The 57,671-nt window shown below is 61.0% G+C and carries 51 protein-coding genes and 2 pseudogenes (1 of these 53 running past the window's edge); 16 read left to right on the top strand and 37 right to left on the bottom strand.

Annotation, left to right across the window (positions count from 1 at the left end; all coding sequences use genetic code 11):
• Positions 1-53 carry the final stretch of a class I SAM-dependent DNA methyltransferase gene (locus tag AC1AUD_RS06640; RefSeq protein WP_476573288.1) on the top strand. 658 nt of this gene lie to the left of the window's left edge, so the window shows 53 of its 711 coding nt (coding positions 659-711); its start codon lies beyond the left edge, outside the window; the stop codon is at positions 51-53.
• 194 nt (positions 54-247) lie between these two features.
• Here the strand turns inward: AC1AUD_RS06640 and tig are convergent, their stop codons facing one another.
• The 7 genes from tig to AC1AUD_RS06605 all read right to left on the bottom strand — a co-directional run bounded on the left by tig (position 248) and on the right by AC1AUD_RS06605 (position 9,314).
• Positions 248-1,624 (bottom strand): trigger factor, encoded by a 1,377-nt coding sequence (gene tig, locus AC1AUD_RS06635; RefSeq protein ID WP_476573286.1) that lies wholly within the window; start codon positions 1,622-1,624, stop codon positions 248-250.
• 54 nt (positions 1,625-1,678) lie between these two features.
• Positions 1,679-2,992 (bottom strand): HRDC domain-containing protein, encoded by a 1,314-nt coding sequence (locus tag AC1AUD_RS06630; RefSeq protein ID WP_476573285.1) that lies wholly within the window; start codon positions 2,990-2,992, stop codon positions 1,679-1,681.
• Positions 2,985-3,641: a DUF3000 family protein gene (locus AC1AUD_RS06625; protein WP_476573284.1), complete on the bottom strand. Its 657-nt coding sequence runs from the start codon at positions 3,639-3,641 to the stop codon at positions 2,985-2,987. Before AC1AUD_RS06625 ends, AC1AUD_RS06630 begins: the two co-directional genes overlap by 8 nt.
• A 124-nt stretch (positions 3,642-3,765) precedes the next feature.
• A complete protein-coding gene (pflA, locus tag AC1AUD_RS06620; protein ID WP_476573283.1) occupies positions 3,766-4,644 on the bottom strand; it encodes a pyruvate formate-lyase-activating protein in 879 nt (292 codons plus the stop codon).
• A 106-nt stretch (positions 4,645-4,750) separates the two neighbouring features.
• Entirely contained in the window at positions 4,751-7,126 is a 2,376-nt protein-coding gene (locus AC1AUD_RS06615) for a formate acetyltransferase (RefSeq protein ID WP_476573281.1), read from the bottom strand.
• A 268-nt stretch (positions 7,127-7,394) separates the two neighbouring features.
• On the bottom strand, positions 7,395-7,595 hold the full coding sequence (locus tag AC1AUD_RS06610; RefSeq protein ID WP_476573279.1) for a hypothetical protein: 201 nt from the start codon (positions 7,593-7,595) through the stop codon (positions 7,395-7,397).
• A 21-nt stretch (positions 7,596-7,616) separates the two neighbouring features.
• On the bottom strand, positions 7,617-9,314 hold the full coding sequence (locus tag AC1AUD_RS06605) for an NAD+ synthase (RefSeq protein ID WP_476573277.1): 1,698 nt from the start codon (positions 9,312-9,314) through the stop codon (positions 7,617-7,619).
• A 33-nt stretch (positions 9,315-9,347) separates the two neighbouring features.
• On the opposite strand from AC1AUD_RS06605, the gene AC1AUD_RS06600 reads away from it, so the two are divergent.
• Together AC1AUD_RS06600 and AC1AUD_RS06595 are read left to right on the top strand one after the other, a co-directional pair.
• Positions 9,348-10,145 carry a Cof-type HAD-IIB family hydrolase gene (locus tag AC1AUD_RS06600; protein ID WP_476573275.1) on the top strand — a complete coding sequence of 266 codons (798 nt, stop codon included), beginning with the start codon at positions 9,348-9,350 and terminating at the stop codon, positions 10,143-10,145.
• A gap of 85 nt (positions 10,146-10,230) precedes the next feature.
• A complete protein-coding gene (locus AC1AUD_RS06595; protein ID WP_476573273.1) occupies positions 10,231-10,797 on the top strand; it encodes a hypothetical protein in 567 nt (188 codons plus the stop codon).
• A gap of 115 nt (positions 10,798-10,912) precedes the next feature.
• Here AC1AUD_RS06595 and AC1AUD_RS06590 read toward each other — a convergent pair whose 3' ends face one another.
• From AC1AUD_RS06590 to AC1AUD_RS06560, 7 genes are all read right to left on the bottom strand, one after another.
• A complete protein-coding gene (locus AC1AUD_RS06590; protein ID WP_476573271.1) occupies positions 10,913-11,719 on the bottom strand; it encodes an ABC transporter ATP-binding protein in 807 nt (268 codons plus the stop codon).
• Entirely contained in the window at positions 11,716-12,564 is an 849-nt protein-coding gene (locus AC1AUD_RS06585; protein WP_476573269.1) for an ABC transporter ATP-binding protein, read from the bottom strand. The genes AC1AUD_RS06590 and AC1AUD_RS06585 overlap by 4 nt, the downstream gene beginning before the upstream one ends.
• Positions 12,561-13,433: an ABC transporter permease gene (locus AC1AUD_RS06580; protein ID WP_476573267.1), complete on the bottom strand. Its 873-nt coding sequence runs from the start codon at positions 13,431-13,433 to the stop codon at positions 12,561-12,563. Before AC1AUD_RS06580 ends, AC1AUD_RS06585 begins: the two co-directional genes overlap by 4 nt.
• Positions 13,430-14,488 carry an ABC transporter permease gene (locus AC1AUD_RS06575; protein ID WP_476573265.1) on the bottom strand — a complete coding sequence of 353 codons (1,059 nt, stop codon included), beginning with the start codon at positions 14,486-14,488 and terminating at the stop codon, positions 13,430-13,432. Before AC1AUD_RS06575 ends, AC1AUD_RS06580 begins: the two co-directional genes overlap by 4 nt.
• A 64-nt stretch (positions 14,489-14,552) precedes the next feature.
• Positions 14,553-16,169: an ABC transporter substrate-binding protein gene (locus AC1AUD_RS06570; RefSeq protein WP_476573263.1), complete on the bottom strand. Its 1,617-nt coding sequence runs from the start codon at positions 16,167-16,169 to the stop codon at positions 14,553-14,555.
• Between the two features lie 326 nt (positions 16,170-16,495).
• Positions 16,496-19,210 (bottom strand): InlB B-repeat-containing protein, encoded by a 2,715-nt coding sequence (locus AC1AUD_RS06565; protein ID WP_476573261.1) that lies wholly within the window; start codon positions 19,208-19,210, stop codon positions 16,496-16,498.
• 529 nt (positions 19,211-19,739) lie between these two features.
• Complete coding sequence (locus AC1AUD_RS06560) at positions 19,740-22,091, bottom strand: S-layer homology domain-containing protein (protein WP_476573259.1); 2,352 nt, start codon at positions 22,089-22,091, stop codon at positions 19,740-19,742.
• A gap of 420 nt (positions 22,092-22,511) precedes the next feature.
• Between AC1AUD_RS06560 and AC1AUD_RS06555 the strand changes: the two genes are divergently transcribed.
• From AC1AUD_RS06555 to AC1AUD_RS06545, 3 genes are all read left to right on the top strand, one after another.
• Positions 22,512-22,874, top strand: a complete 363-nt coding sequence (locus AC1AUD_RS06555) for a hypothetical protein (RefSeq protein WP_476573258.1) — start codon at positions 22,512-22,514, stop codon at positions 22,872-22,874.
• Positions 22,867-23,586, top strand: coding sequence for an Abi family protein (locus tag AC1AUD_RS06550; protein ID WP_476573257.1), 720 nt, complete (start codon positions 22,867-22,869; stop codon positions 23,584-23,586). Before AC1AUD_RS06555 ends, AC1AUD_RS06550 begins: the two co-directional genes overlap by 8 nt.
• Before the next feature lie 112 nt (positions 23,587-23,698).
• Positions 23,699-24,238 carry a peptidylprolyl isomerase gene (locus tag AC1AUD_RS06545; RefSeq protein WP_476573255.1) on the top strand — a complete coding sequence of 180 codons (540 nt, stop codon included), beginning with the start codon at positions 23,699-23,701 and terminating at the stop codon, positions 24,236-24,238.
• A 325-nt stretch (positions 24,239-24,563) separates the two neighbouring features.
• Here the strand turns inward: AC1AUD_RS06545 and AC1AUD_RS06540 are convergent, their stop codons facing one another.
• The 3 genes from AC1AUD_RS06540 to AC1AUD_RS06530 are packed head-to-tail and all read right to left on the bottom strand — an operon-like array spanning position 24,564 to position 27,739.
• Positions 24,564-26,897, bottom strand: coding sequence for a RelA/SpoT family protein (locus tag AC1AUD_RS06540; protein ID WP_476573253.1), 2,334 nt, complete (start codon positions 26,895-26,897; stop codon positions 24,564-24,566).
• A gap of 57 nt (positions 26,898-26,954) precedes the next feature.
• Positions 26,955-27,446 carry a dUTP diphosphatase gene (gene dut / locus AC1AUD_RS06535; RefSeq protein ID WP_476573251.1) on the bottom strand — a complete coding sequence of 164 codons (492 nt, stop codon included), beginning with the start codon at positions 27,444-27,446 and terminating at the stop codon, positions 26,955-26,957.
• Positions 27,446-27,739, bottom strand: a complete 294-nt coding sequence (locus tag AC1AUD_RS06530) for a DUF4193 domain-containing protein (protein WP_476573249.1) — start codon at positions 27,737-27,739, stop codon at positions 27,446-27,448. Before AC1AUD_RS06530 ends, dut begins: the two co-directional genes overlap by 1 nt.
• 185 nt (positions 27,740-27,924) lie before the next feature.
• On the opposite strand from AC1AUD_RS06530, the gene sepH reads away from it, so the two are divergent.
• On the top strand, positions 27,925-29,031 hold the full coding sequence (gene sepH, locus AC1AUD_RS06525) for a septation protein SepH (RefSeq protein ID WP_476573247.1): 1,107 nt from the start codon (positions 27,925-27,927) through the stop codon (positions 29,029-29,031).
• A gap of 60 nt (positions 29,032-29,091) precedes the next feature.
• Here the strand turns inward: sepH and AC1AUD_RS06520 are convergent, their stop codons facing one another.
• Complete coding sequence (locus tag AC1AUD_RS06520; protein ID WP_476573245.1) at positions 29,092-30,414, bottom strand: alkaline phosphatase family protein; 1,323 nt, start codon at positions 30,412-30,414, stop codon at positions 29,092-29,094.
• A gap of 147 nt (positions 30,415-30,561) precedes the next feature.
• Here AC1AUD_RS06520 and AC1AUD_RS06515 point away from each other — a divergent pair, with 147 nt between their 5' ends.
• Positions 30,562-30,927, top strand: a complete 366-nt coding sequence (locus AC1AUD_RS06515; RefSeq protein ID WP_476573243.1) for a YccF domain-containing protein — start codon at positions 30,562-30,564, stop codon at positions 30,925-30,927.
• 122 nt (positions 30,928-31,049) lie between these two features.
• Here AC1AUD_RS06515 and AC1AUD_RS06510 read toward each other — a convergent pair whose 3' ends face one another.
• The 5 genes from AC1AUD_RS06510 to AC1AUD_RS06490 form a co-directional block, all read right to left on the bottom strand.
• Positions 31,050-32,039: a D-2-hydroxyacid dehydrogenase gene (locus AC1AUD_RS06510; RefSeq protein ID WP_476573241.1), complete on the bottom strand. Its 990-nt coding sequence runs from the start codon at positions 32,037-32,039 to the stop codon at positions 31,050-31,052.
• Between the two features lie 103 nt (positions 32,040-32,142).
• Entirely contained in the window at positions 32,143-33,762 is a 1,620-nt protein-coding gene (locus tag AC1AUD_RS06505; RefSeq protein ID WP_476573239.1) for a xylulokinase, read from the bottom strand.
• A gap of 103 nt (positions 33,763-33,865) precedes the next feature.
• Entirely contained in the window at positions 33,866-34,414 is a 549-nt protein-coding gene (locus tag AC1AUD_RS06500; protein WP_476573237.1) for a hypothetical protein, read from the bottom strand.
• Positions 34,415-34,597: 183 nt separating this feature from the next.
• On the bottom strand, positions 34,598-35,239 hold the full coding sequence (locus AC1AUD_RS06495; protein ID WP_476573235.1) for an HAD family hydrolase: 642 nt from the start codon (positions 35,237-35,239) through the stop codon (positions 34,598-34,600).
• Between the two features lie 61 nt (positions 35,240-35,300).
• Complete coding sequence (locus AC1AUD_RS06490) at positions 35,301-36,257, bottom strand: aldo/keto reductase (protein WP_476573233.1); 957 nt, start codon at positions 36,255-36,257, stop codon at positions 35,301-35,303.
• Positions 36,258-36,263: 6 nt separating this feature from the next.
• Here AC1AUD_RS06490 and AC1AUD_RS06485 point away from each other — a divergent pair, with 6 nt between their 5' ends.
• The 3 genes from AC1AUD_RS06485 (at position 36,264) to AC1AUD_RS06475 (ending at position 37,397) form a co-directional block, all read left to right on the top strand.
• Complete coding sequence (locus tag AC1AUD_RS06485; RefSeq protein ID WP_476573231.1) at positions 36,264-36,812, top strand: macro domain-containing protein; 549 nt, start codon at positions 36,264-36,266, stop codon at positions 36,810-36,812.
• 70 nt (positions 36,813-36,882) lie between these two features.
• On the top strand, positions 36,883-37,140 hold the full coding sequence (locus tag AC1AUD_RS06480) for a DUF4160 domain-containing protein (protein WP_476573229.1): 258 nt from the start codon (positions 36,883-36,885) through the stop codon (positions 37,138-37,140).
• 8 nt (positions 37,141-37,148) lie between these two features.
• Entirely contained in the window at positions 37,149-37,397 is a 249-nt protein-coding gene (locus AC1AUD_RS06475; RefSeq protein WP_476573227.1) for a DUF2442 domain-containing protein, read from the top strand.
• A gap of 104 nt (positions 37,398-37,501) precedes the next feature.
• Here AC1AUD_RS06475 and AC1AUD_RS06470 read toward each other — a convergent pair whose 3' ends face one another.
• The 4 genes from AC1AUD_RS06470 to AC1AUD_RS06455 form a co-directional block, all read right to left on the bottom strand.
• Positions 37,502-37,807 carry a DUF2316 family protein gene (locus AC1AUD_RS06470; protein WP_476573225.1) on the bottom strand — a complete coding sequence of 102 codons (306 nt, stop codon included), beginning with the start codon at positions 37,805-37,807 and terminating at the stop codon, positions 37,502-37,504.
• A 98-nt stretch (positions 37,808-37,905) separates the two neighbouring features.
• The gene (locus AC1AUD_RS06465; protein ID WP_476573223.1) at positions 37,906-38,196 is read right to left on the bottom strand and encodes an acylphosphatase; all 291 of its coding nucleotides are present in this window, start codon (positions 38,194-38,196) and stop codon (positions 37,906-37,908) included.
• A 280-nt stretch (positions 38,197-38,476) separates the two neighbouring features.
• Complete coding sequence (locus tag AC1AUD_RS06460; RefSeq protein WP_476573584.1) at positions 38,477-38,848, bottom strand: type II toxin-antitoxin system PemK/MazF family toxin; 372 nt, start codon at positions 38,846-38,848, stop codon at positions 38,477-38,479.
• Positions 38,841-39,116 carry a hypothetical protein gene (locus AC1AUD_RS06455; protein WP_476573221.1) on the bottom strand — a complete coding sequence of 92 codons (276 nt, stop codon included), beginning with the start codon at positions 39,114-39,116 and terminating at the stop codon, positions 38,841-38,843. The genes AC1AUD_RS06460 and AC1AUD_RS06455 overlap by 8 nt, the downstream gene beginning before the upstream one ends.
• Before the next feature lie 156 nt (positions 39,117-39,272).
• On the opposite strand from AC1AUD_RS06455, the gene AC1AUD_RS06450 reads away from it, so the two are divergent.
• From AC1AUD_RS06450 to AC1AUD_RS06440, 3 genes are all read left to right on the top strand, one after another.
• The gene (locus AC1AUD_RS06450; RefSeq protein ID WP_476573219.1) at positions 39,273-39,947 is read left to right on the top strand and encodes an SOS response-associated peptidase; all 675 of its coding nucleotides are present in this window, start codon (positions 39,273-39,275) and stop codon (positions 39,945-39,947) included.
• Between the two features lie 218 nt (positions 39,948-40,165).
• Entirely contained in the window at positions 40,166-40,525 is a 360-nt protein-coding gene (locus tag AC1AUD_RS06445; protein WP_476573217.1) for a hypothetical protein, read from the top strand.
• Positions 40,522-40,728: a MarR family transcriptional regulator gene (locus tag AC1AUD_RS06440; RefSeq protein WP_476573215.1), complete on the top strand. Its 207-nt coding sequence runs from the start codon at positions 40,522-40,524 to the stop codon at positions 40,726-40,728. Before AC1AUD_RS06445 ends, AC1AUD_RS06440 begins: the two co-directional genes overlap by 4 nt.
• A 107-nt stretch (positions 40,729-40,835) precedes the next feature.
• Here the strand turns inward: AC1AUD_RS06440 and AC1AUD_RS06435 are convergent, their stop codons facing one another.
• The 3 genes from AC1AUD_RS06435 to AC1AUD_RS06425 form a co-directional block, all read right to left on the bottom strand.
• On the bottom strand, positions 40,836-41,123 hold the full coding sequence (locus AC1AUD_RS06435; RefSeq protein ID WP_476573213.1) for a type II toxin-antitoxin system RelE/ParE family toxin: 288 nt from the start codon (positions 41,121-41,123) through the stop codon (positions 40,836-40,838).
• A 9-nt stretch (positions 41,124-41,132) separates the two neighbouring features.
• Positions 41,133-41,402, bottom strand: a complete 270-nt coding sequence (locus AC1AUD_RS06430; RefSeq protein ID WP_476573211.1) for a type II toxin-antitoxin system RelB/DinJ family antitoxin — start codon at positions 41,400-41,402, stop codon at positions 41,133-41,135.
• Between the two features lie 165 nt (positions 41,403-41,567).
• A complete protein-coding gene (locus AC1AUD_RS06425; protein ID WP_476573209.1) occupies positions 41,568-43,376 on the bottom strand; it encodes a hypothetical protein in 1,809 nt (602 codons plus the stop codon).
• On the opposite strand from AC1AUD_RS06425, the pseudogene AC1AUD_RS06420 reads away from it, so the two are divergent.
• A pseudogene (locus AC1AUD_RS06420) lies at positions 43,376-43,909 on the top strand (SOS response-associated peptidase). The gene AC1AUD_RS06425 and the pseudogene AC1AUD_RS06420 overlap by 1 nt on opposite strands.
• Before the next feature lie 117 nt (positions 43,910-44,026).
• Here AC1AUD_RS06420 and AC1AUD_RS06415 read toward each other — a convergent pair.
• Genes AC1AUD_RS06415 through AC1AUD_RS06390 form a run of 6 tightly spaced genes read right to left on the bottom strand, consistent with a single transcriptional unit; the run spans position 44,027 to position 56,964 of the window.
• Entirely contained in the window at positions 44,027-45,514 is a 1,488-nt protein-coding gene (locus AC1AUD_RS06415; RefSeq protein ID WP_476573207.1) for an ATP-binding protein, read from the bottom strand.
• Positions 45,507-47,873: a KAP family P-loop NTPase fold protein gene (locus tag AC1AUD_RS06410; RefSeq protein ID WP_476573205.1), complete on the bottom strand. Its 2,367-nt coding sequence runs from the start codon at positions 47,871-47,873 to the stop codon at positions 45,507-45,509. The genes AC1AUD_RS06415 and AC1AUD_RS06410 overlap by 8 nt, the downstream gene beginning before the upstream one ends.
• Positions 47,870-50,914 carry a restriction endonuclease gene (locus AC1AUD_RS06405; protein WP_476573203.1) on the bottom strand — a complete coding sequence of 1,015 codons (3,045 nt, stop codon included), beginning with the start codon at positions 50,912-50,914 and terminating at the stop codon, positions 47,870-47,872. Before AC1AUD_RS06405 ends, AC1AUD_RS06410 begins: the two co-directional genes overlap by 4 nt.
• Position 50,915: 1 nt before the next feature.
• A complete protein-coding gene (locus tag AC1AUD_RS06400) occupies positions 50,916-52,931 on the bottom strand; it encodes a site-specific DNA-methyltransferase (RefSeq protein WP_476573201.1) in 2,016 nt (671 codons plus the stop codon).
• Positions 52,924-53,700, bottom strand: a complete 777-nt coding sequence (locus AC1AUD_RS06395) for a DUF4391 domain-containing protein (protein ID WP_476573199.1) — start codon at positions 53,698-53,700, stop codon at positions 52,924-52,926. Before AC1AUD_RS06395 ends, AC1AUD_RS06400 begins: the two co-directional genes overlap by 8 nt.
• A 3-nt stretch (positions 53,701-53,703) precedes the next feature.
• Positions 53,704-56,964, bottom strand: coding sequence for a helicase-related protein (locus AC1AUD_RS06390; protein WP_476573198.1), 3,261 nt, complete (start codon positions 56,962-56,964; stop codon positions 53,704-53,706).
• A gap of 88 nt (positions 56,965-57,052) precedes the next feature.
• On the opposite strand from AC1AUD_RS06390, the pseudogene AC1AUD_RS06385 reads away from it, so the two are divergent.
• Positions 57,053-57,163: pseudogene (locus tag AC1AUD_RS06385) on the top strand (MerR family transcriptional regulator); the annotation flags it as partial.
• A gap of 339 nt (positions 57,164-57,502) precedes the next feature.
• Here the strand turns inward: AC1AUD_RS06385 and AC1AUD_RS06380 are convergent.
• Positions 57,503-57,671: IS3 family transposase (locus tag AC1AUD_RS06380; protein WP_476573582.1), on the bottom strand; the 169-nt coding region annotated here is incomplete at its 5' end.

The following is a 57,671-nucleotide window of genomic DNA, read 5'->3' as shown; positions in this document are numbered from 1 at the left end:
CGATCGACGGATATTACGCCGGCGGCTACGTCGCCATCGTCGCGCGCAAGTGACCCATCATTTGCAGAGGGTCTTGCCGGTGACGGCCGGGCTTGCGAATGCCGGGGTTGTTCCCCGGCATTTTCGCCACACAATTCTCAGCCCAAGTGCACAATTCTTGAATCGGCGGCCATAAACACGACAGGGGTGAGATTCGAACGAATCTCACCCCTGTCAAGAGAACTAGAGACTTAGCGTCTCGCTAGGCTCACTTGGCGTCCTTGGCGGACAGCTCGTCGGCGACGGCGGCAGCGGCGGAGGCGGCCTCGACGGACTCGTTGGCGGCGGCCTCGGCGTCCTCCTCGTCGGAACCGAGGAATTCGCTCAGGTCGACGGCCTCGCCATCGGCGGTGAACTTGACGGCGCGCATGCCGGAGAGCAGACCCTTGGAACGGGCCACTTCCTGCACGGCGGAGCCGAGCTGGCCGTTGCGCACGATCGCGTTGATGAAGGCGTTCGGATCCATGCCGTACTGCTGGGCGATGGAGGCCAGGAAGTTGAACACGTCGGCCTGGGACACCTGCACGTCGAGCTGCTCGGCGAGCGTGTCGAGCACGATCTGGTCGGTGAGCTCCTTGACGACGGTCTCCTCGGCCTCGGCCTTCTGCTCCTTGGTGGCCTTCTCCGGATCGGCGGTCATGTTCTTGAGCTGCTGCTCGACCATGTCCTTCTTGACGCCCTTGGGCAGCGGCACCTCGAGGCCTTCCTCGAGATGGGCGATGAAGGCGTCGCGGGCCTCGGTGGCCTGGCGGCCCTTGGCGGCGTCGGCGGCGTTCTTGCGGATGTCTTCCTTGAGCTCGTCGAGGGTGTCGAACTCGGAGGCCTCCTGGGCGAAGTCGTCATCCAGCTCGGGCAGTTCCTCGGCCTTGACGGAGTTGACCTTGACCTTGATCTGGGCCTTCTCGCCCTCGTGCTCGCCACCGGCCAGCTCGGACTCGAAGGTGGTCTCCTCGCCGGCGGACAGGCCTTCGAGGGCCTCGTCCATGCCGTCCAGCATGGTGCCGGAGCCGAGCTCGTAGCTCACGCCCTCCTGGGAGTCGACGGTCTCGCCGTCGATCGTGGCGTTGAGGTCGATGTTGGCGAAGTCGCCCTTCGCGGCCGGGCGGTCGACGCCCACGAGGGTGCCGAAGCGCTGGCGCAGGGACTCCAGACGGGTGTTGACGTCCTCGTCGGTGACCTCGGGCTTCTTGATCGCGATCTCGACGCCGTCGAACTTGGGCAGCTCGATCTCGGGGCGGCGCTCGACGGTGGCGACGAACTTGAGCTTGGTCTCGTCCTTGGCGTTCTCCGGCACTTCCTGCACGTCCAGCTCGGGCTGGGCCATCGGGCGGACCTTCTTCTCCTCGAGCGCCTTGGAGTAGAGCTCCGGCACGGCGCTGTTCACAGCCTCGCCAGCGACGGCCGCGAAGCCGATGCGCTGGTCGATGATCTTGCCGGGGACATGGCCCTTGCGGAAGCCGGGGATGTTGACCTGCTTGGCGATCTCCTTGCGGGCGGCCTCCAGATACGGGTCGAACTCCTCCGGGTCGACGGTGACGGTGAGCTTCACCTTGGTGGGTTCGAGGTTACGAACGCTGATCTTCACGCTAAACGCTCCTGAAATACTGTATTTCCTGTATGGTCTGCCCGTGGGCAACCCTCACATGATAGCGCGGGTCACGGACGCTGCGATCAGGCGCACCTGCCAGTCGCGGGCGCCTTGGGCGGCGAGGAATTCCGCCACATCCACGCCGCTGACGTCCTCCAGCCAGCAGAGGTTGCGGATGATCTGGGGCCTGATGACGATCTCGGCCGGGGTGCGGGTGTCGTCGGCGATCTGGTTGATCGCCTTGCGGGCGCGTTCGAGCCGCGCGAGGCGGTCCGGATGACGGTCCGCCCATATGCGCATGGCCTTGGGGGCGTTGGCTTCGTTCTCGCCGCGGGGGGCGGAGCTGGCAGGCGGCGTGGGCAGTTCGCCGGCCGGCAGGGCCAGCGCCGATTGGATGGCTTCCTTCCATACGACGGGCTTGACGGTGCGCTGGATCGGGGCGTACCGCTCGAACATCTTGTCCTGTTCTCCGCCGGTATGCATGCGCACACGCTCGTTGAGGGAGCGTATCGCCCGGAACTCGCGCGCGTTGCGGGGCTTCCTGGTCGCGGCCTCGATGATCGCCGCGTCGGAGAGAAGCAGGGTCGGGGCGATGTCGTGGGCGCGGGCCAGTTCGTCGCGTTTGGTCCACAGCGCCTTGGCGATGGCGAGCGCACGCCGGTCGCGACCCAGCTTGGTGATGCGCGAGATGCGCATCCAGGGCACCGGGTGGCGGTCGGGCCTGGGGCCGGTGCCGGCGGCCAGCGCATGGGCGAATTCCTCCTCGGCCCATCCGTCCTTGCCGTGGTCCCTCAGGTCGCGTCGCATCAGCGCCTCGAGCTCGATGAGCAGCTCCACGTCGAGGGCGGCGTAATTGCGCCAGTCGCGCGGCAGCGGCCGGTAGGACCAGTCGGCGGCGGAATGCTCCTTGGCGAGCGTCACGCCAAGGTAATGCTCGATGACGGCCGCCAGGCCGAACCGATGCAGGCCGAGCAGCCTCGCGGCGATCTCGGTGTCGAACAGGGCGCGCGGCCTCATCCCAAGGTCGGCGAAGCCGGGCAGGTCCATCAGCGAGTCATGGATGATCCATGTCGCATCGCCGACGGCGCGGTTGAAGTCGTTCCAGTCGGCGCCGGCCGTCCCCAGCGCGATGGGGTCGAAAAGGAATATGCCCGCGCCCTCACGCTTGAACTGGACCAGCCAGTCCTCGTGTCCGTAGCGGTAGCCGGAGGCGCGCTCGGCGTCGGCGGCCAGGGAGCCGGAGGCGGCGGCCAGCGCATCGCAGGCATAGCGGAATCCGGCCAGGGTGTCGGTGACGCCGGGCACTCCCCCGCGCGGCTCGTCCTGCAGCCGCGGCTCGGGGCGTCTGTCGGAGAATTCAGGCAATGGCTGTTTCCTCCCCGAATCGCACGGTGGACTTCACGAAGGCGGCCCATGCGGCGACCAAGCCGCCGGCATCGGGCACGCCCGGCATGGCGGGATCGTCGAGCGGCGTGAAGGAGACGCGCATCTCGCAGCCGGCGTTCGTGCCGCCGGGCAGCGCGCCGAAGGCGGTGTTCTGGGTGACGGTGACGGTGCCGCCGAGCGAATCGGGTTCCACATCGACCAGATGGCCGCACAGATCCTCCCAATACATTCCCGGTGTCAGACCGTCGTTTTCACATGCCTGCAACGGCATGCGGGCGAAGGCGACGCAGCGCCAACGTCCGCCCCAATCATCGCGCGTTGCGTTCGAATGCAGGATCATGATCCAACCGGTCGCCACGCATGGCGCTTCGGACAAATCGGCGGAAAAGTCGTTGTCCCCGCCTCGCGGGCCGCATTCGAGCTCGATGCCGATGCCGTGATCGGCCAGCGTGGAGGGAACGGGGATCTCGCGGTACCGCACCTCGGCGACGTGCTCCATCGCACGCACCGATTCGACCGCAGCCCACACCTCATCGGGCACTCCGGCGGGGCGGGACGGCAGGTCTTCCGCCTGCGTCGGGCGCCCGCGGCGGGGAGCTCCCGCGGGGAATGCATAGATATCGGCCATATTCCAAGACTAAAGCCGGGACAACGGTTTGCGTGGTATCAACACAGCACGTCCCCGGCGGGTTTTCCGCCGCCACGGGGGGACAAAGCTGGTAGCGACGCGCGGCCGACGGGAATCCCGCGGATCAGTAGACGGTGAATCCGTGGGATTCGAACTGCCCCGCGACGCGCTCCCTGAGCTTGGCGGAGGGACCTTTGCAATCCTCGAGCGGATACGGGATGCGCAGCTCGTGCCACTTGGGGCGGCCGAGCTGGTGGAAGCCAAGCACGTCGATATGGTCGATCGCGTCCTTGAAGGTGTCGCAGATCCTCGCGACGTTCTCGACGTTCTCCTCGGAATCGGTCAGCCCCGGCACGAGCACGAAGCGCACCCAGATGCGCTTGCCGGCCTTGGCGAGGCGCTGGCCGAAGTCGATGGTCGGCTGCAGCGTGCCGCCGGTGACCTTGCGATAGGTCTCCTCATCTCCGGATTTGACATCGAGCAGGCATAGGTCGATGTCCTCGAGCATCTCGTCGGTGTAGCTCTTGTTGAGGAAGCCGGAGGTGTCGAGGCAGGTGTGCACGCCCATCTCCTTGGCCGCGTGGAACACACGGGAGACGAAGGCCGGCTGCATCATCGACTCGCCGCCGGAGAAGGTGATGCCGCCGCCGGTGGTCTTGAACAGGTCGGCGTATCGGTCGACCTTCTTGATCATCGCCTCGAGGGTGACGGGCTTGCCGTCGCGCATCTTCCAGGTGTCGGGGTTCTGGCAGTACTGGCAGCGCAGCGGGCATCCGGACATGAACACGGTCATGCGGGTGCCCGGGCCATCGACCGAGGTGTTGATGTCCCAGGAGTGAACGAAACCGATGTCGCCGGTTTTAAGCGCTTCGAGACGGTCCCGGCGATCGAGGCCGATCGGGGATTCGAAGCCGGAGAGGCCTCCCATCAGCGTCTGCTTGGCATATTCCTTGGATTGACGGAGCATATGCCGCGTCGTCGTGCGGAATTGGGTGTCGGACATCGTTGTCTCCTTGTGTCTGGCGTAGAAAGATATCGAAAGGGGTGGAGCCGCAGCCCCACCCCTTCTTGAGATTGTCACCGCGTCACGCGGGTATCATCGGACCGAATCAGTCGGTGACGGCGCCCGAGTGGAAGGTGCGGCTGATCACGTCGAGCTGCTGCTCCTTGGTGAGCTTGACGAAGTTCACCGCGTAGCCGGAGACGCGCACGGTCAGGTGCGGGTACTTCTCCGGGTGCTCGACGGCGTCCTCCATGGTCTCCTTGCGAAGCACGTTGATGTTCGCGTGGTAGAGGCCGTGGCCGTTGCCGGCGTCGAGGATGCCCACGAGGTTCTCGATGCGGCTCTGCTCGTCGCGGCCCAGGCCATCGGGGGTGATGGTGTTGGTCAGCGAGATGCCGTCGAGGGCGTCGTTGTAGTCGATCTTGCCGACCGAGAACATCGACGGGAGCATGCCGTGGGAGTCCATGCCGTTCTCCGGGTTGGCGCCCGGAGCATACGGGGTGCCCTTCTTGTGGCCCGACGGGAAGGAACCGGTGTTCTTGCCGTACTCCACGTTGGAGGTGATCGTCAGGATGGACTGGGTCGGGACGGCGCCGCGGTAGACCGGCAGACGCTTGACCTGGCCCATGACCGTGGAGACGACCCACTTGGCGATGTCGTCGGCGCGATCGTCGTCGTTGCCGTAGAGCGGGAACTCGCCCTCGGTGCGGTAGCCGACCACCAGATCGTCATCGGCGCCCTCGACGTACTCGGCCTCGTGGCCCGGCATGTCCTTGGCGTCCTTGTTGTAGATCGGGTAGACCTTGGCGTACTTGCAGGCGGACAGCGAGTCGGCGGCGATGGACAGACCGGACATGCCGCAACCGAGGGTGCGGTACACCTCCTTGTCGTGCAGGGCCATCTCGATGGACTCGTAGGCATACTTATCGTGCATGTAGTGGATGATGTTCAGCGCCTGCACGTAGGTCTCGGACAGCCATTCGAGAGCCTTCTCGTAGTTGGCCTTGACCTTCTCGTAGTCCAGGGTGCCGTCGGCCTCGGGGGTGATCGGATCGATCACGCCCTTGTCGATGACCTGCATGCCGGTCATCTCGTCGCGGCCGCCGTTGATGGCGTACAGGAACGCCTTGGCGGAGTTCACGCGGGCGGCGAAGAACTGCATCTGCTTGCCGACGCGCATCGGGGACACGCAGCACGCGATGGCCGCGTCGTCGCCCCAGTGCGAACGGATCTCCTTGTCGGACTCATACTGGATGGCCGAGGTGTCGATGGAGGTCTTGGCGCAGAAGGCCTTGTAGGCTTCCGGCAGCTTGGGATCCCAGAAGATCGTGATGTTCGGCTCGGGGCCGGGTCCGAGGTGGCCGAGGCCCAGGGTCGCGAGCAGACGGAAGGAGGTCTTGGTGACCATCGGGCGGCCGTCGTCGGCGAAGCCGGCGTCGGACCACGTCGCCCAGTACGGATCGCCGGAGAAGATCGAATCGTAGTCCTTGGTGCGCAGGAAGCGCACGATGCGCAGCTTCATGACGATCTGGTCGATGAGCTCCTGGGCGTGGGTCTCGTCGATCACGCCGTTCTTGAGGTCGCGCTCGATGTAGCAATCGAAGAACGCGGAGTTGCGGCCGAAGGACATGGCGGCGCCGTCCTGGCTCTTGACGGAGGCCAGGTAGCCCATGTAGGTCCACTGCACGGCCTCCTGCGCGGTCTGCGCCGGGCGGGAGAGGTCCAGGCCATACTCGTTGCCGAGGTTGATGAGCTTCTTCAGGGCCTTGATCTGCTCGTCATGCTCCTCGCGGAAGCGGATCCAGTGCTCGATCTCCGGCTCGGTGAAGTCGTTGCGGTAGGGCACGGAATCCTTGTCGCGCTGCTTGAACTTGATCAGGGCGTTGACGCCGTAGAGGGCCACGCGGCGGTAATCGCCGATGATGCGGCCACGGCCGTAGGCATCCGGCAGACCGGTGAGGATCTTGTTGTGGCGGGCGACCTTGATCTGCTTGGTGTAGCAGCCGAAGACGCCGTCGTTGTGGGTCTTGCGATACTTGGTGAAGATCTTCTTGATCTCCGGATCGGGCTCCTTGCCGGCCTCCTTGATGGCCTGCTCGACCATGCGCCAGCCGCCGTTCGGCATCATCGCGCGCTTGCACGGCTCATCGGTCTGCAGGCCGACGATCACGTTGTCGACCTCCGGGGACTCGATGTAGCCGGCCGGGAAGGCGTCGACATCGGCCGGGGTGTGGGTGTCCACGTCGTAGACGCGCTGCTTGCGCTCGACGGCCAGATAGTTGTCGTCGAGGTACTTCCACATGTGCTTGGTCTTCTCGGTGGCGTCGGCCAGGAAGGACTCGTCGCCGGTGTACGGCGTGTAGTTCTTCTGGATGAAGTCACGGACATCGATGTCGTTTTGCCAGTTGCCGCCCTCGAAGCCAGCCCACGCCTTGGCGTTGAGCTCCTCCTGGGTAGCGGTCGTTGACTCAACTGCGGTCATATCCACTCCTTGGTGTTGGATTGGCGGCGCTTCTTCACACCGCCGTTACGTTTCTTAAGTCTAGTCCCCCGCCGTCGGGCCGACGTACAAAACGGCAGTGAATTATGTCACATTTTGTGAACGCTCACACCATCGGTATCGACAGTTTCGACAAAACGTGTGATGTAGCTCACGATATGGCTCCGCCCCGGCGTCCATCGCGCATGGATGAGTGGTGCCGGGGCGGATGGCCGTGGATATATGCGGGCCGTCGTTCGGGGCGGACCGGTCACCGGCCGCCGTCGGACGACCCCCAAGCGGCCCATTCGCGGTCGTCGTCATCCCACTTCTTGTTGCGGGTCTGGACGATGCGCCATGCGTCGAGCGCGTCCTCGCGGGTGGCGTAGGGGCCCATGCGCTGGGATATCGGGGACTGGGGGCCCAGCTCCGGCTGCTCGGTCACCGTGTTGAAATACCACTGCCTGTCCATATGCTTCCCTCCTCGATCGGCTCACTCGCGGAAGGCGTTGGTAATCGGCAGACGGCGGTCGCGGCCGAAGGCCAGCGCCGTCACCTTGGGACCGAGCGGATATTGGCGGCGCTTCCATTCGGCTCGGTCGACCAGACGCATCACCGTGTCGACGGTCTTCTCATCGAAGCCGTCGGCCAGGAGGTCCGCGCGGCCGTGGGCGTGCTCGATGTAGGCGGCGAGCACCTGGTCGAGCAATTCGTATTCGGGCAGCGAATCGGAGTCCTTCTGCCCGGGGCGCAGCTCGGCCGAGGGCGCCTTCTCGATGGAGTTGACGGGAATCATCACGCCGTCCGGCAGCGGCGTGCCGGCGTTCCCCTCCTCGTTGCCGACGATATGCAGTCCGCCGATACCCATGCCGGCGGCGGCCGCCTTGTTGCGCCAGCGCGCGATCTGCCACACCCGCACCTTGAGCAGGTCCTTGATCGGCGCGTATCCTCCCACGGCGTCGCCGTAGATCGTGGAGTATCCGCACGCGAGCTCCGACTTGTTGCCGGTGGCCACGGCAAGCAATCCGCGTGAGTTCGAGGAGGCCATGACGATGACGCCCCTGATGCGGGCCTGCAGGTTCTCGGCGGCCACGCCGTCGAGCCCGAGCTGGCTTTGGTAGGCATGGAACAGCGGCTCGATGGGCTGCACCTCGTAGTGCGCGCCGATGTTGGCGGCCAGGTCGGCCGCGTCGTCCTTGGAGCCGTCGGAGGAATACATGCTCGGCATGGAGATGCCCCACACGTTCTCGCCGCCGCAGGCGTCGGCGGCCATCGCGGCGACCAATGCCGAATCGATGCCGCCGGACAGGCCGAGGGTGACGCCGGTGAACCGGTTCTTGGCCATATAGTCCTTGAGCCCCAGCACGCAGGCGGTGTAGACCTCCTCGTCCGGGTCGAGCGCCGGGGCGATTTCGCCGGGCGTCTGACGTTCCGCCTCGGTGTCGAGCGTCCAGAGCGCGAGGTCCTCCATGAACATCGGGCTACGGGCGAGCTCTGAGCCGTCCCTGTCGACGACGAAGCTGCCGCCGTCGAAGACCAGATCGTCCTGGCCGCCGACCTGATTGACGTAGATCAGCGGGGCGCCGACCTCGCTGGCGCGGCGTGCGGCCAGTTCGAGGCGCACATGCGTCTTGCCCTCCTCATAGGGCGAGCCGTTGATCGTGACCAACGCGTCGATGCCGCGGCCGGCCAGTTCGGCGACCGGACCGCCGTCCTGCCAGATGTCCTCGCAGATCGCCACGCCCAGGCGCGCGCCATCCACGTCGAGCACGACCGAGCGGTCGCCGGCGGAGAAGATGCGGAATTCGTCGAAGACGCCATAGTTGGGCAGGAAATGCTTGTCGTATCCGGCCCACACAACGCCGTCATGGAGCACGACCAAGCGGTTGTAGGGTTTGTCGGTGGCCTTGTCGGTGCCGACTGTGCCGACGACGACGAACAGATCGCCCAGCGATTCGGACTTCAGCTGCGCGGCGAGTTCGTTGGCCTTGTCCCATGCGGCGGCGCGGAAAGTGCGGCGCAGGGCGAGGTCCTCGATCGGATAACCGGTCAGCGTCATCTCGGGGAACACGACGACACGCGCGCCCGAGACGGCGGCTTTGCGGGAGAAGTCGAGCACCTTGGCGGCGTTGCCGCCGAGGTCGCCGACGCAGGTGTCGATCTGGGCCAATGCGAAGCGAATCTGGGTCATGCGCCCCAGCATACTCCGGGATATGCTGGTGCCATGAGCGACATCAAAGGCGTCTTCTTCGACATCGACGGCACGCTGACCAGTTTCGTGACGCATATCGTGCCCGAATCGACCGTGCGCGCCATCCAGGATCTGCGGGCCAAGGGCGTCAAGGTGTTCATCTGCACCGGCCGCGCGCCGTCGTATATGGGCGTGGTGCTCGACACCATGCCCGTGGCCTTCGACGGCATCGTGGCCCTCAACGGCCAGTATTGCTTCGATGACGACGGGCTCCTCGCCAGGAATCCGCTCGACCAGACCGACGTGGCCACGGTCACGCGTTGGCTCGACGAGCACCCGGATGTGGTCGCGAACTACGCCGAGGAGGACTACGCCTACTTCAACCAGATCACCGACACCATGCGCAAGGCATGGGCCGGACTCGGCAAAACCGCCCCGCAGCGATTCGTCGACGATCCGCATATGCGCACGCCGACACACGACACGTTCCAGATCAGCCCCTATATCGACGAGGCCACCGAGGCCGAGCTGCTGGCGCTATGCCCGAACACGACGGGCGTACGCTGGCATCCCGACTTCACCGATCTCATCCCGGCGGACGGCGGCAAGCCGAGCGGCATGAGGCGTTTCATGGAGCGATATGGGTGGCAGCGCGAGGAGACCATGGCTTTCGGCGACGGCGGCAACGACACCGAGATGCTGCGCTTCGCCGGCATCGGCGTGGCGATGGGCAACGCCACCGAGGAACCGAAGAAGGCCGCCGACTGGGTCACCGACGATGTGGACCATGACGGCGTGGCCAACGCGCTCAGGCATTTCGGCGTGCTGTGAGTTTGCTCACAGCAGACCCCGGGACAGCCCTGACTTACCCCCGAAACAAGGAGCGGGGGGCTTGGCGTCCATTAGAATCGGGGGCATGAGCAACAACACCATCATCAAGATCATCGCCACCTCCGTCGTCTCGCTGGCCGCGCTGTCCATGCTGGCGGGCTGCTCCTCCTCGACCAGCGCCGAGGACCGCATCCTCGCCAAACTGGACTCCATGCAGCAGGAGATCGACGACCTCAAGAACGGCCGGGACACCGGCTCCTCCACCGGTTCGAACGACGCCAAGGGCCCGGACTCCGGTTCACAGGCCACCGATGGCGGCAACGGTTCGAACGGCACGACCGGATCCAACGATTTCGAGAAAACCATCACCGATCTGGAGAAGCGCGCCACCTCCGCGGCCGACGCCGCCAAGAAGGCGGCAGTCCCCTCGAATCCCGCCGACCGCCCGCGCGCCTATATGGATGCGAAGGCGCCGCTCGAGAAGCTTGACAACGAGACCGACCTCGTCGACGACCAGCTCGAGGCCGCGATGCGCTCGAACCAGATCGACCGGCAGACCTATTTCCAGTACGAACAGCGTCTCGATGCGATCGACGACACGCTCGACCGGGCCGACGACCATCTCGAGCTGTCCATGGGCGTCGACGACTGAGCCGACGCGCGATCTGTCGGAACACACCCCATAAAGCCTCATAAGAACATGACGGCGGCCGTCCCCCACCGGGGACGGCCGCCGTCATGTCTGCGCTCCGCCGGACTAGGCCGTGTCAATCCTCGTCGGACTGCTCGTCCCAGTCGCCGCCGGGGATGCGCCCCAAGCCATCTGGCTCGGGAATCGAGGACAGCAGACGCTTGGTGTAGTCCTCCTGCGGATGGTTCCACAGATCCTCCGTGGCACCCTGCTCGACGATCCGTCCGGCGTTCATCACCAGCACACGGTCCGCGATCAGCCGCACAACCGCCAGGTCGTGGCTGATGAACAGCAGCGAAGCCTTGGTGCGCAGGCACACATCGCGCATCAGCATGGCGACCTTGGCCTGCAGCGAGGCATCCAGCGAGGCGATCGGCTCGTCGCCGATGAGCAGATCGGCGCCGGCGGCCACGGCGCGCGCGATGGCGATGCGCTGGCGCTGCCCGCCGCTGAACTGATAGGGATAGGCGCCCTTGGCCTCGCGGGGGATCTCCACCATATCCAACAGCTCGTCCACGCCCGGCGCCTGACCGGGATTGACCCTGCGCCCGTCCTCGATCTGGCTGGCGATCGAACGCCGCGGATTGAGCGAGGCATAGGGGTTCTGGAAAACCATCTGGATGCGCATGAGCCTGGGATCGCGGCGGCGCATCGTCAGGGGTGTGACGGGCGTGCCGTCGAAGACGATCGAACCGGCGCTGGGCTTCTCCAACCCGCAGATCGCGCGCGCCGTGGTGGACTTGCCGCACCCGGACTCCCCCACCAATCCGACGATCTCGCCGGGACGCACCTCGAAGGAGACGCCGCGCACGGCCTTGAGCGGATCGCGCCCGGGGCGGTTGTAGGTGACGGACAGATCCTTGACTTCCAGCGTCGCGCTCATCGCTCCTCCTCCTGCCGCCGGTGCTCCATGATCGACTTGGGCAGCGAATCGATGAGCTGCCTGGTGTAGGGGTGCTTCGGGGAACGGATCACCTCGTATCGGCTGCCGCGTTCGACGATCTCGCCCTCGCGCATGACCACGATGTCGTCGGCCAGCGCCGACATGACGCCCAGATCGTGCGAGACCAGCACGATGGCCGTGCCGAGCGTGTCGCACAGGTGACGCAGCAGCCTCAGGATGCCGGCCTGCACGGTCACGTCGAGCGCGGTGGTCGGCTCGTCCGCGATGATGAGCTCGGGCCTGCACGCCACGGCGATGGCGATGGCGATGCGTTGCAGCTGCCCGCCGCTGAACTGATGGGGATACTTACCCAGAGCCTCCTCGGGCTCGGGCACCTTCACCAACGACAGCAATTCGAGCGCGCGTTCGCGGGCCTGGGCCTTCGTGAGCCCCAGATGGAAGCGCATATGGTCGGTCAGCTGCCTGCCGACGGTGAGCATCGGATGCATGCTGGCGGTCGGATCCTGGAAAACCATGGCGATATGACGGCCGCGATAGGCGTTGCGCTGCCGCTCGCCCAGAGACAGCAGATCGACGCCCTCGAATTCGATGCGCCCGGAGACCTTCGCATCCTCGGGCTGTAACCCAAGGATGGCCAGGCCCGTCATCGTCTTGCCGGAGCCGGACTCGCCGGCCAGGCCGGTCACCTTGCCCGCGGGAATCTCAAGGTCCACATCCCTGAGGATGTGACGGCCGTCGATCTCGAGGTTCAGTTTCGAGACGGACACGCCGGTGAACGCGGCATCGTGCGCGCCGCGTGCGTTTGCGTCGGTTCCCTTGCTCATGCCACACGCCTCCTCATATGCGGATCAGTGGCGTCGCGCAGCGCGTCGCCCAGGAAGTTGAAGCCGATCACCACGGTGAAGATGGCCAGGCCGGGGAACACCGCGATCCACCAGTCGGAGAAGTTCTGCATGCCCGCGGAGACCATGGAGCCCCATTCGGCGGCCGGCGGCACGGCGCCCAGGCCGAGGAACGACAAACCGGAGAGCAGCAGGATGGCATTGCCGAAGTCAAGCGTGGCGAGCACCAGCACCTGCGAGGCGACGTTCGGCAGCACGTCCACGCGCAGGGAGTGCCACACGCTGAATCCAAGCAGACGGTCGGCGACCACGTATTCGCTGCCGCGCACGCCGAGCACCTCGGAACGCATGATGCGGGCGTATTGCGGCCAATTGACGACGAGCATCGCCAGCACCGCGTTGCCGATGCCGGGGCCGAGGGCCGCCGTGATGACCATGGCCAGGATGATCGGGGGGAAGGCGAGCACCAGATCGCACAGACGCATGATGACCTCGCCGGCCACGCGTCCGAAATATCCGGCGACCATGCCCAGGAAACCGCCCACCAGCAACGAAAGCACGACCAGCAGCGCGGCCACCGGAATGGACAGACGAGCGCCGTTGACCACGCGGGAGAACACGTCGCGGCCGAGCTCGTCGGTGCCGAACCAGTGGGCTCCCGAGGGAGCCATGAGCCGGTCGCCGGTCTGGGCGAGCGGATCCTGCAGGGGCAGCATGGGGCCGAAAAGGGCCACCAGCAGCCAGAACACGATGATGACGACGCCGACGACGGCCAGCGGCTGGCGCCATGCGGAGGGGATGGACAGCCGACGCTTCGCCGGACGTTCGATGGATGCGGTCGCAGCGCTCATTGCACCCTCACTCTCGGATCGATGAGACCGTACAGCAGGTCCACGATGAAATTGACGACGATATAGACGACGCTGACCACCAGGCCGACGCCCATGATCGCCTGCAGGTCGAGCGTGGTGGCCGACTGGTAGGCGAACTGGCCGATGCCATGCCAGGAGAACACCGACTCCACGAGCACCGAGCCGGACAGCAGCGAGCCGAAGACCAGACCCACCATGGTCAGGATCGGCAGCAGGGAAGCGCGCATGATGTAGCCCCAGGTGACCACGCCGGAGGGCAGGCCCTTGGCGCGGGCCGAGGTCACATAGTCCTGGTTGAGCACATCGAGGATGGCCGAGCGGGAGAAGCGGATGAGCAGGCCCACGGTGTAGAGGGTGAGCACGATGGTGGGCAGGGCGAGATGGGCCAGGGCATTGCCGAGCGTCGCCCACTGGCCTGCCAGCAATGCGTCGACGGTGTACATGCCCGTGACGTGCGGGGGCGGCGTGAGCGTCGCGTCGAGCCGCCCCGAGCCCGGCAGCAGGTTCAGTTTGTAGAACAGCAGGAAGAACAGCAGCATCGACAGCCAGAAGGTGGGGATCGAAATGCCCACGAGGCTGATCACGCGGATGAGCTGGTCGGAGAACCGACGATGGTGCAGAGCGGCCCACAGGCCCAGGCCGATGCCGATGACGATCGACAGCACAAGCACGCCCAGGGCCAGTTCCATAGTCGCGGGGAAGGCCGTGGACAGGTCCTTGGCGACGGGGGTGTGCGTCTGCGCGCTGGTGCCGAGGTCGCCGTGCAGCAGACGGGCGAGATAGAGCCCGTATTGCACGGGCAACGGCTTGTCGAGCCCCATTTCGGCGCGAGTCTTCGCGACGATGGCCGGATCGGCGGCCGCCTGTTCGCCCAGAACCGCCGTGACCGGGTCGGCGGGCACCAGATTGGTCAGGATGAAGGTGATCAGGGTCGCGCCCCACACCAGGAACACGCTGATGACCAGCCTGATCGCGATGTAACGCGCCAATGGATGTCTGCGGCGCGCACGCACCGCTTTGCCGGCGTCTGTCACGACGGTTCTCCTTTATGCATATTGCCAGGTCCCCACACGCGCGATGTGCGCATGGGGACGGACGTCACTTCAGCAGGGCGAGGTCGATGTACCACATCGGATTCGCCTTGACGTTCTGCAGCGAATTCGCGTAGACGATGGAGTTGCTCGGCGTGACCAGCGGCACGAACGGGCCGTTCTCGTTCATGGCCTTCTGGGCCTCCTGCCACGCCTTGGCGCGGGTGGCGGGGTCCGTCGCCGCGGAGGCGGCGTCGAAGGCGGGCTTGACCTGGGCGGCGCCGGTGGCGTTCGCCGTGGTGTCCCAGCCGGCGCGCAGGCCCACGGACCCATCGGGGCCGAAGGCGGCGTAGTCGGCGGGATCCGGGTAGTCGGCCTGCCAGAAGATCAGGCCGGCCTGGGCCTTGCCGGAGCGATAGGAATCGAGGAACGTGGTCGAGGGCGAGGGCTTGAGCTCGAGGTTGATGCCCACCTTCTTGACCTGCTGCTGGATCAGCTGCGCCAAAGTCTGCAGATTGACGCCGGCGATGTTGTATTCGGAGCTGAACTCGAAGGCGATGGGCTCGCCCTTGTAGCCGCTTTCGGAGAGCAGCTTCTTGGCCTTGGCCGGATCGTAGGTGTTGGACTCGTCGGATTCGAGCGACCCTTCGACAGAGCCCGGGATGATGCCCGGGGCCTGCACCGCGCCCTCGCCGGCCAGGTCGACGATCGCGTCATAGTCGATGGCATGGCGGAACGCCTGCACGAACTTGGGGTCCGAGGCCTGCTTGCCATACTGTTCCTGGGAGTTGAGCCAGAGGAAGAAGGTGTAGAGCGACTCGGCCTTGGCCACCTTGGTGTTGCCGCCGTCGAGGCCCTTGAGATCGTCCTGGTTGACGTCGAAGGCGAGCTGGGCGGAGCCGGCCTGCATGTTCACCTTCTGGGTCGAGCCCTTCACGTTCTGAAGGACCACGTTCGTGTAGGTCGGCTTGTATTTGCCGGAGTACTTGTCGTTGGCCTCGATCTTGACCTCGCTCTTGGGATCGACCGAGGTCACCTTGTAGGGGCCGGAGCCGATGGAGTTCGAGTTCAGCCATTCGTCGGCCTTGTCGTTGGCATCGGTGGTGCCGCCGTGGGCCTCGACGACCTTCTTCTCCAGCACCGCCAGCGACGGGTTCGGCAGGATGTAGGGCAGCGCCGGGTTCGCCACGGAGCTGGTCAGCGTCACGGTCTTGTCGTCGGTCTGCTTGACCTTGACGGGCTTGCCGGCGGGGTCGTTGAGCAGGAACGCGGGGTTGCCCTGCACGCCGATGACGCGCTGCAGGCTGAAGGCCACGTCCTCGGCGGTCACCTTGGCGCCGTCGGAGAAGGTGTGCGAGCCGTCCACGGTAAGGGTGACGACCTTGGCGTCATCGGAGATCGTGTATTGCGCGACCGCGGGGACGACCTCCTTGAGGTTCGTGCCGTCGTCGCCGTAGTCGAGCACGGTCTCGTAGGTCTGGCGGTTGACGAACTTGCCGGTGAACTCGAAGTCGCGGGCCGGGTCGAGCGTCTTCAGATCGAAGACGTTGTTCACGACGAGCGACTTGCCGCCATTGGCGGTAGTTCCGGAGCCGGCGTTCCCCCCGCCGCAGGCCGCCAATCCCACGAGCATCGCGGCGGCACTGGTCAGTGCCGCGAGCTTTGCCATCGTTCCCTTATGCATATGAATTTCCTTCTCTATTGATGACAGGCCATATTCGCAGCCCACAATCAACGCATCAGTATCGCGCATCTCGTGTTACGAGACATCGCCGTCTCACAACGTGAACGTTCCGGGCTTCCCAAGGCTATTGACGCGGCTTATGGCCGGCAATCAAGCCAAGGCGTTCCTTGGAAATCACGTCCTCGTACTCCATAGTTCTCCACGGTGCCAGATGCTCGCCATGGAGGACTGAAACTGCTGGATGTTCAAAGTGTCTAGGTTTTCTGAAGCGATGGGCCAGAGCGAGGCACCTCGCTCTGGCCCATCATTGCTTCAGTCTGGTTGCGTCAGAATGCGACCAGTCCTTTGGAGGTCACCCGTCCGAGGAACGCGGCCGCGTCCTGGCGCAGGATGGTCTGTCCGCCGCGGAAAGTGCCATCGGGGAATCCTGTGCTCACGCCGGCCTGTTTGGCCCATGCGATCGCCTGGGCGTGCGGGGTCTGCGCTGTCACGTCAGTGAACGAAGAGGCATTGTCTGCCGCGGGACCACCTGCGAGGCGGTGCAGCATTGCGATCAGGTCCTGTCGTAGGATATCCTTGCCGCCCGCATAGGTGCGCGTCCCATCATCGGCGGTGAAGCCGGTGACGACGCCGTTCTTCGCGGCCCAGAGAATCTCCCTGTAATGCGGCGTCGACTCGTCCACATCAGCGAACACAAAGTCGGCTTTCGCGGGCTCGTAGTCGGGTTGTCCGGCCATCCGGTAGAGGAAGGCGGCCAGATCCTGACGGTTCAGGCTTGCCATGCCGCGGAAGGTGCCGTCGGGGAATCCCCGGGTGATGTCCTTGGCCAGAAGGCTGCGGATCTCCTCGTGGTGCGGGGTCGTGTCGTCCATATCCTTGAACATGACCAGCACATTAATGTCCACTTTCTTGGAATCGTCCTTCTTCGATGCGAGCGTCGCGGTCTGCGCGCCGGGTTTCGAGGAGTCGATTCCGGAGACGGTCACGCCTTCGGCGTCGACAATCATGCCGTCACCGAAATCAACCTCGAGACCGGAGAGATCGAGCTGGCCTCCGAAGGGCACGTCCGTGTTCGACGGAGGAGACACGACTTGGGGCTTCGACGGCGTGACGGTCGATCCTCCGCCACTACTACCTCCACCGCCACCTCCTCCGCTGTTTCTGGTCCACTTGGCGTACAACGTCAGATCGGCCGTCACCGGAACAGTGAAATCATAGGCCTGAGACAGCTCCTTGTCCGAATACCAGCCGGCGAACGAATACCCGGCCTTACTGGGATTGTCCGGCTTGGCTGCCCGCTCGCCAAGAATCACGCTCTGCGAGGGAACTTCCGAACCCCCGTTCGAATCGAAGCTGACCGTGGCGTTCACACGCGTAACAACGAGATCCGCCCCATTGACACCGAGGCCGTATCCCAGTGTGCCTTCGGGAACGACGAGCTTGAACGAGGACAGGCCTGCCTGTGCAGCATCCGCGGAATTGAAGGAGATAAGTGTTGTGCCTTCCTTCGGGGCCGTCACAGTGCCATCGGTCCCGGTGACCGCGATACCGATCGGAGTGGTTGATTGGACCTTATCGGAAATCTTAACCTGAGGCAGCGCGCCATCCGCGCCGGTTTTCAGTTGGATGGCGTTGGCGGCATTGCCGTCGGATGAGATTGTGCTCCACTCGTGGTTTTCCGCGATGATGGCCGTTCCTCCGACGGCCAGAGACAGACCGGTGTAGTCAAGAGCGCCCTCGCCGGCCCCGGACGGCACAACGGCCGTGGCCCCTTCGATGCTCAGTGTGCGCGAAACCGCGGACGAGACGTTGTCGGACGAGGAGTCCGTCAAGCCTGGCGCAACGCCTCCAGCATTGACGACCATGGTAAGGCTGTTGGTGGTGGACTTCTCGCCGGGCATGGGATCTCCCATTCCCGCGTCGGCGAAGGCGCCTCCGGAGTGCAGGGGCGTCTTGGACAGATCGATGGATGTGACGATGGTGACGGCATCGGCACGCGCATTGACCACGTGATCATATCGGTCAAGCCAAGGATAGCCGCTCAGTCCCACCATCAGATTGCCCGGAGTGATGGTTCCCACCTTTCCGCCGGTGATGTTCGCCGTGAAGTCGGTGACGGTCCAGGTCGGTGCTTGCTGAGTGTCCTCGGGACTCACGGCGCCGATGGTGCTGCCTGCGACGAGATCGCCCACCTCTCCCCCGGAGACGTTCACGGTCACCTTGCCCTGGCTCAACGACACCTGTTTCGCAACGAAGATGCCGAGGCCATAGGTTCCGCCATACAAGCTGTCGACTTTGCCTCCTTCGACCGACACATTGGCCCCGGGATATTTGACGATGCCGGACCGTTCGAAGGTATCGGCCATGCCTCCGGTATACAAATCTTGGATGTGGGCGCCGTCGCGAACAATGACGTTATACGCTTCGGAACCACTTTGATCGAACACGCCGTCTTCCGCCGCACTGTTGCCTATGAAACCAGCCAGGACAATGGCGTAGTCGCCGCTCTCGAAAGTCAGGTCACTGCCGGGGTTGATTGTCAATTTACCTTTCACGGAGTCGCGGTAGTTGCCGCCGCCCACAATCTTGTAGCCGGTACCCTTCCCGTTATCTTTCCACTGGTAGGTGACGCCCTGCCCGAAGGTCAGCGCGTAGCCGTTGGCGACGAGACAGCTCCCTGAGACATAGCTGGCATCGATGTACAGGTCATGGAACAGCGTGGCAGCCTGCAAATTGATAGACGACGCGCGAAATATCAGCTTGACATCATTCTGGGCACTGATGCTCATCGGATATCCCGGCAAAATGATATCCGAATAATGTTTTTCGAAATAACCCTTATCGGGCGATGCCTTCCCATTGGGCGAAAAATACGTGTCTCCCACCAGCACGATGGAACCCATGTCAGCGTTCTTGGATTTGCGCTGTTTCTCAGCCAGTTCATAGGCCTTATCGAAACCCTGAACAGGGGTTTCGACGTTCAGACCATCGTTGGTGTCTTTGCCATTCGTGCCGTCCACATAGATGGGAGTCGTGGCCACACTGGCCGATTGCGAAGGAGATGCCCCGCTGGGCGTCTCCTCCGCCCGAGCGGTGGGAGCCGCCATCGGCGATGCGCACAGGCCTAATGACGATAGCAGGAACGCCATCGCCGCGATGAGTCCTACCCACTTACGACGAATGTCACCCCCCCCCCATTGCTTTCAGGGATGGGGACCTCTGTGATGTGTTCATGATGGAGCCTTTCCGCCGAACGCCTCTGTCCGGCTATTTCTGCATGAAACAAGTGCGTCCTTTGGACACTTTCATGCACACCACTGAATAATGGCGTTCATTGTTAATGATAGGCTTCGGCAATCCTTATTGTTCCAATGACATGCGGCGCGATGACGCATGGGCACGAGTGGTATTTCACTGGCATCAATGGCGTGTGTTTGGAACATCAAGCAGAGCTCATCATGTTGTCGATATGAGCGTGCCCCGGATGAGATGTTCGTTCCAGAACAGAAGCGGTTGCCCCGCCCGGTTTTTCCGGACGGGGCAACCGCTTCTGTTCTGGAGCGAACGATGTCAGAACTTGATCAGGTTCTTGTCGATCATGCGTCCGAGGAACGCGGCGGTGTCCTGGCGGACAATGGTGTCGCCACCTTGGAACGTGCCGTTGGGGAAGCCGGTCGTCACACCGGCCTGTTTTGCCCAGGCAATCGCCTCGTGGTGAGGCGTCGCGTCGGTCACATCCGAGAAGGACTGGCCGGCGTCCACCTTGAGGCTGCCAGCAAGCCGATAGAGCATCGCAATCATGTCCTGGCGCAGGATGTCCCTGCCACCGGCGTAGGTGCGCGTCCCGTCGGGCTGGTCATAGCCCTTGACGACACCGTTCTTCGCGGCCCACAGAATCTCACGGTAATGCGGCGTCGAGGTGGTGACGTCGGTGAACACGAAGTCCTCCTTCGAAGGCGTGTAGTCCGGCTGCCCGGCCATGCGGTACAGGAACGCCGCCAGATCCTGACGGTTCAGGCTGCGCATGCCGCCGAACGTGCCGTCGGGGAAACCTCGCGTGATGTCCTTCTTGAGGATCAGGTTGATTTCCTCGTGGTGCGGGGTGGAGGAGTCCACGTCCTTGAACCCGACCAGCACCTCGATCGTGACCTTCTTCGTCGGATCCTTCTTAGAGGCGAGGACGACCTTCTGCACGCCGGGCTTGCTGGAATCGTAGCCGGACACGGTCATGCCCGTGGCATCGACCACGCCCTGGCCGTCTCCGAAGTCGACCTTGATACCGTTGAGATCGAGCCCCTGGCCGTAGCTGAGCTCGGTGTTGGCGGGAGGCGTGACCACGGTCGGCTCGGAGGGGGTCGGCTCGGGATCAGGGGTCTCGGTGCCGCCAGTGGAACCGGAGTCGCGGTTCAGTTCGATCGACCCGATGGTCGTGCCACTCACGTCCGCGAACTGGGCGGCGGTCACGTTGATGTACTTGACTTGTTCGTCCGCGAAGGCGGCGTCGATGAAAGCGTTGAAATCGCTGCTGTCATTGAGGCGCATGGCCTTCGACGTTCCGTCCGCTCCGACCATGAGGCGGGATGAGAGCCTGGGCTGCCAGGTGTACGTATGGGCAATGCCATTGTTCGCCTGGTGGCCCGGCATGGGCAGGCAGTGCGCCGTGTAATCCGGTTGGGAGGTCGCCCACGACGCCGCGCACGCGTTCAGCCGCACGGCCAGTTTGTTACTTCCGCCCCAGCCCGTGGTCGTGAAGGTCAGGTCCTTGAGCTCCTGCTTGGTGGCCTTGGTCTTGGATGGGACCAGTTTGCCGGCATTCTTCGAGGTGGTCTTCACGGCGTACAAGGTTCCGTTTTCTGGGTAGTCCATCGTCGTGCCGGCCGTCACGCCGTCCCTGGACGGGCTGAGCACATATTGGCGGTCGGATTCGGTGTACAGGAAGTAGTACCAGGCGCCGGTGCCATCTTGCTTGGTGTTCCACCCGTAGACGTCGTATGCGTCCAGCGAGGCCAGGTTGACGTCGTACGCGGCGGGCGCGCCGAACTTGGAGTCCGGCTGCCAGGCGCCGTCGGCGCTCTTCGACCCATCGACGGTGAACGACTTGTCCCCGTTCCGGAATGTGATGGAAGCCTCCGCCGAATCAGGCGCGTCATTGGACACATTGACCGTGTAGGTCACGCGGAACATGGGCCACGCGTTTGGCTCGTACGCTCCATGGCCGCCGGCGCCCCGGTAGTAATCGAGTGTGAACGTGTAGGTGCCTTCATTGCTCGGTGCGATATATCGAGGATCATTGAGGGTAATGCCTCCGGAGGAGGAGGGCTCCTTCTTCGATACGTTCTTCAGCTCTCCCGCGGACGGCTCGGCTCCGTTAAGCATGGGTTCCCAGTAGTAATAGCCGTTCGCGTCATCCAATGGCGGCATGGGCAACTTGGTCTCGCTGCCCGGCTTGACCGTCAGCGTCTTGGACTGGGTCTCGGGCGGGTTGAGCACATCGACCTCATAATCCAGCGTCAGCACATCGCCCTTGTCGTAGTCCTTCTTCGTGCCGAAGTCGTTGATCCCCAAGGAGCAGGATGCCGACAGGGTGACCTCCAAGGCGAACGTGTCGTCGACGTCCTTATCATAGGGCGCATCCGTGTCCGCGGTGTAGGTCGCGAAGATAAATCTCTCATCGCCGCTCTTGGCTTGGATGGAGCCATGTTTGGGCTGGGTCTTGACCGTGTACGGCGCAGCCAGGCAATCCGGCTGATTCGTGCTGTCCTGGATGTCCCGGGTCTGGCCTCCGCCCAACGAAAATTGCGTGGAAATTCCGCCTTCCGTGATCTCCGCGTTGGCGGGCGTGGCGATGGATACGCATCCCAATGCGGTCGCGGCGGCCAGCGCCAAACCTGTGATGGCAGTTGACGTTCGCTTGCCTGTCATTATTTCTCCTTCTTTCCATCCCCGCCTTGCCGCGACTGTTGTCGGCCGTGACTTGACGCGGTTAGACCGGATTCTAACGGGGGGGGGGACGGATAGTCGGAGGCTTTCGAGAGATTTCGCGTCTCGCAAGGATGACGGAAATCGTCAGTAAGGAACGCATCGTCTCCCGGTCCTAACGGTCAGGTCCGAGAGACGATGCGCGTTGGTTGTCTCTAGAGATCAGTTCACTTCCTGACGCGCTTGATTTCAGTTCTGTTGCCAGCCTTGTCAGCAACCGTGTAGGTCAGCGATTCGCCTGCGATTGTGTAGAAGGCATCTAGACGTCTCGACTGTCTGTCTACCCATGGACCGTATGTATCCGTTTCTCGTTGGCTTTGCAACGGATACGCTGATTGTCCCGTAAGTGGATGATATGTAGCAATGATGGCAGCAGGAATTCCTTTCCTGCCTAGGCATGCGAAACTTGGAGCCATGACTCAAATCATCATGCGTATCTCGCATGATAACTGCCAATGGTCCATTTTAGCTTATTTCCGACGTTTTCTATTGTGGAAGAATCTGCCGATTGCACTCGTTTTACACGAGGCACCTACAGACGCCGAGAACAATCAAGATCAGCTCCGTGCTCAAAAACAAACGCCCAGCGCTTCTCTGCCGATATCTGCCAACAGCATAACGTCGCGCATCGCATTTACGCTTAGCGACATAAGCCCCGTGCTGACCGCTGGTTTCCAAGTCACCGGGGCATTGCATTACCCGCTGCGGCAAGGAGGCCTTGAATGATCAGCGCACTAAGGCAAGGCCTCACGCCCGACAAAACAAGGATCCAGAGCTGGCTTCGATTCCCCGCTTTCAAACTTATCTCGATGCCGCCGGAAATAATACGGCTCGTGCCCTTCGGCTGTACGAATGGAACATCGACCTCGGTCAGACGCTGATGAAGGATATCGCATTCTTCGAAGTAGCCCTGCGAAACGCCTACGACCGCGAAATCAATTCACGTTGGAACGGGGCCGATAACTGGCTATTCGACGGCGAATCTCCGGTTAATATCCCCATACATCGCCGCAGCAGCTCCGGAAAACCATTCGACGCCAACGCATTGAACAGGACAAGCATCCGCAACGCAACACCCTCACATCAGGAAGCACCGCAGCCTGGAAAGATCATTGCGAACCTCTCTTTCGGGTTCTGGACGCATCTGACCAACAAAGCACACGAGCGCGCCGTATGGATTCCCTATCTTCATCATGCCTGGCCTCGGGGAACGAACCGGGCGAATCTGAATGCGGAAATCCGGCTCATCAATGAATGCAGAAACCGCATAGCCCACCATGAGCCACTTTTCCATGACACCGATAAAGCACTGACGCCACCCGCAATCGATCAATCAGTCATCAAACTGTTCCGTCAACTCGTACCTCAGGCGGATGTCTTCGATCCGGCCGCACCGACACCCGTTGAGACATTCCTACAAGCCAATCCACGTCCGTAACGCCAAAGCAACCTGGACGGAACGGTGACAGAACATACCATCTGCACAGCACCGGCGAAGACGTCCACGGGCAGCCACAAAACCGGTCGCAAGGGCATGCGAAACTTGGGATATGACTCAAATCATCATGCGCACCTCCGAGGGCGATATCCGCATCAATCTGTTCGACGACAAGGCTCCCGAGACTGTGAAGAACTTCCTCGGCCTGGCCACCGGCGAGAAGGAGTGGACCGATCCGATGACCGGCGCCGCCTCCCACGCCAAGTTCTACAACGGCCTGACCTTCCACCGCATCATCAAGGACTTCATGATTCAGGGCGGCTGCCCGCTGGGCAACGGCACCGGCGGCCCCGGCTATGAGTTCGACGATGAGATCGATCCGTCGCTGAAGTTCGACCATCCGTACATCCTGGCGATGGCGAACGCCGGCCTGCGCCGCGGCATGGATGGCAAGGTCCACGGCACCAACGGCTCGCAGTTCTTCATCACCACCGTGCCGACCCCGTGGCTCGACGGCCATCACACGATCTTCGGCGAGGTCGCCGACGACGAGTCCAAGGCTGTCGTCGACAAGCTCGAGGCCGTGCCCACCGATCCGATGGACCGCCCGGTCGAGCCGGCCGTCATCGTGTCGGTCGACGTGGCGGAGTAACCGTCATTCCCACCGTCTTTTTTGCGGGGACCTGTGCATACGTGCAGGTCCCCGTCATGTTTTTCGGAACGACACGCCGCTGTTCTGAAATTTGTGCCACTACGGATCGCTCAGTGGCATATTCTTCCGAACGACACACGTATCTTCTGAAAGAAGTGCCACTGAGAGACGTTCAGTGGCACAAATTTCAGAACAACGGCGTGTCGTTCGGAAAATGTGACGGCATGACGGAGCGATGTCGAAGCCAACGCGACGGACGAGCCAACGGACGGGACTAATGGACTAATCCAGTCGAAACGGCGGGATCCTGCCTCCGACGGCATCCTCACTGCATCTTGCGCAGGCGCGGCTCGGCGGAGTCCTTGGCGCCGGTGATGCGGTAGACGTCGAAGACACCGTCAATGCGACGCACGGCCGCCAACAGTGTGTTCAGATGCTGCGGGTCGGCCATTTCGAAGCTGAACTGGCTGGTGGCCACGCGGTCGGAACCGGTGGAGATCGAGCCGGAGATGATGTTCACCCCGTGATCGGACAGCACGCGCGTCACGTCGGAGAGCAGGTTGCGACGGTCCAGCGCCTCGACCTGGATCTTGACCATGAAGGTGCCCTTGGTGCTCGTCCACTGCACGTCGACGACCCGCTCGGGCTGACGGTCCTTGAGGTTGATCATGTTCTGGCAGTCGACGCGGTGCACGGAGACGCCCTCGTTGCGCGTGATGAAGCCGATGATCTCGTCGCCCGGCACCGGCGTGCAGCAACGGGCCAGCTTGACCCACACGTCGCCGACGCCCTTGACCGAGATGCCCAGGGCGCTTGTCGTCTTCTTCACCCGTTCGACGGGTTTCAACGGCAGGGCCTCCTGCTCGACCTCCTCGTCGACCTCGTCGGAGCCCGCGTCCTTGACCAGATGCGAGATGACGTTCTGCGTGGAGACCTGCCCGTCGCCGATGGCGGCGAACAGCGCGTCGGCATTCGCGAAATTAAGCTCGTCCGCCACACCGACCAGCGCCTCGGGGGTCATCAGCGTGTTGATCGGCAGGCTACGCTTGCGCATCGCGCGAGTCAGCTCGTCGCGGCCTTCCTCGATGGCCTCGGTGCGCCGTTCCTTGGAGAACCAGGAGCGGATCTTGTTGCGCGCCTTCGGGCTTTTGACGAAGCTCAGCCAGTCTCGCGAGGGACCGGCGGTGTCGGACTTCGAGGTGAGCACCTCGACGGTGTCGCCATTGTCGAGCTTGGTGTCCAGCGGCACGAGGCGGCCGTTGACGCGCGCGCCCATCGTGCGGTGGCCGACCTCGGTGTGCACGGCATAGGCGAAGTCGACGGGCGTGGCCTCCGCAGGCAGCGAGACGATCTTGCCCTTCGGCGTGAACACATAGACCTCGGAGGCGCCAAGGTCCTCCTTGAGGGAACCGAGGAATTCATCGGAATCCGGCGTCTCGGACGTCCAGTCCGCCAGCTGCTGGATCCACTTGAGGTTATCGGCCTCGGAAAGCTCCTGCCGTTCGGAGTCCCCCTCGCGGCGGCGATCCGACTTGTCGGGCGAGCTCAGGGCGCGCCCCGCCTGGCCGTTCTCCTTGTATTTCCAATGGGCGGCGATGCCGAATTCGGCGCGACGGTGCATGTCCCAGGTGCGGATCTGGATTTCGACGGGCTTGCCGCCGGGGCCCACGACCGTCGTGTGCAACGACTGGTACATATTGAGCTTGGGCATGGCGATGTAGTCCTTGAATCGGCCCGGCACCGGGCTCCATCGCGCGTGCACGGCGCCCAGCGCCGCATAGCAGTCCTGGATCGTGTCGACGATGATGCGCACGCCCACGAGATCGTAGATATTCGCGAAATCATGCCCGCGCACGATCATCTTCTGATAGATCGAGAAGTAATCCTTCGGCCGTCCCGTCACATAGGCCTTGATGTGCTGGGAATCGAGATCATCGTTGATCTCGGCGAGGATCTGCGCCAGATAGACGTCGCGCTGGCCGGCGCGGCGCGCCACAAGCACGACGATCTCGTTGTAGATCTTCGGATAGAGGACCTTGAAGCTCAGCTCCTCCAGCTCGGTTTTGATCGCGTTCATGCCGAGGCGGTTGGCCAGAGGCGCGTAGACGTCGAGCGTTTCGCGCGCCTTCTTGGCCGCCGAGGAGGGCTTGACATAGCGCCAGGTGCGCGCGTTGTGCACGCGGTCGGCGAGTTTGACGACCAGCACGCGCACATCGCGGCTCATCGCCACGACCATCTTGCGGATCGTCTCGGCCTGCGCCGAGTCGCCCACATCCATCTTGGTGAGCTTGGTGACGCCGTCGACCAGTCCGGTCACGGTGTCGCCGAATTCGGCGCGGCAGTCGTCGACCGTGTAGTCGGTGTCCTCCACCGTGTCGTGCAGCAGACCGGCGGCCACGACGATCGGCCCCATGCCGAGGTCGGCGAGGATCTGCGCGACGGCGAGCGGATGGATGATGTAGGGCTCGCCGGATTTGCGGCGCTGCGGGGAGTGCTGGATGACGGCGCGGCGGTAGGCGCGCTCGAGGATCGTCATATCCTCGCCGGGATGATAGGACCGGCACGCCTGCATGATCGGCAGCAGCGGATTGACCGGATCGGAGCCGATCTCGCAGCCGAGTTTGCGCGCGGATTCGAATCCGTCGTCATTGCCTGCCATGGCCGCCTCCCTCGCCTTACGAACCGTGTCTCTTCCAGTATCCTAGCGCAGGCCGTATCACTGGACGGACGCCACTCCGGTCGATCCGAAGCCGCGCTCGGCGCGGTCGGACCCCGGAAGCGTCTCGGCGGGCACGAAGCGCGCCTCGACGTAGCGCTGGATGACCAGCTGGGCGATGCGGTCGCCGACTTCGAAGCGCACGGTGCGCTCGGGATCGAGGTTGATCAGCGGCACCTTGATTTCGCCGCGGTATCCGGCGTCGATGGTGCCGGGGGCGTTGAGCACGGTGACGCCCTGTTTGGCGGCCAGGCCGGAACGGGGATGGACGAGGCCGACGTAACCGGCGGGCAGCGCGATGGCCACGCCGGTGGGCACGAGCGCGCGCTCGAAGGGCTTGAGTTCGACGGCTTCGGCGGCCTTGAGGTCCGCGCCGGCGTCCCCCGCGTGCGCGTAGAACAGCTGGGTCAGCTCCGCGGGCTGGCCGGGATCGACGGCCTTGACCAGGACCTCGGTGTTCTCCGGCTCGTCGTAGGTCTCGTCATAGCTCATCAGGCGGCGCACTCCCGGCACACCGGCTGTCCGTCCTCGGTCATGTGCGCCAGCTGGCTGCGGTGCTTGACCAGATAGCATTCGGAGCAGATGAACTCGTCGCCCTGCATCGGAATGACGGTCACCGAGGAATCCTCGTTGCTCAGATCCGCGCCGGGCAGCTCGTAGTCCTCGGCGATGGCGTTCTCATCGTCGTCGATGTCGCTCGAGGAGTTCTGCGAACCCTTGCCGAGCGCCTGCAGCGACTCCTCGTCCTCGTCCTTGTTGCGGGGGGAATCATAGTCCTGTGCCATCCGCGGTCCTTTCTCGGTCGGGCCGGCTTTCGGCCGGCTTGAGTCGTGTTCTGCGCCAACAGCATACATGAGCCCTGGCTGTGACTCGCGCAATAGGATACACGATTTGAAATACCCGTAAAGTTCGTCCGCGTGGGGCATACTTGGAACAGGTATGTCCGTCAGCCGGAAGGAGTGGTGCGCGCATGTCAGACGAGCCGCTGACGAAGGCCCGGTTCGACCATGTGGACCGGCAGGGCGAACTGGTGTTCGAGGCCGATGGCGTGCGGTTCGCCGTGAGTGTCGACGAAACGCTCGAGAGGGCCGTCCTCGAGGCCAAGCAGATCGCCGGGGAACGGAACGACGAGGTGCGCCCGACGCCGACGCTGCCGATCTCCCAGATCCAGGCGCTGATCCGGGCCGGCGCAGATCCGGCGCGCGTGGCCGAGCGATATGGACTCAAGGAGGCGCTGGTGCGCCGCTTCTCCGCGTCCGTGGAGACCGAGAAACAATACGCGATCGAACAGTTCCTGCGTGTGCCCGCGCCCAAGGAGAGCCGCGTGCACACGGTGGCCGAGCTCATCGAACGCACGCTGGCGGCGGCGCGCATCGGCATGGAATCGGTGTCATGGAAGGCCACCCGACGCGGACTGGAGCCCTGGAAGATCATCGCGCAGTTCGATTCGGCCGGGCGCAGGGCCCGCGCCGAGTGGACGTGGAACATGCACGACAACGCCGTGGTGTGTCTCAATGGCACTGCCCGCAAGCTGATCGGCGAGATGCCTGCGTCCGGAGCCGTGGATCGGTCCGGCGCCGTGGGCGCGCCGGACGACGGCATCGACGCGGCGGGGACGATACCGGGCGATTCGGTGCGTTCCGCCCGCATCGAGCGTGCCGTCTCCTCGTGGGGCACGCCCGAACCCTCGCTGCCGCCGGCCCGTCCCGCGACAGCGCGTATGGTTGAACCGGTCGCCGACACGCCCGTCGACACGGAGGCCGACGCAGCCCCGGGCGGACAGACCGACGCGAAGCCCATGCCTTCGGCGTCCACCGGCACGTCGCCTCTCTCGCCGGCGAGCGCGGGCGATGACGCCGTCCGGCAGCCGGACTCCCCCGTCGATCCGTTGATGTCCGCTCAAGGCGCGGCGGACGAAACCCCCTCTGCCACGCGGCAATCCACCTCGCCGGTCTCCTCCGATCATGCGACGGAACACGTCGAGCCGACGGCCGACGCGGCGCCCGAGGCCAAGCCACGCAAGCGTTCCAAGCGCTCGGCAGTGCCCAGCTGGGACGAGATCCTTTTTGGCGACTGAGAGAGGTGGAATACCTCCCTCTAAATCTGGTACGGCCGGCCGCATCAGACCGTGCCAGGCCTAGATCAGGTCGACCAGAAAGGGGATATCCGACTCCAGCATCGTCTGCGAACCATGGACGGCCGGCAGCCGCGTGGCCTTGTCGCCCTGTGTGCGTGTGTCGACCAACGTGATCTGACCGGCGGCCTGCACGATGATGTCCCCGAGCATCGGCCTGATCCGATCGGACACCGGGCCAAACAGCCCCCCGTCGATGGCCTCGTCCCTGAGCGTGACGCGCGCCGAATCCCCAAGACGATTCCGCCAACGCCCGGCGATGTCATGAGGGTCCTGCCCCTCCTCGGCGTACAGCATCAGCGAGCGCGGCTCGCCTCCCACCTGCGCCACGCCGCGCGCCAACGCCGGTTCGGCGGCGATGTCGATGCGTTGGGCGGGGTCGGCGGTCACCATTCCATGGTCGGCGAGAACGACGATCAGTGTGCCGCGCGGGGCGAGGCGCCGCAGCTGGGCCAATTGCCCGTCGACGCGTTCGAAGGCGTCTATCCAGCGTTCGGAGTCCCAGCCGTGCGCATGCCCGATTTTGTCGGTGTCACGGATATAGAGGTAGGTCAGCCCAGGTTCGCGCGCGGCCTCGGCGGCGGCGCGCACGCGTTCGCCGGGCGTCACCTTGGCCACGTATTCGGGACCGCGCAGGGCCGCCGACGTCAGCGGAGAATCAGCGAATTTGGCCAATCCGCAGCTGGTGACGCGCACGCCATTGGCTTGAAGCGACTCGAAGACGGTCGGCTCCCGCTGCAGGTCGAGGGGGTCGAGCGCCGGCGCCGCGTACTGGGGACGGGCGGTCACGCCGCTTCCCGTGCGCCCGGGCCGGATGCCGCCTTGTTGGCCCTCGGGCGGAAGCACTTCTTTGAATTGGATGAGCTGGATCATGCGTCCGGTGGCCGGATCGCGCTGCGTGTACCCGGCCATGCCGGTCAGACCGGGGCAAGTGCCGGTGCCAAAGGTCGCCATCGCGGCCACGGTGGTGCTTGGCTCGCAAGTGGACATCGGCCGCTGGTTGGCGGTCTCGCGCATCAGCGAGCGCAGGGTCGGCGCATGGCCAAGCCGCATGGCGACATTCCAAAAGCCCAGTCCATCGACCAACACGACGATGGCCGAGCGCACATCGGGCAGTCCCAACGCATGCTGCAATGCGCGGGAATCGCGATGGACGGCGGTGGATATGGGGCAGCCGATGGCCGCGGACAGGGCCGGCAGCACGGCGGACAGATGGCGCGCGCCGCCACGCGGCGAAGGGGACGACTCCCCCGGCTCCCAGTCTCCATAGCGGGCCACTGGTGCCAGACGCAGCAATTCGTCCATATCGGGCACTTCCACACTCATACCATCCATTGAAGCACCGCGCGGCGAAAACCGACGTGGCCATTGGCAACATCTATGTGGGTGAACCTCCGCCTTCACCATATCCGCGTCTATCCCAGGGATGTCCCCTATATGAGTCCCGGGGTTGGGTGCGATAGGCTCGTGGGTATGAGACTTCTGGGGAACATACTGTGGCTGGTGTTGGGCGGTCTGGTCATCGCGTTTGGATGGGCGATCGTCGGACTGGTGCTGTGCGTGACGATCATCGGCATTCCGCTGGGACTTCAGGCCTTCAAGATGGCCGCGCTCACGCTCACGCCCTTCGGCCAGACCGTGGCCTATGGCGGCGGGGTCGGTTCGATGCTGGTCAACGTGCTGTGGGTCGTATTGGTCGGCTGGTGGATGGCCGTGGGCTATCTGGTCGCCGGCGTGCTCAATTGCGTGACGATCATCGGCATTCCTTTCGGAATCCAGTCGTTCAAGATGGCCAAGCTCGCGCTGTTTCCCTTCGGGGCGGAGATCCGCAGTCTGTGAGAAAGGGGCGCGGCGCGAGACAAGGCAACGGTTCGGTCGCATTCGCCGGCATGGCCGAACCACTTCGCCCCGCGCTCATGCCTGCCATGCCTAATTGGATGTGTGCCTGAGATTGCCCGCGTCTATCGCCGCACGATGTTGCGCAGGGGTTGTCCGGCGGCGTAGCGTCGCACGTTGTCGAGCGCGATGGCGATGATGCGGTCCTCGGTCGCGGCCAGATGGTTGCCGCCCGCGACATGCGGAGTGATCAGGCAACGGGGCTCGTCCCACAGCGGATGGTCGGCGGGCAGCGGCTCGGGTTCGGTCACGTCGAGACCGGCGCCGGCGAGGACGTTCGCATGCAGGGCGACCAGCAGCGCATCCGGGTCGATGGCATCGCCACGGCCCGCATTGAGGACGATGACGCCGGGCTTGAGCAGGGCGAGGCGCCTGGCATCGAGCAGATGGTGGGTGGCCGGAGTGGAGGGCACGCTCATCGCCACCGCATCGACGTGCGGCAACGCCTCGTCGAGCGCATCGAATCCGATCATGCGATCGATGCCCTCGGCCGGGCGCGACGGATCACGGCGCACGCCGATGGTCGTGGCGCCCACGGCCTTGCACAGCCGCGCGAAATGCGAGCCGATGTCGCCGGTGCCGATGACGAGCACGGTCATGTCGGCGGGTGACAGGGCGCGCCCCTTGTCATGCCAATCGTGGGACGCTTGGTTGCGCCCGTAAAGAGGCAGGTTCTTGGCGATGGACCACAGCATCGCGAACATATGCTCGGAGACGGTCTGGCCATAGGCGCCCGAGGCATTGGTGATGTCGCTGGCGTCGGGCAGCACACCGGGTGCGAGATACTTGTCGACGCCGGCGCTCCAGGTCTGCAGCCAGTCCAGGCGCGGCAATTCACGGCACTGCTCGGGCGGGATATTGCCGATCACCGCCGTTGCGCGCCCCTTGATATCCGCGGGCAGCGATCCGAGGTCCGCATGCCAGCCCATCGAGCCACGCTGAGCCGGATCCCCCGCGAACACCTGTGCCGCATCGCCCGCAGCCTCTTCGAACTGACGGCGTTCCGTTGCATTCAACGGAAGGAAATTGATTATCAGACGCTGGTCCCCGCACATGACGTTTCCCCTTTTCCTGTCAGCGATGTGAAACGAATTCTATACCACGGCCTTCGCCATCGTCCGGCCTTGTCTTGTCGAGCTTATTCGCCGCAATCCATCCTTATGCGAGTCCGTTGATGGCGGGATAGAGCCGCAGGAAGCGGGCATACGCTTTGTCGTAGACGGCCACGGCCTGCGGATCGGGCGTGTAGCGGACCGTGTTCCGGCAGGATGCGGGCAGGTTGGGATCATCGAATACCAGCGACGCCAGCGCGATGGACGGCATGATGTCGGCGTTGCGGAACGCCTCGACCGGATGCCCGAGCACATCGGCCATGATCTGGCACCATACGTGTTCGCGTGCGCCGCCGCCGATCAGCGTGATCTCGGTTGGTTCCGTTTCAAAGCTTTCCATGCCCTGCCGGATGGAGAAGGCCACGCCCTCCAGCGCCGCGCGGGCCAGGTCGGCGCGCGTCGTGGTCGGCGAGATGCCGACATAGGCGCCGCGGATGGCGGGGTTCATCACCGGGAACCGCTCCCCCACCAGATATGGCAGGCATAGCACGCCGTTCGAGCCGGGTTCGCTGGAAACGAGGAGCCTGTGCATGGTGGCGTAGTCGAGTTGGGCGGCTGGCGCGTTGGATGGCACGGTTGCGTCTCCCGCGAATACGCCGGTAACCCATTTATGCACGTCGCCGGCGTTGAGGAATGGCACAGCGTTGACGAATCCGGCGTTCAATCCGAACGCGAGGTTCGCCGCGCCGGGTTTGTCCACGAACGGTTCCGGCGAAACGGTGGCGATCCAGCCGGAGGTGCCGAGGTTGATATTGAATTGGCCCGCGCCGGTCACGCCGGCGGCGAAGGTGGTCGCCCCGGCATCGCCGAAGCCGGCGAATACCGGCGTGCCCTCGGCCAGACCGGTGGCAGCGGCGGCCGCAGCCCGCACGGTGCCAACATGTTCCTGCGGGGAATGCAGCGCAGGCAATAGCGCGGCATCGACACCGGCGGCGCCAAGCAATTCCCCGCTCCAACGATGGGTGCGAATATCCATCGCGCCCGCCGTGGAGCAGGCGGCCACATCACCCACGCACTCACCGGTCAGCCGCGCGATGAGATAGTCCTTGGAACTGATGAGCACATGGCGCATGCGGGAGAACGTCTCGGGCTCGCGTTCGCGCAGCCACATGAGCTTGGGCAACGGAATGCCACCTTCGAGGCGGTTGCCCACGATACCGAGGAAACGTCGCTCCCCGCGGGCGCGGCCATCGTCGGCGATATGCGCGTCTCCGCAGGCCATGGCGCGCCGTGCTTCTTCCGATTCGTCGCTGCCTGATCGTTCGTCCGCTATCTTCCCCAGCGCTTGCGCAAGGGTCGCCGCTTGTTCCGCGGCGCGACCGTCGGAATACAGGATGGCGTTGCGCACCGGTTCCAGATCATCGTCAAGCGCGATGAGATCCTGCATCTGCCCGCTGAAGATGACGCCGGCGATCGCGGACGCGTTGAAATTCGGCTCCTTCTCCCCCGCCTCAGCGAGCATGCGTTGCATCACCACAAGGAACGCCCGCCACCATTGGCGCGGATCCTGTTCACGGTGATCGCCATCGATGATGAGATCAAGCTGTTCGATTGCCGACGCGACCACAGCGCCATCGGCACGCACCAAAGCGCCCTTCATCGCCGTGGTGCCCGCGTCACAAGTCAGCGCATAGGTCTTGCCAGAGGCTTCCGTGTCATATCCCATGGGCCTAACTGTAGGACGGACACGGCGCGCATACGGAGTGTCGGCCGAATCCCAGATCCGCGCGCCCGGGTCCCGATGCTCGGACCGGCGACCGAGCTGTCAATCAGGCCGCATGCACGATAAGCGGGATGCGCGTGGCGCCGGGCAGCGGACCATCGGGGGTGAAACCGGTGTCGGGCAGGCGCATCAGGTCGCGGTCGCGCGGGGACATGGGATAGTCGGCGAGCGCGCGGATGCGGTGCTTGCCGTAGCCAACGGCGAGCCGGCCCGTGGCGTCAGGACATGCTTCGACGCTCGGGTCTCCGTAGCCGAACCACATCTCGAGGAAGGTGCGTTCGCGCATCGACGGCACGATGAATTCCAGTTCCGGGCATGCCGCGTCGGTGGAGTCGACGAACTCGGCGGCGCGGCCGAGTTCGCGGCGCACTGCGCCCCAGTCCATGCGATCCCATTCCAAGCGGTTGTATTCCTCGTGACGGCTTGGCCAGAAGTCCGTTTCGTCGGCCTCGTTCCCGAGTGTTTGCGGACCGAGGGCCAGATCGTCCAACGCGACCGAGCGCCAATGCGCCTGCGGATTGCAATCGGTCTTGTTGGCGCCATTCCGCTGGTTTTCGGCGTAGATATTGTTTGCCGTCAGTGAGAAATGTTCCATGTTTCCCTCCGCCACCCTGAGCATCACAGTTTGCTTGTGCCGCCCGACTGCCCGGACGACCATCCAATGATTACTATGCGGACTCATTCAGTCCGAAATGTGGATTGTATTGTGCGGCGAAAGAGGCGTCAACACAGTGTCTCGGCTCCCGGATGAGGCCCGTCCGGCTCATGGAACATATGCCTATCGCAACCGCGGGATCAATGCACGCAGTTCCTGCCGCGCCTGTTCCGTGCAACGGAACCGGATGCCCGACCAGCCGGCCTCCTGCGCGGCTTGGACGTTGTATGCCGCATCGTCGAGGAATACCGTCGACTGCGGTTCGAGTCCGAACCGATGTTCGGCGAGCGCATAGATCGCCGGATCGGGTTTCACCATGCCTTCCTCGCCCGAGACGATCACGCCATTCAGCCGACCGATCAGCTCCGGGAAACGGAGCCGGATCTCGACGAAACGGTCCGCGGCCCAATTGGTCAGGCCCCATAGTCGCACGCCCGCATGCGCCAGGTCGTCAAGCAACTGTTCCATGCCAGGTACGGTTCCCGCCAAGCCAAGCGTCCAACGGCTCTCGAACAGCTGGTACAGGTCGGCTGTCCGACTATCGTATTCCTCGCGGTAGCGGCTGAGCACTTCGTCGGCAGACATGCCACTGTCACGCAGATCCTCGAAATAGTTGAAGCCGCAGCGGTCGTCGTCGGAGAAGAGATCGTCCAATTCGCCCGGGGCCACGCCGGGCGCGCCTTCCAAGGCCATGCGGGGCCGCCAGTCGAGCAATACACCGCCGAAATCGAATACCGCATCCGTGATCACTGACTGCTGCGACATCGTTGCTCCTTGCGCGCTTCTGCTTTTACGGGTGTCTATATGTATTTATGTATACGAAGTCTCACAGCCAATCCAGCGGAACCCGCTGACGGGGCGCGGGGAACGCGGCGTCCAACTGTGCAAGGTCGTCGGCATCCAAGCGCAGCGCCGCCGCGCCGGCGTTCTGTCTGGCGTGTTCGGCAGTCGAGGCCTTGGGAATGGCGATGGTCATGCCGTCACGCATCGCCCATGCGAGCAGGATCTGCGCCGGTGTGGCATCGCGGCGCCGCGCCACATCCGTCACGGCCGGCGAATCCATGAGGCCGTGGGTCAGCGCGCCACCCTGCGCGAGCGGACAGTACGCCATCATCGGCATGCGTCGGGCCGTCATCCAGGGTTTCAGTGTGACTTCCACGCCGCGCGAACCGAGATGGTAGAGCACTTGGTTGGTCGCGCAGCCGGTGACGGCGGCTTGGACCTTGGTGCCGTCGGCAACGCCGTCAGCGCCACCGTTGGCACTGCGGCAACCGTCGAAGGCACCGTTGCCGAGAACGTCCCGCTGCGCCGCCATGAGTTCGTCCATATCCTCCATATCGAAATTGGACACGCCCCAACGCCGGACCAGCCCGTCAGCTCGCAGCCCCTCCACGCATTCGACTGTTTCCGTCAACGGCACGTCGCCGCGCCAATGCAGCAGATACATGTCGAGATAGTCCAATCCGAGCCGTTCCAACGATCCCGCCAGACTGGCGCGGATCCGCCCGCGCCCGGCATTCGTCGGCAGCACCTTGCTCACCACGAACAACTCGTCGCGCCGCACGTCGCCGTTCGCGGCACGCAACGCCTCCCCGACCAATTCCTCGGCCGCCCCGTCGCCATACATCTCGGCCGTGTCGATGAGCCGCACACCACAGCGCAGCGACTCCCCCAACGCGTCCAATTCCTCGCCGCGCCGGGCAGGATCCTCCCCCATATGCCATGTCCCCGCGCCCAGCGCCGGCACGTGCGCGCCATCCGGCAAAGTCACCTCATGCATCATAGGGGCATGATAGATCCGGTCGGGTCGTGGATTGATCCCAGCTCTCATAATCGCGAGGAAACCCCGCTGTATAGAGTGGGCAGCATGGGTTTTGCCATCGAATATGCGGATATCACGACGCTCGCTGTGGATGCAATCGTCAATGCGGCGAACACCGAATTGCTGATGGGCGGCGGCGTGTGCGGCGCGATTTTCCGCGCGGCCGGAGCGCGGCGGATGCAGGAGGCCTGCGATGCGCTCACGCCGATCGCCACCGGACAGGCCGTTGTCACGCCCGGTTTCGATCTGCCGGCGCGGTTCGTGATCCACACCGCCGGCCCGGTGTGGCGCGGCGGCGGACACGACGAGGAACGATTGCTGCGCTCCTGCTACCGCAATTCACTCGATTGCGCACTGGAGAACGGTTGCCGTTCCGTTGCTTTTCCGCTTATCTCCGCCGGCATCTACGGTTACCCGCGTGATGCCGCGCTCGCCGTCGCCCAGGATGAGATCAAGCGTTGGCTTGCCGAGCCAGGGCACGAACAGTTGGAAGTCATGCTGGCGCTGCTGGGGTGAGATGAGCACAGGCAAACAGCTTAGATTCAACCGGTATAATCGACGGAGATGAGAAAGCGAGGTGCTCGCGATGCCTGTAGTAAGTATGTTCTTCGGAATCATCATCACCATGAATATCGACGATCATGTGCCACCGCATGTTCACGCAAAATATCAAGGGCACGAGGCCTCATTTACCTTTGACGGCAATCTTTTGGCCGGCGATTTCCCTCGTAAACAACGCAAACTAGTAGAAGCATGGGTCTTATTGCATGCCGAGGAGCTTGAAGCCAACTGGGAGCTCGCCGCTAATTTCGAGCATCCCTTCAGAATCGCACCATTGAGCTAGGAGATGGCATGCCAATTGACTATTCAGTGAAGGTGACGGAATGCAAGCCGCTACCGGGATATAAGCTTCATGTCACATGCTCGGACGGCGCTTCAGGCGTGTTCGACATGTCGAAATACATTGGACGCGGAGTGTTCAAGGCCATTGCCTCGCCTGATGTTTTCAATAGCGTTCGCGTCGCATTCGGCGTGCCGACATGGCCCGGCGATGTGGACATCGCCGCAGAGCGTGTACGCTCAGATATGATGCCGGCATAGGGAAATGGCTAAGACCGAGCTTCCACAGCCCGCGACTGCTGCTTTTTACCGCCGCTGATGGCAAAATGATTCATTTGAGTTATACGCAGACTCACCGTGTCATACTATTCGTCAAGTAGCATGGCCGCGATGCGGCTGGCGTCGAGGAACCAGTAGCCGGCGGGGTCGCCGGCGAGCGCGGTGAACGGCGCGAGTTCGATGCCGCGCCGCTCTGCTTGATCGATCAGGTATGCGCGCAGCACCCACACGTCCTCAAGCTGGCGGACGTGTTTGAGATTCATGATGTCCTCGATGCGGCTGGCGCTTACGCCAAGGTCGGCCGCCGCATCCGAGGGCGACAGTCCCAGCAGTTCGAAATTCCGCGCGAATTCACACCGTGTCGCCGCTTTCTGCGCCATGCTCAATGACATATCGGTTCCCTCCTCGTCGTCCGATTCATGCGCCGGGCATCCGGAAAGCTTCTGCGGGTCTCAGCCGAAGCTCTTTCGCTACGATAGTCCATCGTTTTTTAGCCAATCACACGAAAATCCACATCGCCCACCAGCGCGATACGTGATGTTTTGACGGACTCGACACGCGAGTACCGGGGACCGACGTGCAGCCGCACGACAAACGATTCGACATCCTGAGTCAACCCCTGCGCCTCAGCTTCGACGCCTCCGTCGCGCAGGTTGCGCACCCATCCGGTCAGCGCCAGTTCGCGGGCCGCACGGTAGGCGAAATACCGATATCCCACGCCCTGTACCAATCCATCCACGCGGATGTGAACACGAATCGTCGCGCTGCCATCGTCACCCATGGCGCCCATTATGGCACGGCATGTTCGTGGATAGCACGTTGTTATTCAGGCAAAGTTCGCCACCAGTCCCAACAGATATGGCTTGCAGATCAGCGCTTCCACCACAGATTTGTTTTTCTCCCATCCGGAAGAGAGAATGCAGCTGGTCTTGCCAGTAATACGACAGGGCTTCCAAGTGCCGGGGTTATCCCCGGCGTCTTCGTATCACTGGGAGATGAATGTCGTTTAATGACACACGTCTTTCCCATCGTCTAGGAACATACCAACGCCGATGGCTCAACTACAGTTTCACAGCACCTGACTGTTGGGCATCGCGCAGTCCACGAAGGACACGCATGGCGTCGGATGGAGTCAACCTCCCGTATATGGGCGTATCATCCCACACGATATCGTCCGCAGTAATACGAGCGACTTTGTCGCAGCGAACCACGCAGGGCTTCCGTAGGCCAGCAGCATACCAATCCAGTATCGGGACGTCATGAGGTGCATAGCGCCATGTGTTGCCTGTGATTTTCAACATTAGCGCATAAAACCGACCTTCGCGCTCCTGAATCACCAGCGCCGGGCGCTTCTTGGACTGCGCTGGATCGTCCTCGTACGGATATCGGACATGCCAGACCTCGAACCGACGCGGTTCGAAACGCTCAGTCATCATTCACCCAATCACGCGGCCAGACATGCGCACCTGTGGCTGCGTCCGTCTTAGGCTCGACGATGTTCAGCTTCGACTCATCAAGTGTGAACACCGGATACCCGTCCTCATCGACCGGCATGGAAGCATTGGAAATCGCGAACGATTCCACATATGAAGTGAGCATCTCGTCAGGCGACACTCCGCAATCATGCGCATAATTCATGAAACGGGCCAACGCATCGTCGCTGACGCTCATAGGGCGCGGCGCAAACGTCACATCTGTCATGGCTTGGCTCCTTTCACATTGAAAACATTTCGTTGGTTTCATTGTAGTCAGCCTGCCAAGCTTTCACCGCCGGACAGATCGCTTGGATAACGTCCACAAGCCAAATCAAACTTGCGAGAGATACCAGCAAAGACCACGACCAAAGGAATGACAAGCATGTGCGGAAGATTCACGGCGGCACTCGACTATGGCCAGCTGGCACAGCGGCTCAATGCCAGAATCGAGCCGGGTTTGCCATCCCCGTCGTGGAACATCGCGCCGACACAAACCGTCGCACTGATCGCACAGGATGAGCGCGGCATCCGTCACCTGGCACCCGCCTATTGGACATTCATTCCGTCATGGGCGGCATCATTGAAGCTTGACTATCCCACCCATAACGCACGCATCGAAACCGCATTGCTCAAACGCACGTTCAGCGAGGCCGCGCGCAGCCATCGCGCCATCATCCCCGCGTCGGGATACTACGAATGGGACCGCCACAAGCAGCCGCACTACTTCCATGACGACGCGCAACCGACGCTGTTTCTGGCTGGTCTGTACAACTGGTGGCGGGCGGACGACCGCTCCCCTTGGCTGCTGACATGCACGATCCTCACCCGGCAAGCCGTCGGCGACGCCGCCGAAGTCCACGACCGCATGCCCGTGCTCATCGGGGGCGATCTCATCGACGCATGGCTTGATCCCGCTTCCGATGCGGAGCGCGTCATGGATAATGCGAATCGGCAAGGCGCGGAGTTCTCCGGCCGGCTCAGTTCCCATATCGTCGCCAAGCTCAAGGGTGACGGGCCGCACCTCATCGAGCCAGATGAGTTCACGCTCAGGTTCTGAAACACTCAAGCTCTGACACGCTCAGGTTCCGAAGAAGGAAACCACATGAGCAGTCTTGGATGACAATGCCGAAGGAATGAGACGCCGCCCACACATCGACAGCACGATAATCGTCCGCGCTCAGCGCATCCCAATGAATCGACCGCCAAGTTCACAGACATACCGATTACCGCCACATTACCGCCAACTTTACCGCCATTGGCGGTAAAATACCTCATATGAGTTATACGCCGCCTTTCACCATCACCGAGCGCATTTCGACGCTCTGCATTGAAATCGCGGAGATGGTGGGGCGTCTTGCTCCCGATTCCAGTCTGAGCACCGACCCAGTGCTGCATCGCAAACTGCAGATCAGCAGCATCCATTCCTCGCTAGCCATTGAGCAGAATTCACTGACTGAGGAACAGGTGACGGCGATTCTTGGCGGCAAGCGCGTGCTGGGACCGGCCGACGACATCCGCGAGGTGGAGAACGCCGACCGGGCGTATGGCATGATTGATGGACTCGATCCTTATTCGCTGGCCGATCTGCTACGCGCCCACGGCACGATGATGGCGCCGGCGTCTCTTCGGGGGTGATTGGCGAGCGCAATGTGGCCGCCGCCACCGAAGACGCGTTGCTTGCCTTGATTGCCGCCCAGCCCGACATCACCGTCGCCCATATCGCCACGGAACTCGGTCTGCCACGCCGTACTACGGAGCGACTCATCGCCACGCTCAAAGACAACGGCAGACTCACCCGAGTAGGCAGTCCGCGGGCCGGTCACTGGCAGGTGCGGTAACACGCCAGTACAGCGTTATCCGCATCGTTGGCGTTTCGCATCAAGGGGATACGAACGGCGGCGATGGCCGCTATCGGCATTCGTGGACGAATTGGGTTCGCCGACGTTCACAACACCTCATCATGCGTGCCGGTGCGCAGAAAGACCGCGGTCCCATCATCGCGCACCCACAACGCCAGCCAATCCCCCGCATTGCCGACGTGGCATTCGATGACGCCATCCAATTCGCCCGTCAGCCTGTGCGCACGGTGACGCCGCCGAAGCGTTTCCTTGGATTCGCCGGTGTCTTCGAGCACCAGACGGATCACCTCTTTGAGCGGCTTGAAGTCGATATGCTTCTTCCGGAGCCGTTTGATGTCGCGCTCGAACGCATGGGTGTACTCGGGTTTGAGCATCGCCGGGCCTCAGATCCCCAACGAATCGAACATCTCGTCAGCGGTATCGAAACGAGGCCTGCCCTCCGCCAGCATGCCCTTGGCCTCATCAAGCGATTCCCGGGTCTCAGAAGAAACCCCGTGGTAGGACAGATTCAACGGGATGCGTCGCTCCCGCACGATCTGACGATAGAACGCGCGCGTCACGCTGGAAAGGTCAAAACCGAAATCCTCGGCGATGCGCGACGCCTTGCCTTTGGTATCCGCATCCACACGAACCGTCACCGACGACATGCCCATACTCCACCTCCAGCCGACTGACGTAAGACATTGCATGGATATTATACATCTCTACGATCGTTGACGTAAGACATGCCATTATCTCAGACGCACCATCGGCGCCCCATTTGTCGTAAACGGCGGCATAACCACCAGCCCCGGTAGGAAACAGATGCGTTCCATGACTTACTCCTGGCACCGCAACGCGGCGAGGCGGGCTTGCATGGCCGCGCGCCGGGCCGCGGGAACTCGCTTGGATCTGATGCCTTTGCTCAGGGCTGCCTTCTGCACAGGCAACGGCACCATGCCACTGTCGAACACCGCCATCGCGTCGTCGAAGCGTTCGATCAGCAGCGCGCCGAAATACGATTCCTTCGCCAGCAGGATGTCGTTCTGGGGTTCGATTGGCGAGCTGTCCGCCGGCACCGTGAGCCCGGCCACCAGCGTCGCCTGTTCCGGGGCGAAGGCGCTATCAACCAGGAAGTGGCGCGCCAGTGCGAGTGCGACGAACCGCAGGGTGTACGGCTCGGTCATCGCGTCATGCGCGGCCCATCGGCGCAAATACGGCCATGCGATCCGCGGCTCGACTCGCAATACCGGCACGCTGATGGCGTCGCAGGTCTTCCGCTCTCGCACATGCGGCAGGAACGCATCCAGCAACCGGCAAATCTCGTCCACGGACAGTTGGGAGGAGAGCCGGCTGATGAGCATCGCGTGCAGCAGGTCCTCTTCGAAATACAGGTGCGGCAGATCGTTCAGGAATTCCTCGCGTTCGGCAGCTTGGGTCGGGTCGTCGGACTTGGCCCACTGTCTGGCGAAGCGTTCGAGCTCCTTGCGGTCGATGCCCAGCACCTCGTCGGGGTCGATGAATTGCATGACCTCGTAGGCCGCGCCCCAGCTTTCCGGGTCGGCCATGAGGTCGAGCCTGTCGAGCCACGGGCGCGGATGGCTGGTGTCGTGCCGATATGCGCGGATGCGTTGCGCGGAGGCGAACGCCTCGTTCGGGCAACGCCCGTCGAGCCGCCGGTGCGGCAGCAGGTTCCAACAGTCGACGAACCAGGAGAAGAACGCCTGGTAGGTCTCATCATCATCCTCGAAGGGCAGCCTGCCGTCATTGTCGGCGAACAGGCCGTTGAACACGTCGAGCGGCGGCGTGCCGTCGTCGCCGTGGATGGCGTCGCATATATCCCACCAATTTGGCGTGAGCCCGTATTCGCTCCTGTACCGTTCGTATCGCTGCTTCAATTCGCGCCGCCGCGACAGCAGACGTTGCCATTCCTCACGGCTGTGGCGGTACCGGCGTTCCTGCGGTTTGGATGCCATTGTGGCGAATTTCGAACCAAGGACGATGCCGTCGCCATCGTCACCGTCGTCATGCCTCCCATAGGCCTGCCGAATGAGATCGAGGAAACGCACCAGTCTGCCGTCATAGCCCTCGCGTATGGCCCGCCGCATGCGTTCGGTCGGGCGAATCGGAAACTCGCTGACGGGGTTGCCGGCCATATACCACACCCCTCGGATGCGCACCAACCGAGCCGACAGCATGCCGGAATCGGTGCCATCCAACTGACCGCTGGCCGACACATCGAAGACGTCATAGCGTTCGCCGGTATTGGCGTCCTCAAGGTGGACGAGGTGCGTGGTCGCGCTCGCGCCGACGATCCAGAAGGTGGAGATGTGCTGGTTGCGCACGGCTTCGAGCACATCGGCACGGTCCTGCGGATTCAGCCCACTGTGCGCTGACGGCAACGCGGCCCAGATTTCCAGCGGACATGCGCCGCCTTCGCCATCCGGCCGATGGTCGAAGAGCAGCCATTCGTTGAACAGCCGTCCCAGCCACTCTGCACGGTCCGACCCGCCGGCCGGGTCGAAGTCCGGGTTGACTATGCTGAAGAACAGTCTGACGGCGTCGCTCAGCCATTCGCCATGCGCAGCCGAACACCATTCAAGCGCGTGATGGTAGGCCATGAACGGCCGCTCGGATATCGAAGCCATTGATTCATCGTATCGTAATCTCACTTGCAGTACCGTCAGAATCCTTGGAAGCGAGGACGGATGATTCGACGGCGCGCGTCGAAACCGCACTGCGCAAACGCACGTTCGGCGAGGCCGCGCACAGCCATCGCGCCATCATCCCCGCGTCGGGCTATTACGAGTGGGACCGGCGCAAGCAGCCGCACTACTTCCACGATGACGAGCGGCCGACGCTGTTGCTGGCCGGCCTGTACAACTGGTGGCGTGCTGGAGCGGAGGCGGGCGGCGACTCCCCCTGACTGCTGACCTGCACGATCCTGACCCGGCAGGCCATCGGCGATGCCACCGAAGTCCACGACCGCATGCCCGTGCTCATCGACGACGACCTCATCGACGCCTGGCTTGACCCCGCTTCCGACGCGGAGGGAATACTGGATGAGGCAAACCGACAAGGCGCGGAGCTCTCCGCCCGGCTCAGCTTCCACACCGTCGCGAGCCCCAAAGGCGACGGCCCACACCTCATCGAACCGGATGATTTCACGCTCAGGTTCTGAGAGATCTGACGGGCCCTGATCAAGGGAACGCATCCGGAAGGCGGACACCACGTCATTTCGACCAAGTGAGCGAAGCGAACGCGCGGAGAAATCTCACTGCGACCCCCGCCCCTCTCCCTATTTCCTGAAAATATACCGTGTGCTGCGACCACTTCCAATCCGTCGGACAATTCCCATATCAAGCAACTCGTTGAGCAGAATCAACGCGCGTCTGTCCTGGAGGTTCAGCTCGCTCTTGACCTTTGCCGTGGTCACCTCATGATCCCGTTCAAGGATCTCGACAATTTCCCGATGCTGAGCGCTCAGTTTTTCAAGCGTTCGCGAATCCCGCACTAATCCCGCATTAATCCCGCACTCAACGTAAGAATCCCGCACTAATCCCGCATCTTTTTGTGCTGAATGCATATCGTCTTGAGGGTCTTCCTCAAGACGACGATAGATATTGACCCGCAGATCGGTGTCACCACCAAGGAACTCCGGCTCTCGCAATCCAGCTTCGCGAACCTCCTGCATGATGCGCAGGATGCCACTGCCCCAATGCTCGATCAGTCCCATGTATTCAAAAGCAGATGCCAAGGCCTCGTTGCGAATCTTGGAATAGCCCTGCTTCATGCGCTCGATCGTCTGCCCCATCGGAAGTCGGCCAGGCGAAGTCACTTCCAACCGGTTGTCATACACGGCGACCTGAATGCTGGAATGGTCGACGTAGCTGCGATGCACCACAGCGTTGATAATGAGTTCGCGGATGGCGGCGGGCGGAATTTCGTACGTATTCTGTCGGTACACGCCTTTGAACGTCGCGCCCATATGGATGTTCCGCAGCACATACTGATATGCCTGCTCGATGAGCTCCACCGGCGTGCCAGTAAACTCACGTCGATCCACAAACACAGCTTTTGTTGCGCCTTTGAAGACGCCACACTGGATCACCGACCGGACAGATTCATTCCCAGCAAGAATGGCGAAGGCATTCGTCGGCATCAACTCACCATTGCGCTCGACCAGCACACCCCACGAAACCAGCTGACGCTTGGTCACCGGTTTTACGGACGCAGCATCTTTAGCATTGGCACAAGCCGTTTGTGTCAAGAATTCGCATAGTTGCTCGATGTCGGCGTCTGTAACGCTCAATCCGAGACACGGCACCTGATCGAAGCTCTGATTGCTGCCTTCAAACAACAGTTCCTTGATGGTTTCTGCATCGGCTTGGCGCGTGGTTCCGGCGACACGAACGAAAACGCCGGCATCGCGCCCAAGAGACTTGATGTAATACGGCCGCTGCAGTCCAGGGGTAATCTCCGCCACGATTACGGTCTTGCCATCGATGTCACGCATGGTGATGTCGGGAATGATCATCGGCTCGCAACTGTCCACGATGGCATTAGAGATGGCATCCATTACCGTGAACACTTTGTTCTCGGGAATGCCAACTACTCGGAGAGTCTGGTCCTCGACGCCGAACACCAAGCTGCCGCCCTGGCAATTGGCAAACGCCACCGCCGTCTTCGTATAGTTGATGCTATGCGAAGGCGGGGTGAGCTTGTACTCGATGTTCTTAGATTCGCCGGAGAGCAATTCCGCTACACTTCTATACTTTTCATTCATCGGTTACACCTGTAGTTTCTGTCATACGATCACTTGCAGAAGCCAATTTCTCGATATCACTTAGCCACTGTTCGACTATCTCTGGATCGACCGATACAATTCCATCCTTTAAGATCGTTTTCTGCTCAATACAACTCGCAACAACTACCATCTTCTTCAAATAACGCCGAGTGACATGCTCCCTCATCTCAGAAAACTGAACCTTGGAGAAGACACACGAGTCTAGATACTTTTCTGGAATATAATTCTTCACCGAAGTATCCAGAATCCATTGAGAATCTAGTCCACTTGATGTCGCGAATAAGGCAGCCACCTTGATAGCTTGTTCCTCTGACAAGGATGCGGCAGTCTTGAGATATTGATCACATTTCTCTTTTGAAACATATTTCCAGAATGAAAGAAGATCAATAATCGCGTATTGGGACAACTCGAAAAGATCGACGTCTTCCTCAAACCATTCGTCAACACAATGAACAAAACGCTGGATAATCTTATCTCGTTCTGCATAGGCATCCGCTAACCCATTTCGTAAGAATATGGTACTCCCCGCCCCATAAAAGCTCAGAGCATTCCCCGCCTCAGGCTGCGCAGATTGCAAAATTCTTACTCGTAGCAATAGTCGATTGATAGGTAAAGCACCCTCACAAGCGAAGAAATCACAAGTTTGTTGAGGCGGCAGCAAACTCAGCAAAGCACATACTGCCTTCTGGATGTTCCGTTCTTTCTCCGGGAAGGACGGCCAGTTCTCGTCATCCTCTTCAACAGCTAAACACTGTGGATAACTCAATTCATAATAACCGAGAAGTCTTTTTAGGCGGTCTTCGGACAGATTCTTTGACAGTTTAGATATAAGATCAACAGTCTCATTACGAAAAGCAACATCACTGTTCTTATCCGTCAACTCATTCATCTTGAGAAAATCAATGGCGACTTGCCTGGAAATATTATTCCCAATTCCAGCTTGGAAATACGAGGGAAAGGACTTTGACACTGATATCCGTCTCGTCTCTGGATCACGATTCGAATCAATGGATGAATTACCATACTGAGCAGCATCGATAGCCGGGAATAAAACTTCCAACATACCCATACGACGGTCACATTCCTCAGGTGAAGGCTTTGTTCCTCGAATTGAGACCTCGGATAATGCTTCAGTAATATGCTCTAGCTTGTTTTCTAAATCCTGCCTTTTCTTTGAGGAATTGTCAAGCAATTCACCCCTATGCCAATAAATCCATTCATAGAACCGCTGATCGAATAATTCGATGCATACGATACATAGCAACTCAGCCAAATTAACTTCGTTGTAAAGCAATCCAGTGAGTTCTCTGAACGCATTGACTATGCGGTTCACATCGCGCAATGTATGAATGAAAGGCTTTACACAAACTTCGAGTTGACCCCCCTGTAGAAAATAATTATCTTGCTGAGAAACTGTTCCGAACTCACTGCTTCCCGATATAGCGTTTACCTGATCCAGCAAGTCCTTCCACAACAATTCCTCCGGAATTTCCGGAAGACGTACCGGAACTTGCACAATCTTCTCAAGATACTGCTGTCCTCTTCCAGCTTGAGAAACACGATTTAATGCGTTCCCAACAATCTCTCGATCAAAGACCGGCACATACACTACTCTTGGCAAATCGCCAACAGACTTTAGACACTTGAACAATGCGGCAATATCACAATCATCCAGACGATCAATCTCATCAATAAATACTACGATTGCATCGCCCTCTGGCAATAATCGTAACTGACGAATTAGTTCTTCTCTCGCTTGACGTAATGGCTTAGTTGCATTATCAACTGGCTTGATGGCATCAGAAACCCATTTCAACGATTGGGATATGGCCTTCAAAATACCCGTACGATCAACATTCGCAGCAATTTCCACGGCTTTTGCTGCACCGCTAATCTGCTCAGCTCTCTTTCGCTTATCTGCTTTTTCTTCAGCGGCCCAACCGCCACTCTGCTCGTCTATCGCGTCTCGAATTGCCGAAAACAGCAGAGATACCACATCACTTGCATCCGAGAACATCCAAGGATCAAATTCAACTGTAATAAGGCTAGAGTAGGCCGACGTCGATTTACTTTCTCTAAGAATCCGAGCAGAGCCAGCCCATTCCTCTGTCAACATCTCACTAAGCATGTTCTTGGCAGATGTCTTGCCACTTCCCCAAGGACCTTCCAAGCTAACAACCAAGCCCTCAGTATCAGACACCGACTGTCTAATAAGACGTGCGATGCCGCGAAGAAAATCTACACGCCCAAAACGATCTAGATCAGCAATAGGCTTATTATCAGCCCTGAGTTTGCTCAGTGGCGCATCACTTGAGAAACCATTTGTCATACTCATCATCCCATTACCTTGTCGTGTTTGGTGCCGACGATGTATTCGAGGTCGGGGAAATCCTTGGAGAGCTCTGCGAAGTGAATCTTGGCGCAGTCGATCTTGGATTGTTCCTCGGGACGGGTGTTGGCCTGCCCCTTGGAACCTCCCTTGGTTTCCTCGACAAAGTAGACCGTTTGCTTACCTTCTACGGTACGCACATAGGCCCAATCTGGATTGTAGGAACCGAACGGCGTATCCACGATGAAGGAATCCGGCAGCTTGGTGCAGAACGGCACGTCGTCGTCACGGTCAAGCTGCTGCGCAAAGGGACGCTCGATGGTCGTGGAATCGTAGACGACATGATCGTACAGCCACTTTTCCAAGTGCGACGGCACGAAGGCGTTCTGCCCGAGATAACCCTTCATATGCTCCGGAGACAGCACATTGATCCCGTACCATTTGTCCTCGGGCAGCTTGGAATACGTGATGCCCTTCGGGATCACCATTCGCTTGGCCTTGTCAATGGCAGCAGCCACCTGCGTGATGAACGTCACCGGATTGATGGCGAATTCATCCAATCGTCCGCAGCCTTCGAGGATACGCTTCAGCGTCTTCCGTGTCAGGCCGACGACATCCTGTAGCTCAGCGATGGGATCGGGCAGGTCGTAGGCCAAATGCTCGCTGGTCGCAATCAGCGAAGAATGCTCGTCGCCGACACTGACACCTGCATCATCAATGTCCAGATCGCTACGATAGCTGCGGATCTGCAGTGGCTCGATCTTCTCCATCTGCTGAATCTTGGCAATGGATTCCGCGATCAAAGCGTCCGTGTCCACATGCAGCTCGAACTTGGTGCGAGGCCTGATCCGTCTCCATAGCTCAAGGAATGCCGCGTTCTCTTCGGCTGCATCCCGCACATGCACCTCAACCTCTTCGGCTTTGTTCCTGACCGGCAGTTTCTCGGCCTTGTGCGCGATGACCTGCTCGATCTGCCCACGCATCGGCTCGAATTCCTCGGGCAACGCCAGCGAATGGGACTCGATCTGACTCTTGAGCTCTTGTTGGATGGCGCCCTTCTCATCGATGAGTCTCTTATCAGCCAGCACTTCGTAGAGCGTACGCGAATTGTCGAAGCCGAACAGTTTCTCGCTCTGCTCACCATCCACGACAAGGCGCAGGTTGGTGAACGATTCGGGCGTGAGCACGCCGAATTTGAAGCCTTCCTTTTCGAACTCGTTTTGCAGGCCGTCGGCGAATTCCTTGTAGGATTCGTTGGCGATCACCGTCAGTGTGTTCGCTTCGGGATCGAAGCAGCGCTTGCCGCTCTGATCCACGCACAGGCGCAGGCCGCGGCCGATCTTCTGCCGCTTGGTCATGGTGTCCTTGGTCTCCACCAGTGTGCAGATCTGGAACACATTCGGGTTGTCCCAGCCTTCCTTCAACGCGGAATGGCTGAAGATGAATGCGTAGTTCTTCTCAGGGTCCTTGCCATCGGGGAAGGAAATCAACGTCTCTTTCTTCCGCATGATGAGCTGGAAGGTATCAGTGTCCGCCGCCGTTCCACCATTGGTGTCTTTGAACCGCCGTTTCTTGTCTTCGGAGAAATACGCGGTTCGCACTTCCTGCGGATCGTCGATCAATTTGACGCCGGCCTTCTCATACCGACGCCGCCACTTGGCGCTTGATGTCAAATCGCGGTATTCCTCGTCGAACATACGGGCGTATTCGCCGTCCGCCACACCGCCGTCATCCAGGTACTCGCGGTATTTGCCCACCTTGTCAATGAAGAACAATGACAGTACCTTCACGTCGCGAGGCCACATCTCCAGCTGCCGTTCCAGATGGTTTTCGATGGTGCGGCGAATCTGGGCGCGTTTGATCAGTGTCTGGTCGACATCACCCTCGACCTCGCCAAGTTCCAGATAGGTGCCGTTCTGGAATTCAATGGATTCCTGCCCCTCGGCGGTGTCGATGTTGCTGACGATCCATCCGGCCTCATAATCAGTGTTCTCGCCACTACGCTCGTAGAGGTTGGAACCGACTTTGACGGTGACAGCCTTGCGCTTCTGACTGCCATCCTTTTGCCGGACATCGATGGTGAGTTTGGCCTTGTATGGATCGGTCTCCACTTTGTCGAGCCGTACATACGAGCCATTGAGATTGGCCTGCGCCAGCACCGAGTCCACGCAGATGCCTTTGACCAGATGCTCTTGGAACGCATCGACTGGGGTGAGCCGGTAGATCATGTTGTATTTGTCTTTATGCGTGGCGGAATAGCGCAGCACGAACAGAGGGTTGAGACTGCGAATCGCCTTCTTGGCCTTGGCGGTGTTGTCCACGCTCTGCGGTTCGTCGATGATGACGATGGGATTGCATTCCGCGACCATTTCCTGCGGGGAACGACCTCCTGCCAGGTTCTCGCTTTTGCGATGGAACAGGTTGGATTTGTCCTCTTCGCCGGATTGGTCGAAGGCTTTGTTGAATGCACCGATGTTGATGATCATCACCTGGATCGACGAGCTCATGGCAAAGTTGCCGACGTTGCCCATGTCCTTCGAGTCATAGACGAAGTAGTCCAGCGGCACGCCGTCATATAGGGTGCCGAAGTGCTCCTTCATGGTTTCGAAGGATTTGCGCACGCCTTCGCGGATGGCGACGGATGGCACCACGATGATGAATTTGGTCAGGCCATAACGCTTGTTGAGTTCGTAGATGCTGCGGATATACACATAGGTCTTGCCGGTTCCCGTCTCCATTTCGATGGTGAAGTCACGCAGATGTCCATCGGTCAGTGCCTCGGTTTTGGGCAGGCAGTTACGCTCTTGGACCTCGTGAAGCGAATTGACCAGCTGACGCTCGGAGACACGGAGGGTATTGGCGAAGCCGATTTTGATATTGTCTTCGCCAACGCCCAGCTCCTCCAACCATTGTTCGGAAGCGCCGAGCGTGAAACGGCCCGTTCGGAACTGTTGGTCCTTGAACAAATCGACAGTCGCATTGATTGCGGCGATCTGATGCGGCTGTTCACTGGAGTATTGGAATTTCAAGCCTTCGTTGGACTCCGTCATATCACACCGTCCGCAGTTCGATTTCGTCGCCGTCGGCCATGGCACGGCCGAAGATGGATTCGGCGTTGAGCTTGAGATTGTCGTCAAGTATCTCGTCCAGCATGAGCACGCGACGCGGACGCTCCTGCAACGCGGCGATCTTCTCCAACACCGGCACGGTCAATCCATCGTTCAGGCAGCAGATCAGCTCACCCTTGGCCACGGACACACAGTGGTAGCCGTCGATCTCCATGTCCTCGATGGGCAGGGACAGATCCAGTCCCCAACGCAACATCGCCTCGAAGAGAATGTCTTCCTTGGAACGCCCATCCTTGGTGATGCGATCCAGCAATGCCACAGCGCCGCCTGATTGCGGACGCTCAAAGTTCGAGGTATCCAACGATAGCACACGAAAGCCAAGGTCAGGCATGTGCTTGGTATCTCCATCCAACGCCGGTTGGCTCTGGGCCTTGTCAACAGATTCACGGACAACGGCCCCCGCACGTCGAATGCGTTCCTCGCCCAAATCACAAAGATTGCCGTATTCGCCGGAAACGAGTTCCGGAAGCTGCACCAGAATATACCGGCGATGACCGCCATCCTCGGCGTTGGCCTGCATCAGCGCGTCAGCGGTGGTGGCGGAGCCGCTGAAGAAGTCCATGACCAAGTCGTCTGGGTTCGTGGCGATGTCGATGATGCGGCGAAGCAGCCTAGTTGGCTTGGGGGTATCGAACGGCGCGTTGCCGTCGAACAGCTTCTTGACTTCCTTCTTCGCCTCATCGGTGTGGCCGCATTCCGCATGAGGCCAGAAGTTTGTGGGCAAACGACCACCGACACTGTCAAGATAGGTCTTACGCGCTATTCCGCCCAACCCATTCTTCGTGAAATAGAATCGCGGCCACTGTCCTCGTTCAAGCACCGTTTGCGCCTGTGCCTTCGATTCCTCAAACGGCCGGGCAAGGACTATAGCCTTGACTCCAGAACGCACATCCGAAGCTGAGATGCCGCAGACCTCGGCACGTTTAGCATCGTCATGCAGATCTTCCAGCGTATACTCGCACCATCCGTTCATATACTCGAGCATCTGGTCCTGTCCAAAAGTCCAGCACCGGCCAATAGCCGGATAAAGGAACTCACCCGTGAACGGATGCTGAATGGCGTAGACCATGCCCTGATGCGTGGCAGCTCCGGGAGCAAACGGATTGTCGCTTCTCCAGGACTGCGCATCATTGTCTGGATTCTTGTATTTGGCATCCATTTCAGCGGTTCGAGCGAGTTTGTTTGGATTCCAACCGGGCATCTTGCTCCACACCAACAAATGTTCGACCTCGGAGGGTATCCCCTGAGCATCGTTTCTCGGCGCGTACGTGCGCTGCCACGAGATGTCCGCCACAAAACATTGCTCACCGAATAGTTCCTCGCCGATCTTACGCAGCGTGTGCAGCTCGTGATCGTCGATGCTGACGAAGATGACGCCATCATCGTGCAACAATTCGCGTGCCAGCCGCAGTCGCGGATATATCATCGAACACCAGTTGGAGTGATAGCGTCCGTCGGTTTCGGGGTTGGCCTGGCTTTCAGTCTGCGTCTGTTCCTTGTAGTTCTGGATGGAATCGCCGAAGCTGTCCTTGTACACGAAGTCCCCACCCGTGTTGTACGGAGGATCAATGTAGATGAGCTTGACCTTGCCGTGGTAGGAACGCTGGAGGAGCTTCAGCACCTCAAGGTTGTCGCCTTCGATGTAGAGGTTTTTGGTGGTGTCCCAATTGACGCTTTTCTCCCGCTGCGGGCGCAGTGTCGCCGTGGAGGGAGTCTGGGAGAGACGGATGGCATCACGCTTGCCCGGCCAAGTGAAGGCATAGCGTTCAGGCATGTCATTGATTTCGCCGCCTAGAATCTCTTTGAGTTTATCGAAATCGATGTGACCATCGCCTTCGGTGCAGATCTCGGGGAATAGCTGGCAGAGTTTGTCGATGTTCTCCTGCGTAACATCCGGGGAAGCGGTGGGCAATGGTTGCGGCGTCGTTGCTTCAGTCATGGCATAGCTCCTTGATGTGGTCCACGATGGACTGTGCTTCTTTTGTTTTACCTGATTCCAATACGCGAAGGTCGGCGGACTCGCCCAGTGTCGTGTCCTTGTCCTTGCGCTGTGCGCGCAATCGTCGAATCTCTCCGTCCAGTTGCTTGAGCTTGCGCAAGTTGCCGCGCACCTCATCCCGATGCATGAGATCGATTCGCGGCATGAATCCGAGACGCTGATACACCTTGCTGAAGGCAATCACATCCAGCATGCCACGGGTATAATCCAGCAAATCATTCTGCGGCAAACGGTCAAAGGCAAACACAGGCCAGAATCGTGTCGTGTCTGCGCTCACAGGCTCCAATACTGCGGTCGATTCCACGTCCTCGACAACCGTCGCACTTGCTTCCGCCATGCTTTTGCGTTTCAGAGCGACCGACACCATTCGCCCTCCAAAAGAATCAGCGAGTCTCATCAGCAGCACCGTTGGATTAGGAAATGCCCGGTGCAGGATCAACGCCAACTCGGTCGCACCGTTCCAGGTTTCCAACAGACAATCGAGATACACGACCGCACGAATGTCGAACATGTCATCGACATGCGGCAGTATGCCGGCACTGCTTTTGCTCACGGTGGCGTAGAAGGACAGCTCTTTGAGGTCACGCAGCTGCTGCTGTTCATGCTTGCTTAAGCCGGCACGTTCGACCAGCACCGTCTTGTGGATGCGTTTGCCTCCGACAAGAGCTTCCTGCGGCAAGCCAAGGTATCTATTCCACTCCACGGCCATCGCTTACCTCATGACCACGAACGAGATCAACGAATAGTCATCGAATCCCAGGTTAGCTGCCGAACCACCAGGCTCTCCCAAATCGAACAATGAATCGATAACCGTTTTCTCCTCGACGCCGGAAATGCGACGCACGGCGGACTCGAGCAACCGGGTGTACGTGCTCATGTCCTGCCCATCGTCGGTTTCCCTGTTGAACTTGTCGCACAGTTCCTGTGAATACTCGCCCTTACCTGCACACACGCCACGCATGATGTCCAGCGCCGCCTTGGGATGGGTGTGGACGGTCGCCACCTGACCGTCGATATTCACCGCCACCAAGCAATACGGGAACGTGGGGTTGGAGCTCCTGGAACCCTTGGACTCATCGTTCTGCTTGAGACAGAAGACCACGCCAGGCTTGATATCATCCTCCAGATTCGTGGGAATATTCACGACCGCATGGAGCCCCAGTGGTGACTCTTCCAACTTCCCCGGGTGAGCATCCATATACCGCTTGAGCTCCACGCGGAAATCGTCAAGCGCGAAGTCGGTAATGGAGATGTTGCCGGAGATATCCTCCAGATCCAACACCTGGTGCTGCAATTGCTGAAGCTGCTGCTTGCGATACAGCAGATCGTTCATCTCATCGTTGCGTTTGCCCTCCAACACGTTTTCGTCGCCAGTGGCGGAGGCATCGAGCAGCACCATGCGCCCCTTGACCCGGCCTTCGAGTTGGATGTATTCGTCCAAGTCCATGTCCGGCCAGAAGTCGACCAACTGTATGCACTTGTTCTTGGAACCAAGTCGGTCCACACGGCCGAAGCGCTGGATGATACGCACCGGATTCCAATGGATGTCGTAGTTAATCAGACAATCGCAATCCTGGAGGTTCTGACCTTCGGAGATGCAGTCCGTGGCGAAGATGATGTCGATCTCGCCTTCGGCTCGTTTGTCGGCACTCAGTTCCTTGGAGATCGGTGAAAAATGGTCGAGCACGTTCTCGAAGGTGGTGTGGGTGAGCTTGAGTGTGGACCTGGTTCCGCTGGCACCCGTCACCAAGGCGCAGTCGATGCCATAATCGTTTTTCAGCCCTTGTGCCAGAGTGTCGTACAGGTATTGGGCCGTATCGGCAAAGGCGCTGAAGATCAAGACCTTACGGTTGCCGGTGTTATACGGCGTCTTCTCGATTTTGCCCTGAATGAAGTCGCTCAGATCGATAAGCTTCTGATCGCGGTCGGGAGTGATGGCCCTGGCATAGCCGAGCAGCCGCTCAAGCAGATCGATGTCGCCCTGCAATTCCTCCCGGACCTTGATGGCGTCCACATCGCGCAAATCGATCCGCACCTTGCCTGCGGCCATGAATTCGTCGGCATCATCCTCCTCGTCGAAGGAGTCGATCAGTGTTTGGTCATCGAACATGGACAAGCCAGACGAGCCGATCTTGCACAGTTGCCCTTGAAGCGTGCGTGCGCCCTGCAGAATATGTTCCAGCGACAGACGGAAGCTGGCTATGCTGCTTTCCAGTCGTTTAAGCAGGTTCACCCGCATCAATCCGGCGATGGCACGGGTGCGGTCTCGCTGGGATTGGAAGTTCTTGCCCCATGAGTCACCGTACTGTTCGACGTATTTGGCCTGTTTGTCGGCCCGCACATAGGACAGCAGCTGGTATTGCGGGAAACGCAATGCCGCGATCAAATCGTTGAGATCGGCGATGGGAGGAAGTTCGTTCTTCGCATCGATCCGAGAATGCTTGGAAATGGGCTGCAACCGTTCGGGGAACCGATTGCCGCCATCGGCGTTGTAATACTTGGCGATGTGCTTGCGCCCACGCGCGATGGTGAAGATGTCCAGCAATTTGAAATAGTCGCCATTGAGCGTATCCACGAAGGACTGCGTCGTGCGCCGCTCTTCCGGAAGTTTGCTCCATTCCTTGAAACGCTGCTGCGCGGTTTTCGTCACCATGTTGATGCTGGGGATGCCGTCGGTTTCGGCCAGATAGGCGTCATCGTCCTCGGTGATGATATCCAGCTGATTGCGCAGGTCAAGCAGTCGGTTGTTCACCGGCGTGGCCGACAGCATGAGCACCTTGGTGCGCACTCCTTTGCGTACGATGTCGTTGAGCAGACGTTCATACCGCGATTCGGTTGTCGTGTCGGTAGGACGGTTCCGGAAGTTATGCGATTCGTCGATGACCACCAGATCGTAGTTCGACCAATTCAACGTTTCGAGGTTGATGTCGCCGCTTTTGCCGCTGCGACGCGACAAGTCGGTGTGGTTAAGCACGTCGTAGTTGAACCGATCCTCGGCCAGGATGTTGCGGGTGTCATTGGACTTGTACTTCGTCCAGTTCTCACGTAGACGCTTCGGGGCCAGCACCAGCACACGGTCATTGCGCAGCTCGTAATATTTGATGATGGCAAGCGCTTCGAAGGTCTTGCCCAGGCCCACGCTGTCGGCGATGATGCAACCCTTGTATTTCTCCAGCTTGCGGATGGCTCCCACCACACCGTCCTTCTGGAAGTCGTAGAGACGGTTCCACACCACGGTGTCCTCGAAATTGAGCCCCGGCTTGATAGGATCGTCATTCTCGTCATCGATGAAGTCACGGAAGATATGGTAGAGCGTCAGGAAGTAGACGAATTCGGGAGCGTTCTCCTTGTACAGTGTCTCGATCTGCTTGACGACTTGATCGGTCACATCCTCCAACAGGCTTTGATTGTCCCACAGATTATTGAACAGTTGCAATTGCGCTTGGGACTCAGCCGTGGTCTCATAGTGGGTGATTGAGGAAATGACCCCGGGCTTGCGTTCATAGCCCAGGCCTTCGAGGGTGAACGGCGCATTGAAACTGGAAAATGCCTGATTTCGGCCGCCAGGATTCTCCACGCAATACACCGAGCCGGTCTGTAACTGCTGCGAGCGCCTCACCGACTTGAACTGCGCATGCCATTGCAACCACTGGGCACACTCATGTGCCAAGGCACGCTGACTCATGTTGTTGCGCAGCGTCAACTCCAGGTCGACACCGCCCACACCCTGCTCACGCGCCCTGCGTGACAGCACGAACTCCTTGGGCTCCTTCGCATCGGCCATGTGCTTGACAAAGGTCGGCTCGTTGAAGATGAACCGCAGACCTTCAACCTCTTGCAGTTCCTCACGCATCTGGCCATACGCGAAGATGGTGAAGTACGAGGCAATGATTGACAGTTCGGCACGGGGATCAACCGCCTCTTTCAAAGCCTCCCCCAGCCTCAAAGGACCCACATTGTCAAGCAAACGCATGATGTTTATTCTAACGTCTTTCAAAACTTTTCTATGAGTCCAAATACTAGCCGTTGTAAAATAGCTGGCAAAGAATCAAGGAGTCACGATGCCATATCCAACCAACATGGTCACTGCACTGACCGGCGTGTCTCCTCATCAGCTTCGTCGTCTACGGCAAAAGGGCGTTATTCATCCGCAAAAAGATCCTAACGATGGCAGCGCATTCCTGTATTCGTTTGAGGATATCCTTACCCTTCGCATTTTCGCTAAATTAAGGCCATATGTCTCTGCACAAAAAATAGACAAAGCTTTTCAGGAATTTCAACGTCTTGTGAGCACAGAGCAAGGCGACAAGCTTTCCGCACATCGCTTCGGCACTGATGGCTCCACCATCATGGTCGACGACGAGAACAGCGCCTTGGATCTTGTCCGACAGCCTGGCCAGGGCACGGTGTTCACTTTCGACCAAATGATCGACGATTTCGACAACTGGCGTGGAGAAAGAGTCCCCAATCTTGAACACCCTAGAAAGAATCTGTCTATTGAAAAGGACTGCCTAGGTGAACTGCGCCCCGTTTGTTGGACGTTGTTTATTAGGATACGGGGGTCGGGCTGCGAGGGACATGTTCCGGTATTCCTCCGGGGTGTGTCCCTCGAGTCGTATCTGGCGTCGTTTGGTGTTCCAGTGGACGATGTACGCGTCCAGCTCGGTCTTGAACCGCTCG

Source organism: Bifidobacterium sp. LH_730, assembly GCF_056355835.1.
Note: the sequence above shows the minus strand (reverse complement) of the source record. Positions and strands in the feature narration are given on the sequence as shown.

Coding starts and splice junctions, on each gene's coding strand:
- AC1AUD_RS06625 (WP_476573284.1), bottom strand. CDS start 3,641: ATGGCCGATATCTATGCATTCCCCGCGGGAGCTCCCCGCCGCGGGCGC.
- AC1AUD_RS06475 (WP_476573227.1), top strand. CDS start 37,149: ATGCCAATTGACTATTCAGTGAAGGTGACGGAATGCAAGCCGCTACCG.
- AC1AUD_RS06450 (WP_476573219.1), top strand. CDS start 39,273: ATGTGCGGAAGATTCACGGCGGCACTCGACTATGGCCAGCTGGCACAG.
- AC1AUD_RS06390 (WP_476573198.1), bottom strand. CDS start 56,964: ATGCGTTTGCTTGACAATGTGGGTCCTTTGAGGCTGGGGGAGGCTTTG.
- AC1AUD_RS06610 (WP_476573279.1), bottom strand. CDS start 7,595: ATGGACAGGCAGTGGTATTTCAACACGGTGACCGAGCAGCCGGAGCTG.
- AC1AUD_RS06410 (WP_476573205.1), bottom strand. CDS start 47,873: ATGATGAGTATGACAAATGGTTTCTCAAGTGATGCGCCACTGAGCAAA.
- AC1AUD_RS06605 (WP_476573277.1), bottom strand. CDS start 9,314: ATGACCCAGATTCGCTTCGCATTGGCCCAGATCGACACCTGCGTCGGC.
- AC1AUD_RS06530 (WP_476573249.1), bottom strand. CDS start 27,739: ATGGCACAGGACTATGATTCCCCCCGCAACAAGGACGAGGACGAGGAG.
- pflA (WP_476573283.1), bottom strand. CDS start 4,644: ATGTCCGACACCCAATTCCGCACGACGACGCGGCATATGCTCCGTCAA.
- AC1AUD_RS06435 (WP_476573213.1), bottom strand. CDS start 41,123: ATGCTCAAACCCGAGTACACCCATGCGTTCGAGCGCGACATCAAACGG.
- AC1AUD_RS06470 (WP_476573225.1), bottom strand. CDS start 37,807: ATGTCATTGAGCATGGCGCAGAAAGCGGCGACACGGTGTGAATTCGCG.
- AC1AUD_RS06585 (WP_476573269.1), bottom strand. CDS start 12,564: ATGAGCAAGGGAACCGACGCAAACGCACGCGGCGCGCACGATGCCGCG.
- AC1AUD_RS06570 (WP_476573263.1), bottom strand. CDS start 16,169: ATGCATAAGGGAACGATGGCAAAGCTCGCGGCACTGACCAGTGCCGCC.
- AC1AUD_RS06485 (WP_476573231.1), top strand. CDS start 36,264: ATGATAGATCCGGTCGGGTCGTGGATTGATCCCAGCTCTCATAATCGC.
- sepH (WP_476573247.1), top strand. CDS start 27,925: ATGTCAGACGAGCCGCTGACGAAGGCCCGGTTCGACCATGTGGACCGG.
- dut (WP_476573251.1), bottom strand. CDS start 27,446: ATGAGCTATGACGAGACCTACGACGAGCCGGAGAACACCGAGGTCCTG.
- AC1AUD_RS06500 (WP_476573237.1), bottom strand. CDS start 34,414: ATGGAACATTTCTCACTGACGGCAAACAATATCTACGCCGAAAACCAG.
- AC1AUD_RS06445 (WP_476573217.1), top strand. CDS start 40,166: ATGAGTTATACGCCGCCTTTCACCATCACCGAGCGCATTTCGACGCTC.
- AC1AUD_RS06540 (WP_476573253.1), bottom strand. CDS start 26,897: ATGGCAGGCAATGACGACGGATTCGAATCCGCGCGCAAACTCGGCTGC.
- AC1AUD_RS06460 (WP_476573584.1), bottom strand. CDS start 38,848: ATGACTGAGCGTTTCGAACCGCGTCGGTTCGAGGTCTGGCATGTCCGA.
- AC1AUD_RS06560 (WP_476573259.1), bottom strand. CDS start 22,091: ATGACAGGCAAGCGAACGTCAACTGCCATCACAGGTTTGGCGCTGGCC.
- AC1AUD_RS06510 (WP_476573241.1), bottom strand. CDS start 32,039: ATGTGCGGGGACCAGCGTCTGATAATCAATTTCCTTCCGTTGAATGCA.
- AC1AUD_RS06425 (WP_476573209.1), bottom strand. CDS start 43,376: ATGGCTTCGATATCCGAGCGGCCGTTCATGGCCTACCATCACGCGCTT.
- AC1AUD_RS06515 (WP_476573243.1), top strand. CDS start 30,562: ATGAGACTTCTGGGGAACATACTGTGGCTGGTGTTGGGCGGTCTGGTC.
- AC1AUD_RS06590 (WP_476573271.1), bottom strand. CDS start 11,719: ATGAGCGCGACGCTGGAAGTCAAGGATCTGTCCGTCACCTACAACCGC.
- AC1AUD_RS06395 (WP_476573199.1), bottom strand. CDS start 53,700: ATGGCCGTGGAGTGGAATAGATACCTTGGCTTGCCGCAGGAAGCTCTT.
- AC1AUD_RS06490 (WP_476573233.1), bottom strand. CDS start 36,257: ATGATGCATGAGGTGACTTTGCCGGATGGCGCGCACGTGCCGGCGCTG.
- AC1AUD_RS06400 (WP_476573201.1), bottom strand. CDS start 52,931: ATGACTGAAGCAACGACGCCGCAACCATTGCCCACCGCTTCCCCGGAT.
- AC1AUD_RS06545 (WP_476573255.1), top strand. CDS start 23,699: ATGACTCAAATCATCATGCGCACCTCCGAGGGCGATATCCGCATCAAT.
- AC1AUD_RS06580 (WP_476573267.1), bottom strand. CDS start 13,433: ATGAGCGCTGCGACCGCATCCATCGAACGTCCGGCGAAGCGTCGGCTG.
- AC1AUD_RS06415 (WP_476573207.1), bottom strand. CDS start 45,514: ATGAATGAAAAGTATAGAAGTGTAGCGGAATTGCTCTCCGGCGAATCT.
- AC1AUD_RS06615 (WP_476573281.1), bottom strand. CDS start 7,126: ATGACCGCAGTTGAGTCAACGACCGCTACCCAGGAGGAGCTCAACGCC.
- AC1AUD_RS06505 (WP_476573239.1), bottom strand. CDS start 33,762: ATGGGATATGACACGGAAGCCTCTGGCAAGACCTATGCGCTGACTTGT.
- AC1AUD_RS06480 (WP_476573229.1), top strand. CDS start 36,883: ATGCCTGTAGTAAGTATGTTCTTCGGAATCATCATCACCATGAATATC.
- AC1AUD_RS06405 (WP_476573203.1), bottom strand. CDS start 50,914: ATGACGGAGTCCAACGAAGGCTTGAAATTCCAATACTCCAGTGAACAG.
- AC1AUD_RS06520 (WP_476573245.1), bottom strand. CDS start 30,414: ATGAGTGTGGAAGTGCCCGATATGGACGAATTGCTGCGTCTGGCACCA.
- AC1AUD_RS06430 (WP_476573211.1), bottom strand. CDS start 41,402: ATGGGCATGTCGTCGGTGACGGTTCGTGTGGATGCGGATACCAAAGGC.
- AC1AUD_RS06595 (WP_476573273.1), top strand. CDS start 10,231: ATGAGCAACAACACCATCATCAAGATCATCGCCACCTCCGTCGTCTCG.
- AC1AUD_RS06465 (WP_476573223.1), bottom strand. CDS start 38,196: ATGGGTGACGATGGCAGCGCGACGATTCGTGTTCACATCCGCGTGGAT.
- AC1AUD_RS06555 (WP_476573258.1), top strand. CDS start 22,512: ATGATGGCAGCAGGAATTCCTTTCCTGCCTAGGCATGCGAAACTTGGA.
- AC1AUD_RS06455 (WP_476573221.1), bottom strand. CDS start 39,116: ATGACAGATGTGACGTTTGCGCCGCGCCCTATGAGCGTCAGCGACGAT.
- AC1AUD_RS06600 (WP_476573275.1), top strand. CDS start 9,348: ATGAGCGACATCAAAGGCGTCTTCTTCGACATCGACGGCACGCTGACC.
- AC1AUD_RS06495 (WP_476573235.1), bottom strand. CDS start 35,239: ATGTCGCAGCAGTCAGTGATCACGGATGCGGTATTCGATTTCGGCGGT.